Source organism: Bacillus coreaensis (genome assembly GCF_050586445.1).
GTDB classification, from domain to species: domain Bacteria; phylum Bacillota; class Bacilli; order Bacillales; family Cytobacillaceae; genus Robertmurraya_A; species Robertmurraya_A coreaensis.
The window spans coordinates 1-57,671 of the sequence record NZ_JBOCCY010000010.1; the positions used below are offsets into that span (position 1 = coordinate 1).

The following is a 57,671-nucleotide window of genomic DNA, read 5'->3' on the forward strand; positions in this document are numbered from 1 at the left end:
CAAATAGATCAACTCATCATGTAATGGCCAGATGTCAGTTCTTAGTCAATAATGTGAAGTTGCATCATGTAGTAGACATTGATATACAAGGTTTCTTTGACAACGTGAGCCATTCAAAGTTAATTAAACAAATGTATATCGTTAGATATGCAGATGATTTTAAGATTTTCACAAATTCTCATCAATCAGCTATCAAAATACTTCACGCTACCAAGGAATACTTGAAAAATCAGCTAAACCTTGATATATCAACTGAGAAATCAGCGATTACTAACCTTAGAAAGAGAAAATCTGATTTTCTAGGTTTTTCTCTTAAAGCAGTAGCTAAGCGTAATAAATACGTAGCCAATACACACGTTATGGATAAAAAGATGAAAAATATATTAGAAAAACTTAGATATTTAATTCACGAAATCCAAAATATGCCAACACCACATACTGTTATGGATTATAACGCTTATATTCTCGGAATAAAAAATTACTTCAAGGTTGCGACTCATATCAATAAAGATTTTGGGAAAATAGCCTATCGTCTATTGAAAACCATGTACAATCGGCTAAAACCAATTGGCAAATATGGAAAACCTATAAAGCCATCAGAAACATACAAGAGACTTCATAAGAATAATTTCAGAACAATATAAAATTGCTGGTACATATTTATTTCCATTAGGTGATATTCAAACAGATAATGCCATGAATTTCAGTCAAGATATATGTAATTATACAAAAGAAGGAAGGCTTAAACTTCATCATAATCTTAGAGCCGACGTTGCCATAGAAATTAACAAAATGTTAAAAATACCTTGCGGCAAGGATAATTTAGAAATTGCAGATAACAGAATCTCAAGATACTCAATGCAATTAGGAATATGTGCAGTAACAGGGGAATTTTTAACATCTAATCAGGTACATTGTCATCATAAGTTACCCCGACATATGGGAGGTACAGATGAGTTTAATAATCTTGTAATCGTACATAAAGATGTCCATAGATTAATCCATGCTACAAGTGAAAAGACGATTGAACGATATAGGAACATTCTTCAATTAGATGGAAAACAATTGAAGAAGCTAAACCAATTTCGTAAAGTTTGTAATTTAGTTGCTTTAGTCTAAAAGAGTAAGATGGAACGCCTAATGCGGTGAAAATCGCACGTTGGGTGTGGTGCAGGGGAAAAGATGGAGATTACATCAAAGTTTTACCTATTGCTATTAAAGTAACGGGGGCTTTAGTAAAACAAGAAAGGACATTACATACTCATATAGCTAGTATGTAATGTCCTTTTTCATATTTTTTGGTACATCTTTCTCAAAATTATGGATGAATAGTTACCGTAGTTCCGTTTGGGACCATCCTCGCTAATTCTTCTACATCTCTATTGTACATGCGAATGCAGCCTTTTGAGACCGCCTTTCCAATCGAGCTGGGATCATTCGTCCCATGAATTCCATAACTTTGCTTGGATAAGCTCATCCACATCGTCCCGAACGGTCCTCCGGGATTAGGTGCCTTATTTAAAATAATATAATTTCCTACCGGTGTTTCAAATAGCATTCTTCCTACCGCAATAGGGTATTGTTTTTGAAACGTACCATTTCTAAATAATCGTAGAGTGCGACTATTTATACTCACATCAATTCGATAAGGACTGCTCTCTGGCGATGGCACGCCTGGAATATTGATGGATTGTCCGGGATAAATGAGGTTTGGATTTATTGATGGATTTGCACGGAGAATGGTTGCAAGTGGGGTACGATAATCCTTTGCAATTTGATTAAGGGTTTCACCTGCTTTAACTGTATGAATCAGCGGGAACACCTCCTAGGGAACTTTTTATTACATTGTATGTTAGTGGGGAAAAGTGATACATAATTGGTTATAAAATTGGAATAGATTTTGTTGAATCTTATTTTTTAGCTGTAGCATAAATGCAAATTTAGAAGAAGACTAGCATATAAAAATTTTTTTAATATGTTAATTTCTTTTCCCTCCTCCTTTTCAATTCTTTGGAAGACACAATATGTAATTTTCCGTATGTGTGAAAAAATCATTCCTGGCCTAACATGTTGTTTTATTGCGAAATAACCAAAAGCCATTTATATCAGTCAACGCATTTTTTACTAGCTTACTATTTATGTACGCCTCTTATTAAAATGGTGGTTATCTCATTAAAAAACCTTAGGTGCAATATTTATAAAGTCGCAAAATAACCACAGTTTTTTAGCAGATTTCTCAAGGTTTTGGCACCCTTGACGAGGAGGTGTACTTGTCATAGGATGTAAGTGAAATGATTCACAAACTCTTATCGGAGCTTATAAACGTTTAGACAAATTTTTTTATATAACATTGTGAAATTTTTCACATAAGGAGGAAGCGAAATGTCAAAAGTAATTACGGCTTCAAAAGCAGCAGAGCTTATTAAGGATGGAGACACAGTGGCAGCAAGTGGTTTTGGTCTTTCATGTTGGCCGGAGGAAATGGGGATCTCCATTGAAGAACGTTTTTTACAAAGTGGTCACCCGAAAAATTTAACAGTCATGCATGCTAGTGCGGTAGGAAATCGACGTGAAAAGGGGATGAGTCACCTTGGCTACGAAGGGCTAGTAAAACGTTGGATTGGTGGAATTGCGATTGCCTCTCCTGGAATGGCGAAATTAATTGAAGAAGATAAATGTGAAGCCTACAACCTTCCTCAAGGGGTCATTACTCAGCTTTATAGAGAAATTGCAGCGAAGCGTCCCGGAGTAATCACAAAAGTTGGAATGGGAACTTTTGTTGATCCACGAGTAGAAGGTGGAAAAATGTCACCTTCCACAAAAGAAGAGATTGTAAAAGTAATAGAGATTGAAGGGGATGAATGGTTATATTATAAATCCTTCCCGATCCAAGTGGGATTAATACGTGGAACCGTTGCAGATGAAAATGGGAATTTAACGCTTGAAAAAGAAGGCCTTCATATGGAAGTACTTCCAATCGCCCAGGCTGTTCGTAACTCAGGAGGAATCGTCATTGCCCAAGTAGAGGCGGTTGCGAAAAATGGCACACTCAACCCTAAGGATATAAAAGTTCCTGGTATTCTCGTTGATTATATTGTGGTTTCAAAACCAGAAAATCATTTCCAGACAGAAAACACTTATTATAACCCAGCTTTCTCTGGTCATATTAAAGTACCTGTAGAAAGTATGGAGACTCTTCCATTAGATGAACGAAAAATCATTGCTCGCCGCTCGGCAGCAGAACTTGTACCAAATACGATCTTAAATCTTGGCGTAGGAATCCCGGTTTGTGTCTCAACGGTAGCAGCTGAAGAGGGAGTAAGTGAACAGCTTATTCTTACAACGGAGGCAGGTTCGGTTGGGGGTGTACCTGCTGGATTAAAGGATTTTGGGCATGCGTATAACTCTGAAGCGATCGTTGATCATGACGCTCAATTTGATTTTTATGATGGAGGCGGAATTGATTTATCTGTTCTTGGGTTAGCTCAAACAGATGAATATGGAAACGTCAATGTGAGTAAATTTGGAACACGAGTAGCTGGTTGTGGAGGATTTATCAATATATCACAAGCTGCAAAGAAACTAGTATTTGCCGGTACCTTTACGGCTGGTGGTCTTAAGATAGCTGTAAAGGACGGAAAGCTAGAAATCCTTCAAGAAGGAAAGGCAAAAAAATTCATTAAAAAGGTTCAGCAAATCACCTTCAGTGGAGCTTATGCAACTGAGGTGAATCAGCCAGTTGTGTATGTGACAGAGCGCGCGGTATTTGAACTTCAAGAAGGAAAAATGACATTAACAGAAATTGCACCAGGCGTAGATTTACAAACACATATTTTAGATCAAATGGATTTTGAACCAGTCATCTCACCAAACCTAAAAGAAATGGACTCAAAAATGTTTGAGGAAAACTGGGGCAAATTAAAAAGCATTATTGAAGAAAAAACAAAGCCGGAATTAGAGCTAGTTTAATAATAAAAGAGCGGAGGAAATATCAATGAATAAAGAGCTTAATCGTTGGACGATATTAGTTGTTTCTACAATCATTAACATTTGCGTCGGGGCTATATACGCTTTTAGTATTTTTGCTTTGCCATTAACGAACGTATTTCAAGCTTCCATGGGAGAAATCATGATGGCTTTTACCATCAATGCTGCCATTTCACCGATTCCGATGATTCTAGGAGGAAAACTCGTTGATAAGGGTGGAGCAAAGCTCGCCATTCTAATAGGGGGATCGATGTTTGGTGCAGGATTCATATTATCCGGATTTGCTACGGCTCCTTGGATGTTATACATCACGTACGGAGTAATTACAGGAGTTGGGCAAGGAATTGTGTACTCAGCGACAATTGGTAATACGGTGAAGCTTTTCCCAGATAAAAGAGGTCTTGGTACAGGTATTGTAACAGCTGGGTATGGTGGTGGAACGATTATTCTTGCACCGGTAGCCAATGCTTTAATTACTGCTAATGGTGTGCAATCAGCCCTTATTACTCTGGGGTTTGCGTTTTTAGTGATTATTTTAGGGTGCAGTACACTCTTTAAAGCTTGCCCAGTTGGTTATACTCCACAAGGCTGGACACCTCCAGTTGCCGCAGGAAATAAGGGCGGGGTAAACATCAATTGGAATGAAATGATTAAAAAGCCAATCTTTTATGTGATTGCGGGTATGTTTTTAATCGGTGCTTTATCAGGCATGATGGTAACATCAAATGCATCTGTCATCGGACAAACAATGTTTGGATTATCAGCAGCAACAGCAGCATTATTTGTAAGTCTTTATTCTCTTAGTAACTGTATGGGCCGTATTTTCTGGGGAGCTGTTTCTGATAAAGTTGGACGCATTAATTGTTTAATGATCATCTATTTGGTGATTGCTGTCATGATGTTCACGATTGCGAAGTCTACTTCTGTTGGTGGATTTGCGGTTGCTATCATCGGGATCGGCTTATGCTTTGGCGGAACAATGGGAATTTTCCCATCTATCGTTGGAGAAAAGTTCGGAATGAAATTCTACGGAGTCAATTATGGTGTGACATTCATTGGTTATTCAGGTGCAGCCTTCTTTGGTCCAAGAATAGCAAATACGGTTGCCGCAGCGAATGATGGAATGTTTACCAACGCATTCTATATTGCTCTAGTAATCTCGTTAGTTGGTTTTGGTTTAACCTTTGTGTTTAAAGCTTTAGAAAATAAAAAACAATCCAATACTCCTGATCATACTCAGGTTGCCTAAATAAGATTAATAACCATAAGGAGGAAAAACAAATGTCTATTACAAAACTATTAGGTATTAAATATCCAATTTTTCAAGGTGGAATGGCACAAATTGCCCTTTCACCATTAGTAGGAGCAGTTTCAAATGCTGGTGGACTAGGGATTATCGGTTCAGGTGGATTTTCAGCAGATAAGCTTCGTGAAGAGATTAGAAAGACAAAAGAAATCACTAACAATCCATTTGCAGTTAATTTAATGCTCATGATGCATAATATCCCAGAATTAATTGAAGTTATTATTGAAGAAGGTGTAAAAATTGTAACAACGGGTGCAGGTACTCCAGCACCATACATGGAAACGTTCAAAAAGAATGGAATTATTGTTATTCCAGTTGTTCCATCCGTTAAAATCGCTAAGAAAATGGAAGCACTAGGTGTGGATGCAATTGTAGCTGAAGGAACTGAAGCTGGGGGACATGTTGGTGAAACAACAACGATGGCTTTGTTACCACAAGTAGTCAGTGCTGTTTCCATTCCTGTTATTGGTGCAGGAGGAATTGGTGATGGTCGCGGTGTGGCAGCAGCGTTTGCTTTAGGTGCTCAAGGGGTTCAAGTGGGTACACGCTTCTTAGCGACTGTCGAATGTCCAACACATGAGAACTTCAAGCTTGCTGTCATTCATGCGGATGACACGAGCACCACGGTTACTGGGCGTAGCTTAGGTGGCCCTGTAAGAAGTATAAAAAATAGCATGATCAACGAATTCTTAAGGCTAGAAAGAGAAAATGCTTCACGTGATGAATTAGAAAAGCTATCTTTAGGTTCATTACGTAAGTCTGTTTTTGAGGGAGACACTGATCAAGGTTCTGTTATGGCTGGACAAATTTGCGGCCTTTGTAATGAAATAACTACTGTAGAAGAAATGATTACTAGCATGTTTAAAGAAGCTCAAGAGGTTTTAAGTAACCTCGGGAAAATCACTGTTTTTGAACAATAGTTAATCTTAAATTAATACAAAGAAAAAGCCAAATAGGGTGGATATCTTATTTGGCTATTTTTTTGGAAAAGACTGTTGTCATAATATGTACACTGTTATCTTTCAGTGTTTCCCATATATAATGAAAGAAAAAACATGAGGAGATTGATATTTACGATTATGAAAAATCATACGTCAAGAAAGCCCAAAAAACCTTTTGTTGATAAAAATATCAATGATCAACCCTCAACTTTATTTGTGACAGACGGAAAAGGAAATATTTTAATATCTAACGAATTTACAGCGTTAACCATTGGCATAACTTTAGAAGAGTTATTAAAATCAAATGTTAATGACTTAGTAAAATCGGGTTACTACAATCGTTCCATTACGATGGAAGCAATTGAGATGAAACAAAAAGTCAGTAAGATTGTAAGCACAAACAGAGGGTTTAATGTGAAGTCTATGGCCATTCCTATCCTCGATAAGGATGGCGAGGTCCAGCTGGTTGTGACAACTTCTGTTAAATACAATGGGAAATTGCCGGTTATTGAGATTAACCACAACATTCCAAATGATTTCGGTCCCAATGTATACGATTTGTTTAAAGTAGAAAAAGAACCAGGGATTGTTGCAGAAAGCATAGCCATGAAGCAAATCATCAAGGTTTGTAATAAAATTGCGACTTATGATAGCAAAGTATTAATCTACGGTGAATCTGGCACAGGAAAAGAAGTAGTTGCAAAGTATATTCATAGAAAGAGTGATCGATCAGCTGGCCCATTTGTAACGATTAACTGCGCAACCATCCCACCCTCCTTATTTGAATATGAATTATTTGGGTATGAAAAAGGAGCATATTCAGGAGTAATTGAAGAGAAAAAAGGCATGATTGAGGCGGCAAATGATGGCTATTTATTTTTAGATGAAATTGCTGAAATGCCGTTGGATATGCAAGCAAAATTATTAAGAGTCATTGAAAATAATGAGCTGAGAAGAGTAGGCGGAATGAGCAATGTGCCAATTAATTGCCGGATTATCACTGCCACCAATAGAGATCTTTGGCAAATAGTGAAAAAAGGTCATTTTCGAGAAGATCTATATTATCGAATCAATGTTGTCCCGATTCATATTCCACCTCTTAGACAGCGAAAACTAGATATTGTCGGGTTAATCTCTTATTTTATTGAACAAATTAATCAAAGCTATGGAAAAAAATTCACTTTAAGTGCAGATCAATTCGAGAAGTTAATGAAAATGGAATGGCCAGGAAATGCAAGGGAATTACGAAATTACGTTGAGCGATTGGTTGTTACTGAGAATGTGGAAATTAACCCTCTGCTAGAAGATAAGGTATCGGATGGATTCACACTAGACCATTTCATTAACTTAAATATTGAGAAATTCTCTAACTTGAAGGATTTTACGGCAATAATAGAAGGAAGATGTATAAGCCATGTCATGGACATGTGCAATGGAAATGGAACGGAAGCAGCTAAAAAGCTTGGTGTCGATCGGTCCGTTATTTATCGAAAATTAAAGAAAATGGAACAAGTACTTAAAGAATAGTAAGTAGATTTATCGGGGAGAAGGCTCATTCAGTAAACAACTGAATGGGCTTTTTTTATTACCATTTGTTTCTCCGTTTCTTCCTCTTTTGGACATAGTTCCGCCATATTTGCTGACTATAATTTGTCTAGATAAAGCTTTAGGAGAAACAAAGGAGGGTGTCTTCACCTTGAAAAAAAGAAAACTTATAGTAAACATGTCAATAGTTATTACCAGTGTTGCACTGATTCTATATTTATTAGCTGACCGCTACCTGATTGAGCATGTTGAGGTAGAAAATGCACTTGTCAGTTCCGAAACAACAAACTCAACAACCACATCTAGTGAAACTACTACAACAGTGGACGAGACCTATGAAGCGGATGATTTAAGTTATACCAGCGATACAAAGTCGATTGAAATTGAGAAAGTAGTGACTGGTTCAGGAAGTGATCAGGTTGTGTATTATGTAGCCGATGTTCAATTAACAGATTCAAGTAGTTTGAAGTCAGCATTTGCCAATAACCAATTTGGAAATAACATAGTCCAAGTAACTTCCGTAATTGCAAGTAATAATAACGCCATTTTTGCGATTAACGGTGATTATTATGGATTTCGTGAAGATGGGATAACGATCCGGAATGGACAAATTTTTAGAGATAATCCAGCACGTACGGGGTTGGCCTTTTATGAGGATGGATCCATGAAAATCTATGAAGAGACAGAAACTTCTGCAGAGGAATTAATTGCTGAAGGAGTCACACAAACCTTCTCTTTTGGACCTGCTCTCGTTGAAAATTCAGTGGCCATTGAAGATTTTGGAGATGTGAGCATTGATAAGAATTTTGGAAATCGTTCGATTGAGGACTCCAACCCGAGAACAGGGGTAGGTATCATATCTGAAAATCATTATGTGTTTGTCGTCGTGGATGGCAGAAGTGAAGGATATTCAAAGGGATTAACCTTAGGTGAGTTTGCTCAAGTGTTTGAAGACTTAGGCGCTACGGAAGCCTATAACCTGGACGGTGGTGGTTCGTCAACCATGTACTTTATGGGAGAAGTCATTAATAATCCTCGAGGTAAAGGGGAGGAACGTGGCGTAAGTGATATTATCTATATCCAGTAAGAGAGGTGAATTCTATGATTATAGTTATTCCTGCTTATGAACCAAACGAGAAAATGCTTCAGTTGATAGAAGAAGTTCAACAAAGCAGTAGCTATCGGGTACTCATTGTGAATGACGGGAGTTCGGTGGAGTGTGAAGGTATTTTTGAACAGGCAGCACAAAGAGGGTGCATGGTTTTAACCCATGAGACAAACCAAGGGAAGGGAGCCGCACTGAAAACAGCCTTTACCCATATTTACACGCACTATCCAAATGAAAATGGGGTAGTGTGTGCCGATTGCGATGGCCAGCATCGTTGGGAAGATATTCAGCGTGTTGCGCAAGAGTTAGCTGATCAGCCTCAAACCATTGTATTAGGGTCTAGGGAATTTGTAGGCGAAGTTCCACTAAAGAGTTTAATAGGAAATAAAGTAACAAGAACCATCTTCTCATTTGTAGCTGGATATAAAATAAACGATACCCAGACGGGTCTAAGAGGATTCTCTGTTGACATGCTTCCATGGCTAATTGGTATTAAGGGGAAAAGGTATGAATATGAGATGAACCAATTGCTAGAGGCGAAATCTGCTGGTTATCGCATTTCTAGTTTGCCCATTCAAACCGTCTATGAAAATAACAATAAAGGAAGTCATTTTCGCCCTATTCTTGATTCCATCCGAATTTACCTTCCTATATTCAAATTTAGTCTATCTTCGGTTTCTTGTGGAGTAATTGATTTTATCTGTTTCTTCTTGTTACATTATCTCTCGAATAATTTGTTAGTCTCTGTAATTGGTGCGAGAGTAATCAGTTCCTTTATCAATTATGTAATCAACAAAAACATCGTTTTTAATAGAAAAAAACAATCGCATTTAAAGCCGATACTTAAGTACTATAGCTTGGCTGGATTCATATTAATCAGTAACTATTTGATGATTACTTTATTTAACGACACTGGTAATTTCTCACTTTTTACAAGTAAAAGCTTTACCGAAGGAATTCTGTTTATGGTTAGCTATTATGTACAGAAGAAGTTTATCTTTTAAAAAGTCCTTTCATGAGGGCTTTTTTCTATTCAATTTTTTAGAAGGAAATCATTTAGGGTAGAGGAAATGCTACTGACACTGTAAAATTGTTGGTAGTGAAAATGGATACTAAGGAGGTTATTTTTAAGATGGATTTTATTGCGATAGATTTTGAAATTGCGAACAATAGGATGAGTAGCGCTTGTTCCCTAGGAATGGTTTTTGTTAAGGATAATCAAATTGTCGATGAGAAATATTTCTTAATCCAACCTCCAACCTTAACATTTCTCGAGGAAACAACAAAAATCCATGGTTTGACCGTAGAGGATGTAAAGAATGAAAGAAAGTTCCATGAGATTTGGGAGGAGATTAAACATCATTTCGAAGGAGCGACTATTATTGCTCATAATGCTCAATTTGATATGAGTGTTCTCCACTGCTGTTTGATGGAATATGCTCTTGAAATCCCTGAGTTTGAATTTATTTGCAGCATTCCTCTGAGTGCGAAGGCTTGCAGGGAAAAGGTAGGGAATTCATTAGTAGAAAGGTTAAGTCATTTCGATATCATCTTAGAAAATCATCACAATGCCTTGTACGATGCAAGAGCATGCGCGGAATTAGTTACCACTTGTGTAACAGTAAAAAATAAAAAATCACTTCAATCGTATTGTAAAACTTATCGTAGTATTCCAATTAAGAAGTTCTCCGAGCTAAAACCACAAACGTACTTTAAACAGAAAAAGCAGAAAAAGTCTTTTACAAAAGTGGTGATCTCAGAGATTTCTGCCAATGTTCAAACCTTTAATGAAGAGCATCCTTTTTTCGGAAAGAATATTGTTTTTACCGGAGAATTGAAGCTTGATCGTAAGGATGCGATGCAAAAAGTAGTGAATGCAGGTGGAACGATTAAGAGTGGAGTAAGCGGAAAAACTCATTATTTAATCGTCGGTAAGCAGGACCAAACGATCGTGGGTGCAAGTGGAATTAGCACCAAAGAAGAAAAGGCATATGCTTTAATTGAAAAAGGCACGGCGATAAAAGTAATTGGTGAGGAAGAGTTTGTGGAATTATTGGGGAGTTAAGGGAACCGCAAGTAAATCGGTTGGTTCGCAAATAAATTTGTAGAATCGCAAGTAAAATCTGAGGATCGCAAATAAAATCTGAGAATCGCAAATAAATTTTTGTAATCGCAAGTAAAATCTGAGAATCGCAAATAAGCGGTAGAAATCGCAAATAAATTTTTAATTTAGAAGAAGTACCTCTTAGTTTTAACCGAAGAATGGCAATTAATAGCTCATTATGAACACAACCAGGGTCAAAACTAGGCTACTTTCTATAGAAAATCCAGGACTTTCCCACTCTAAAATAAACATCTTCTGAATAAAGGTGTATACTAGATGAGTTATTTAGTTTTTTAGAGGGGAATGAGATCATGAATAATACAAACGAGATAAAGCAGAAATACCTTTACAATTATTCATGTCAAGAAGATGAAGTGGAGCTCTGTGCCTTAGAGATGCGTTCTTTTTTTGGACAGGACTCTGACGATTATATAATAGAAAGTAATATTAAAATAGATCCAAGCAGAAGCCCGTTTATTCGGGATCGAATAGATATCATATTTGAAGGCAGTGAATTGGAAGAGATTATTACAAAGGTGAAAAGTTTAACTCCATTAACGGAAACCTATCGGGTCATTTTTTTGAAGACTTTTTCATTAGGAAAAGTAGGCTTTGAAGAGCGTAGAAGAGTGGAAAGGGAAGTAGCTCTGCATGTGCCAGGAGAGCCGGATCTAAAACATCCTGACATCTTGTTCGGAATTGTACATGTTATCGGAAAATGGATATTTGGGTATTATCAAAAAGGTGAAGCTGTCTGGCTACAGCACCAAACAAAACCACATGGTTATTCTACTGCTTTAAGTACCCGTGTCGCTAGAGCTGTCGCTAACATTGCCGTACCGCACCCAGCAGGGAAAAAAGCGATCGACCCATGCTGCGGGATTGGTACTGTACTCGTCGAGGCTTTATCTATGGGGATCGATATTGTCGGGAGTGATGTGAATCCCCTTATTCTTCCTGGAACACGTGAAAATATTGCCCATTTTGGGTACCATTGTGAAGTTGTATTTAGGGATATTCGAAAGGTAACGGGAACCTACGATGTGGCGATTATTGATATGCCCTATAATCTTTGCTCCGTTATCTCTCCACAAGAACAGCTTGAATTGCTTCAAAGTGCCTATTCGTTTGCTGAAAGAATCGTGATTGTCACCATTGAACCAATTGATTCAATTATTGAAAACGCAGGGTTTCGTATTGTGGACCGATGTATCGTTCGAAAAGGAACATTTACAAGACAGGTAATTGTCGGGAAAAATAAAAGAGGGAAAAGGTTGTCACTATAAATAAGGTGACAGCCTTTTTATTTGGAAGACATTCGATTACATCAGATTATAGATGGGCAGATTGTTAAGCAACCGTATATTAGGCGTCACTGAGTTTAGACAAATAAAATGTCGGAGAACATAATAATAGTAAATGTAACGAGAAGGGGAATTTAGATGGATTCAATTCTTAAATCGATGGATCTTGGTGCAAAAGGTCTTTGGTTGCCAATCACACTTGCCATTATCTTATTATTATTTGTGTTTATTATGCCGAAGAAGGAAATTAGCTGGCGTGGTATTTATGTCACTATAGGAGTAATCGGTTTGGCTACATGGGTAGCTGATAATATTTTTGCTGGTTTTTTGGATCTAGTTGATTTTGGTCATCCCAGATATTCTGGAATTGGTGAGTTACTAACTTACAGCTTTGTCCCTTCATCCTTGTCTGTGATTTATTTAAATTACTTGAATAAAGATAACAAATGGAAATTAGCGATAATATTTACCGTCCTATCTTTTATGATTGAATGGTCGGTGGCCCAGGTTGGATACATGAAGCTCACTCATTGGAACCATCTTTATAGCCTTCCAATCTTTTTTTTAGTCTACAGTTATTTCTTACCGCTACACGCAAGAATAATAAGAAAATGTGAATATTAAAGAGGCAGTATAGAGAAATGAACTGCCTTTTTTCATGCAGATATTACGTGTTCGGTTTCTCCCTTTCTTTAACAATATCTTGAATAATCTCAATATGGACGGCTGCCCATGCATTTTCTCGAAAATGAACAATGACACTTATCGTAAGGGTTACCATATAGAAAATACCAAAAAGAAGAAAAAGGAAACTTCCTTCCTTGAAAAGAAATTCCTGTAATTGTTTTGAAAAAAGAAAAAAGAACCAAGGTATGCTAGTAACGAAAATAGGAATGATTCCAGAACCCTGTTTTTCTTTGGTCATACGGTAGTAGATTAACTGTAAAGTTGCTGTTTCAATGGTTTGATAGAACGCCCGAATTTCTTCAATCTCTAACAGTTCTCTCACTTGCCCTAATGGCTTATCATGTTTATAAACTTTGATTAGTTTCATGTACAGTTTGTGAGCATCGCCCCGAAAAGACACCTATATCACCCGTTATAAAAATATTTGAAACAATTCTTCACTTAATAACATAAAATTCCCAGAAAGAGAGTCTTTATTCAAATAACTCCTTATTGCCTCTTAATATTGATAATAATGTCTATTTTTACAAACGTATAATAGTTTTGATGGTAAAATAAGGATAGCGGATAATCTTAGAAAAGGGGATAGTTCGATGCTGTTAAACCACGATACCCAATTCATTCGAGAGGCGTATTTAAAAAAGGAACAGATTTTTTCGTATGATGAGTTTCCTCTAAATTTACCTATCATCCGGAATTTTCAGGATGTAATCTTTCATCCGAATGTTACTTATATCATTGGTGAAAATGGAATGGGAAAATCAACTTTGCTTGAGGCCATTGCCATTGCCTTAGGATTTAATCCAGAGGGCGGGACTTTAAACTTTAATTTTTCAAGTTATGATTCACACTCAAATCTGGACAAATATATACGAGTCGTGAAGGGAGTTAATAAGGCAAAGGATCATTTTTTCTTCCGAGCAGAAACCTTCTATAATGTGGCCACCAACATAGAGGAATTAGACAAAGAACCTTCTTCAGCTCCAAGAATTATTGATTCCTTTGGCGGTAAATCCCTTCACGAACAATCACATGGCGAATCATTTTTCGCCGCATTCACTGAACGTTTCCGAGGGAACGGTTTATATATCCTTGACGAGCCGGAAGCAGCTTTATCACCTCTAAGGCAACTCTCCATGTTATCGAGAATCAATGAGCTAATTAAAGAAGGATCTCAATTTATTATATCAACACATTCGCCTATATTAATGGCTTATCCCGATTCAAAAATCATTCAATTGACCAAAGAGGGGATGGATGAAGTTAAATTGGAAGAAACCTATCATTATTCGATTATGAAACAGTTTTTTGAAGATAGGGAGCGGTTGCTTCACCATCTTTTTAATGAGTGAAACTTATTTGATACATAAACGTATATTTTACTACATTAATAAAAAGTAAGGGGGTATATAAATGTCGATAGTATATAGCTTCATATTCTTTTTATTATTTATCGTTTTCATTCTTATTCTTGGGTTAAGAGGTACCAATAGACCAACACGCCGGTCAAATTCCTACAGTAACAGTTTCTTTACCAGTCCTTCTGGATCGAGTTCTAATGATTATTACTCAAGCGATTGCAGTAGCGGCAGTGACAGTGGTAGTGGATCCTGCGGTGGTGGAGATTAAATTAAACTGATGCGTTTAACCTTAGGTTACGCATTTTTTTATAACATTTGGATAAAGTGATTGGTCACTTAACAGAAAAAGACAGTAGGAGAAGAGGAAGGATTAACCTTCCACTACTTATGATTTCTTATAAAGGAGATCGTTCGTAGTGGAAGTTAATAAATATGCCTGATACCTGATAATTGAATAGTAAATGGTTTGTGTGTTTCATCTTTAAGCAACAGAGACTGTTTGATTAGATCGAGCTTGTAAACACGTCCTTTAATAGTTTTCAAGGAACCATTAGAATAATAATCAATTGAAATTAACTTATTTACTGATAGATTTTTTAAAAACATAATAACTCCTCCTTAAAATTTTCTTACATGAGTCATTATATAAGATCCTTTTTAACACGAAGTTAAAAACAAATTAAGAATATATTAAATAGAAACCAATTAATGGAAGTGAATTGTAATAATATACAGGAGTGAGAGAAATCGTGATCATAAAGAATGAAGAATACCAGGTAAATGGTCTAAGTTATACAATAAGGTCAGCGGTTGAAAGAGATGCTGAGACTTTGTCTGAACTAAGGTTGCAGATTGATGGAGAAACAGAATTTATGGATCGAGAAAGAGGAGAAGGTTTTATAAATATTGCTGGTTTTGAGCAGTTAATAAAAAGTGATTCAGAGAATAGTAGAAACATATTTCTAGTAGCAGTGGTAGATGGGCGCATTGTCGGATATTCCAGATGTGAAGGTTCTAATTTAAAGAGATTATCACACAAGGTAGAGTTTGGTATTTGTGTATTGAAAGACTTTTGGGGTTATGGAATTGGAAGGAGCTTATTAAAAGAATCTATAACTTGGGCTGACTTCAATGGAGTGAAGAAAATGAATTTACATGTATTAGAAATAAATACGAAAGCCATTCAACTATATGAAAAGTTTGGATTTACAGTTGAAGGATTATTAAAGAATGACAAGCTTCTATCAGATGGGAAATATTATAACACCCTTGTGATGGGGAGATGGAATAGTACAAATTAGCGCTGAGAAAAAGAATAGGAGTATTTAAGATGCTAACATTTATTTTTGTAGTTTTGTTGTTATTTTTAATTCCAGGTCCAGCAGTCTTTTTGACGATAACTCAAACGATAAAAGGTGGAAAGAAGAACGGAATTGTTACGGGACTAGGAATTGCCGTCGGGGATTTTCTTCACACATTAGCTGCAGTACTAGGTCTTTCCGCAATTTTGATGACCTCTTCATTTGCCTTTGAAATAGTAAAGTATTTGGGTTCTGCTTACTTAGTGTATTTAGGAATTCGTGCCATTATTGAAAAAGCTCAAAAAGTGGAACCAATTGATAAAAGAGAAAGTAATTCAAATCCTAATATTTCTTTTCGTCAGGCGATGTTAATCGAGTTGCTGAATCCAAAAACATCTCTATTTTTCTTGGCATTCCTGCCTCAATTTGTAAAGAGTGGGGATACTCCTGTTGCAATTCAGTTGTTAGTCCTTGGCTTAACGTTTGTGTTAATGAGTATCACTTATACAACTAGTTTAGTGTTAGTAACCAGTACAATCGGTAATAAGCTTTTTGCAAAGACGAAGAAAAGTGCAAAATGGATGGGGAAAGTGGTTGGGTTAGTGTATATCGGCTTAGGGATTAAACTGGCGCTACAAACTCAGAAATAACGAGGATGAATAGTTTGTAAAAAACTGTGGAAAACACCTCTGTTGGAATATAAAGGAGGATAACCATGGAACAAACACTTTATGAAAAAGTTGGCGGAGAAGAGGCAATTGCAAAAGTTGTAGATTATTTTTATTCTGAATTGGTTCTTAAAGATGATTCCGTTAATCACTTTTTTCAGGACATTGATATGGAAAAACAGCGTCGCCATCAAACTAAATTTATTAGCTTTGCTTTAGGTGGTCCAAATCAATATTCAGGACAATCAATGGCCAAAGCACATGAAGGGATGAATTTGCAACCAGCTCATTTTGATGCGATTGCGAAGCATCTCCACGATGCGCTTGCTCATTTTGGCGTTAGCGAAGCAGACATCGATACGGCTTTAACAAAAGTAGCATCGCTTAGAGATGACATTATTTATAAATGATTAGCTGCCAATTGGTAGCTTTTTTGTTTCTAATTTATAAAAAAATATATGAAAAAACTGGAATTGTATCTTAAACTAGGATCCGGATTATGTTTTAATGTTGGTAATGGAGAAATATAACAAGTGTTAAGGAGTGAGTGTGATGGATATAAGACTGGATGATTTAAAAGGTTCAGAGATAGCTGAGTTAATAGGTGATCATCTGCACAGCATGACATTACATTCTCCACCAGAAAGTATTCATGCGCTTGATGTAGAAAAATTAAGACAACCTGATATTACGTTTTGGAGTGCTTGGGAAGGGACAGATTTGCTTGGCTGTGCAGCGCTGAAAGAGCTTGATCCTCAACATGGGGAAGTGAAGTCAATGAAAACATCTCCCCAACATTTGAGAAAAGGGGTAGCAAAGCAGTTGCTTGAGCATCTAATTAAAGAAGCAAAGTACCGTGGTTATAAAAGAATCAGTTTAGAAACAGGGTCAATGGAGGCGTTTGAAGCCGCCAAAACATTGTATATCAAGTTCGGGTTTACGTATTGTGGGCCGTTTGCTGAATATAAAGAAGATCCTAATAGTGTCTTTATGACAAAGGAGTTATAAAGATGAGTCAGTACAAAGTTATTTTATTGGACTTAGATGGAACTCTATCAGACCCTAAGGAAGGGATAACCAAATCGGTACAGTATGCGTTACAGAAACTGAACATAGTCGAGCCTGATTTAGTGATAGGAAGTCATTTGGACGGTACAAGATCTGCGAAGGTAGAAATCATTCAGTACATAATAAATACATTTAGTCAGTATAGTTTGGATGAGTTTATTATGATTGGCGACAGAAAGCATGATGTAATTGGAGCAAAACAAACAGGAATCGATTCAATCGGTGTGACGTATGGATATGGTTCAAAGGAAGAGTTAAGAGAGTATAACCCAATCTACGTACTTTGATATACGGAGCAAATAAAGGAAATTATTTTACTTTAATATTTCAAACAAATCCCTCCTTGCTAAAGGCGGGATTTGTTTATGGTTTGCTTTCAAGTTTTTTAAATCGTTTTAAAATGACCCAACAAATTAGACCTAGTAGCCAATAGATTGGAAAAGAATAAATATGTTTCCATGTTAATTCTTTGTAAATATATAACCACTCCATAAAGGGTTCTGCCACAAAAGCAAGAAAGGCAGAAAGGATTCCCGTTGATATGAGGAACGGTTTAAAGTGATTTCCCCACCTTTGATACAAATACATAAACGGGACGATTACGACCCCTACATCATAAGGATAGTATTGTGGGTACAAGTAAGGGGTAAGCCGAACTGGGTATACCCAAACAAGTGTGCTGCTGCCAATCGAATCTAGGATAATTGCCGTAATACCATAAAACAACCCAAAAGCAGTAATTTCCGTAATTCTTTTTGTATCAATCGTTTTCCACCAAACAATAGGCGATAAAATACTTAAAAAAACGAGCAGCCACCAGTCAAAGGTTAAGTAGTTATGGTCCCGCCAATATACGCGAAGGGTTTCATAAAACTCTTTCTCAGCCTCTATGACTTGATCCATTGAAACGGTATACAGTAGTAAATCAAGAATGAAAGACAATGAGTTCACCACACTTAGTCATATACCTACAGTCTATCCAAATTTATGATAAATCTCCTGCTTTTTTAAGGTGATTTTTTTATTGGTAAATATTTCTAGCGAAAATACTAGAAAAATCTAAAAAGCTGGCCTACAACCGAACTTCTATTAAGAGTATAATAAAAGACAGGACTATACGCCTAGAGGAGTGACAGAACATGAAGGCGAAACATCAGAAAACTATTGGCGTTTACATTTTTATATACATACTTTTGTACTATTTTATCGTCATATTCGGAGATCCTAGTATTCGCTTAACAGTAGTAATGAGAAATATTATTTCTACGATTGGACCATTCATTTCTAGTATATGGTTGTTGTCTAGATTCTTAAAAAGTGATGGAAAAAGAGATTATTTTTGGTTATTTCTTTCTCTTGGAACGTTTAGCTACTTCATAGCAGAAATATTGTGGATGTATTATGAGAGCTTCTTGTTTGTGAATGTTCCTTATCCAGGTTCGCCTGATATCTTTTATATGCTTCAAATTATGTTTTATTTAATTGCATTAGGTTATTACTTTTATCAGGTAAAAACCATTCATCGGTTAATGCGCTGGATGTTTGAAGTACTTATTCTTATGATATCTGCTTCCACACTCAGCTATCATTTCATTATGAAAAGCTTAATTGTGAACTCAGAGATCACAGGAGCCTACCTATTTGTTTCACTTGGATACCCGATTGGGGACCTAATTTTATTATTTAGTGCACTGATACTATATTTTGATTCAAATGATTTTGGTAAAAGAAATGCGTTATTTTATATTTTGGTTGGACTAGTTTTTCAAGTATTTGCAGATTCTGGATACATATATTTAACGCTAAGAGAAAAATATGACACAGGCACCTTGCTTGATCCATTATTTACTCTAGCACTATTACTAGTCGGATTTTCTAGTCTTTATATGAAACCAGTTAATAAACAGCAATCGGATGCAGTTCGCCCTTCAAAGGTTGGGTTATGGAAATTAATTATTTTGTATACTTCCTTAATGGTACTTTTATTATTTTTCTATAAAATCGAAGGAATTGAACTCACTCCGTTTACATTGAGTACAACGTTTATCATTTTTCTTATCATTGTTCGACTAGTATTTATCTTAGTGGAAAACAACCGATTACTATTGAAATATGACCAAAACAATAAAGATTTACTACTTAGTACAGAACGATATATGTCTCTTTTTAAATATCATCCAGATGCAGTATTCTCCCTTCATTTGAATGGAACCTTTCAAAGTGCAAATGCCTCTTGTGCACACTTAGTTGGAATGGAAACTGTTCAGCTAATTGGAAAATCATTTTATCAGTTCATTAGTCCGAGTGACCTTGATCGAGTGGCCACTCATTTTTCAAATACAGAAGAAGAACCACAAGTGTTCGAAGTTACTTTAATCAGTCAGAATGAAAGGGCTTATTCTGTAGTCATTACCCTTGTGCCAATTGTGATTAATGGGAGGATTGAAGGAATTTATGGAATTGGGAAAGATATTACAGATGTAAAGGCAAGTATAGATAAGATTAATTATATGGCGTATCATGATTTGTTAACAGGGTTGCCTAACAGAGCTTTGTTTGAGAGCGTCTTAGATGCAGAAATCAAAGACGGTATTACAGATAATAGTATGTTAGCGGTTATGTATGTTGATTTAGATCGGTTTAAAAATATAAATGATACACTTGGTCATGATGCAGGTGATGAGTTACTTGTAGATATGGCTAAGCGTCTTTCGGATTGTGTTGGTGATCAAGCAATAATAGCCAGGCAAGGTGGCGATGAATTCACGTTACTATTTAATCATATTGTAGATCGGGATCATGTTGTTACATTGGCGGAGTCTGTTTGTCGTGTATTAAGTGAGCCTTATTCGATAAGAAACTATGAATTCTTATCCACTCCTAGTATAGGGATTTCAATCTTCGAACCTGGGAATTCAGAAACGGCTATTTCTCTTATGAAAAAAGCAGACTTAGCTATGTATAAAGCTAAAAACAATGGAAGAAATCAATTCAGAATTTTTGAACCAAAAATGGAAGAAGACTCAAGAAGCACGTTTGTATTAGGAAGTGATCTTAGTAAGGCTGTTCATAATAATGAATTGGTTTTACACTACCAGCCACAATATGATACGGAAAAAAATCGAATGTACGGTGTAGAAGCACTTATTCGTTGGCAGCATCCTACATTTGGATTATTATATCCCGGTGATTTTATTTCAATTGCAGAAGATACTGATCTAATTATCCCTATTGGAGAATGGATATTGAGAGAAACTTGTGAACAAGGAAAGCAATGGGGAGAGCAATTAAGAATTTCAGTAAATATTTCTCCGAAGCAATTCCAGTCCGCGCAACTTATTGAAACCATTAAGCGTGTTTTAGAAGAAACAAAACTTAGGCCAGATCTTCTCAATATCGAGATCACTGAGGCAGTGGCAATGAGTAATATGAATGAAACGTTAAAAAAACTTGAAGCAATTAGAATGTTAGGTGTGAATCTATCCATTGATGATTTTGGGACAGGTTATTCTTCTCTCTCCTATCTTCCGAAGTTACCAATTACAGAATTAAAGATTCCCAGAGAGTTTCTAACCGAAATGGAACACCATGCAGCATATAAGGCAATAATTCAAAGCATTATTGCCTTAGGAAAACGGTTGAAGGTAGAAGTGATTGCAGAAGGGGTAGAAACGCAAAAACAAAAGGAAATGCTAGAGAAAATGAAGTGTCATATGATGCAAGGTTATCATTTTAGTAAACCAGTTCCTGTAGATGAGATTGAGAAGATGTTGAAAGTTAGGATGGAATAATAGGTAAATAAAAGAACACCTTTATGATTGTCAAAGACACATCTACAAAGGTGTTTTTTAATTGTTAAAAACTGTCTGAAAATTAAATATATGGATAAAACACGAACATTAATTTTAAAAAATAAATAAATGTTCGATATTTGTGTTGTTATTTTATTTGTAATTTGGTAGATTATTATCAGGTATTAAACATGCATATGATGAAAACACACATAGGGGGAACGTCATGAAAAAGTTATTTTCCGTATTGATTTTAGGATTGATTCTACTAGTTGCAGGCTGTGGTGGAACAGAAGAATCAGAGAATAATAGTAGTTCAACAAGCGAAGAAAAGAAAAAGATTGCCTTAGTACTTCCTGAAAAAATGGGTGTGAATCCTTTCTTCCAACAAATGGATGAAGGGGCGAAACAAGCGGCCGAGGAATTTGGAGTGGAGTTAAAGACGATTGAATCAACTGATCACTCAGCTATTGAAGAAAATCTTCGTGTAGCAGTTGCTGAAGGCTATGACCTTATTATTACATCTTCTTTTGAATCAGAAGATGCTCTTAAAAAGGTAGCGGCAGAAAATCCAGATCGTCAATTTGCGATCATTGATACAGTGGTAGATTTACCTAATGTTCAAAGTGTTAATTTCCGTGAACATGAAGCGGCTTATCTTTTAGGAGCAGCTGCTGGACTTTCAACAAAGACGGACAAAGTTGGCATGGTAGTGGCAATGGATATTCCATTAATGAAAAAGTGGACAGTAGCATTTGAACAAGGGCTTAAGGAAACAAATCCTGAAGCTGAGTTCCTAGTGAACTATGTGGGCAGCTTCTCAGATCCTGCTAAAGCTAAGGAATTAGCGTTGCTTCAAGCTTCAAAAGGAGCAGATTTTGTTGCTGGTGCTTCAGCAGTTGGTGATTTAGGAGTATTTGAAGCAGCAAAGGAACAAGGTTTCTTCACATCAGGTCAAGATATTGATCGTACTGAAGTAGATCCTGAGCATGTCGTACTCTCTCAGCTTAAAGGTACGGATGCAGCAGCTTATGAAACGGTAAAAGCTTTTGCTAATGGTAGCTTTGAACCTGGAGTGGTTGAGTATGGTCTTAAGGAAAAAGGTGTTGGGTTAACATATGTGACACACGAAAGCAATACACCACTACATTCTTTTGTTGGTCAAGAAGCTATTGATCAAGTAAAAGCACTTTATGATGAGATCATTGCAGGTAATAAAGTGATTGAAAATCCATTAAGTGAGTAAACTGAAAAAATCAAACCGACTGCAAATTGTAGTCGGTTTCCATTTTTACAGGGGGGAAAACAATGACTTATCGCTTAGAGATGAAGGAAATGACCAAGAAATATGGCGATTTCCTTGCGAATGATGCTATCTCCATTCAATTAAAAAAGGGAGAAGTTCTTGCGATTGTTGGTGAAAATGGTGCTGGTAAAACAACGCTTATGAGGATGCTTTATGGGTTAGAACAGCCAACGAGTGGAGAAATTAAGCTGAATGGCAAACAAGTCCAATTTTATGGGCCTCAAGATGCGATTGTACAAGGAATAGGAATGGTTCATCAGCATTTTATGTTATTTAGTGATTTTACAGTTACCGAGAATATTGTAATTGGGCATGAACCCATTAAGAATGGATTTTTTAATAGAAAAATGGCAGCTGAACAGGTTCAAAAGTTGAGTGATCAATATAAGATTCAAGTGAATCCTAATAAAAAAGCGGGAGATTGTTCAGTAGGAGAACAGCAACGGATTGAAATTTTGAAAGTGCTATATCAGGGTGCGGAAATTATCATTCTTGATGAGCCGACAGCTGTGTTAACTCCTTTTGAAGTGGAGGAGCTATTAAAAACGATTCGCTTCTTAGCCGATCAAGGAAAAAGTATCATTCTTATCACTCATAAGTTACCAGAAGTCATGAAAGTAGCCGATCATGTGACAGTGTTACGAAATGGACGTGTCACAGGGAATGTGAAAAAGGTGGACACATCTATTGATCACCTGGCTACGATGATGGTAGGTCGAGAGCTCCAACAGCTTTCGGAGCGTAATCAATTAAATGGAGAGCCCCTGCTAGAACTTGAAACGATATCGATAAAAGGGAAAAGTTCAAAACCGATATTGGATCAGCTTTCATTAACGGTTCACCGCGGAGAAATCGTTGGAATTGCGGGAGTATCTGGTAATGGACAATCAGAGCTTATTCAAGCGATTTCGGGCTTAACATCGGTTGACCAGGGAAATATTCGTTTAGCTGGCACCCATCTAGTTGGTAAATCTGTAGCCTTTAGAAGAAGAGAGGGGCTCGCACATATACCAGAGGATCGTTTTTTATGGGGAGCTGCAAAGGAAGCTACGATTGAAGAAACCGGTGTTATGGGATATTACCATAAAAAAGCTTTTAACAAGTATTCTTTTCTTTTAAAAAGGTCGTTCCGAGAGGTTGTAAAGACTTGGATTGACCGATTCGAGATAAAGGTTAAATCTCTAGATGACAAGTCAGGGAACCTTTCTGGTGGAAACCTACAAAAACTAATTGTCGCACGAGAGCTTGGATTTGAAACCGATTTTCTCATTGCAGCTGAACCTACTCGTGGTGTTGATATTGGTGCCATGGAATATATCCATGAGGCAATCCTTGAAAAGCGTAACCGTGGGGATGGAATTTTACTGGTCTCTTCGGAGCTTTCGGAAATTTTATTACTATCAGACCGGGTTGCGGTCATGTTTGAAGGGAAAATCGTTGATGTTCTTGATAGAAAAGATGCAACAGAAGAACGTCTGAGTGTACTTATGGCAGGAGGAAAAGAAGATGAATCTTCAACGAAAAATACAACAACTGCTTAAGCCTTTATACCAACCAATGATAGCGGTCCTCATTGGACTGTTAACCGGAGCGCTTGCCATAGCACTTGTTGGACAATCTATTCTCGATACGTACAAAGTCATGTGGGATGGAGCATTTGGAAACTTCTACTTCCTAACAGCCACTCTTGCTCGAGCTACCCCTATCATATTGATAGGTTTGGGATTAGCTCTCGCCTTTCGTGCAGGTGTGTTTAATATGGGGGCAGAAGGTCAGATGGTATTAGGGGCCGTGTGCGCGGCGCTTGCAGCTCTTTATGTACCAGGTGCTGGAATCGTTAAAGTGCTTGCTGCGTTTTTTGCCGGCTTTATAGCTGGTGGATTATGGTCATTGTTAGCCGGTTGGATGGAAGTGAAATATAAAGTACAGCTATTGATTTCTACCCTTCTTTTAAATTATGTTGCTGTCTTGTTCGCAGGTTATTTGGTAGCGGAACCTTTTCAAGATAAGTCAGGTTCTGCTGCCCTAGCGCAAACGCCTATGATTGATCAAGCAGTCTGGCTTCCAAAACTGTTTGCTGGAATGAGCGTGCATATGGGGTTTGTAATTGCCGTTGTTGGTGCAGTCATTTTATATGTGGTTCTCCAATTTACTTCTTCTGGATATGAAGTGAGAATGCTCGGGAAGAACCCTTTCTTTGCTGAATACGGCGGTATTAATAAACAGAAGGTTCTCCTTTTTAGCATGTTTTTTAGCGGAGGGATTGCTGGGTTAGCAGGAACAGTTGAGGTTTTGGGATCTCAGTATCGATATGTAGAGGGAGCACTAACCGTCCCAGGCTATGCATGGACAGGTTTAATGGCAGCACTGTTAGCCAACTCCAATCCATTAGGTACAGCAGTAGCAGCGATTTTACTGGCAGCCTTACAAACGGGTGCGATGGGGATGGAACGTAACACAGAAGTACCTTTGGAAATTGCTAGTGTCATTCAAGGTGTTCTTATTTTATTCGTTACGGCAAAGTTCACCTTGAGCTGGTGGAAAGTTAAAAAGAAAGCGGGTGACGTGAATGGAGCTGTTTGATTATTCCCTATTTGCTTCTGCTATCCGTATGGTTAGCCCCATTCTTTTGGCTGCGTTAGGAGGAGCGTTATGCGCTCGAGTCGGTATCTTTAATGTGGGTCTGGAGGGCTTAATTCTAGCGGGTGCCTTCTCCGCAATCGTTGGTAACTATTATAGTGGAAGTGTAATTGTAGCCGTCTTAACAGGAGCCTTTGGTGGTGTATTAGTCTCATTATTATTTGGATTAGCAACTATCAAGTTTAAAGCTAATGCAATTGTAGCCGGTATTGCAATCAACTTTCTTGTTTTAGGATTAACTACTTTTGGCCTCCGAGCCATTTTTCAAGTAAAAGGAGCCTTTTATGATAAAGACATGAATGGACTTCCGAAGTGGGACCTTCCACTTATTGAAAATATTCCTGTGGTTGGAAAGCTTCTATCAGGTCACTCGCCACTCGTGTATACTGCCTTTATTGCAGCGATACTATTATATGTTTTCTTGTTTAAAACCGTCGTTGGGTTCCGTATTTTAGCAGTTGGAAAAAATGAAGCAGCGGCGAGAAGCTTAGGATTAAAAGTTACCGTGCTTCAGTATGGAGCCATTGTGGCGAGTGGAGTTTTATGTGGTCTTGCAGGAGCCCAGCTTTCGCTTGGTCAAGTTACGATGTTTACTGAGGGAATGACGGCTGGAAGAGGATTTATTGCGTTAGTAGCGATGATGCTTGGTGGGTCACATCCAATTGGCATGATTGGTTCGAGTTTATTGTTTGGTCTGATGGATGCGTTGAGTATCAGGCTACAAGGGTTTTCTATGCCTACTCAATTCACGGCCATGCTGCCATACGTAATCACGATTATCGCGATGTTCTTTTTAAAGGATCGTGGCTTAGAATCCCAAGCATCTGGACAGCAAAGCTCTAGATAAGAACAGGAGTGAAACACATGAGCTTAAATAAAGCAGATAGAATTAAACGAACAAGAGTACCAGTAGCCGATCCCAAGCATGCGAAGCGGCTTCCACCTGGACAAGCGTTAACGGAGCGTTTTCCGATTTTGTATGAAGGAGACGTACCTGTTTACGATTTGGAAAAGTGGGACTTAAAGGTTTTTGGTGAGGTAGATAAAGAGGTTGTACTCACCTATAAGCAAATAAAAGAAATGCCTGAAACAACCGTGACCGTTGATATTCATTGTGTTACTCGCTGGTCTAGATTTGATAATCAATTCACGGGAATAAAGTTCAGTGATTTCTTAAAGGCATTAGAGATCACTCCTAAAAGTAAATACGTGATGCTTCATGCAGACCATGACTATACAGCAAATATAGCATTGGCTGATTTGTTACATGACGACGTTCTTCTTGCTCATTCGTTTGAAGGAGAGCCATTAACAGATAAGCATGGGTGGCCATTAAGGCTTGTGGTCCCTCATCTGTATTTTTGGAAGAGTGTGAAATGGATTAGAGGAATTGAGTTCATTGACGAAAATACACCGGGATTTTGGGAACAAAATGGATTCCATCTGAATGGAGACCCTTTTAAAGAGGAACGTTTTTCAGGAGAGGACCTTCCAATTTCGGAGGATGAATGGGAGCGAAAAGACTTTGACTAACTTTCTGCCAAACCTTAAATTATCATCTGATTGTTTACCAGAGCGGGTCATTGTTTGTGGAGATCAAGCACGGGCGAAAATCATTGCAGAATTAATGGACAATCCAACCAAATTAGGTGAGAACCGTGAATACCATAGTTATTCAGGTAGCTGGAAAGGAACAAAAGTAGCAGTGGTTAGTCACGGAGTAGGATCACCGGGGGCAGCCGTCTGCTTTGAGGAGTTAATCATGGGTGGTGCACAAACAATCATTCGTGTTGGGACGGCTGGCTCTTATCAAAAAGATGTGCAGCCTGGTAGTCTAGTCATTAGTACAGCCGCTGTAAGTTGTGATGGACTAACAAAACAAATCGTTCCTCCTGGGTTTCCAGCTGTTGCTGATCGGAGCATTGTGGAGGCATTAACAAAAGCAGCCTCACCTAATGTGGAAGAGCTATTGGTAAAAGAAGGTATGACACTTACTCTTGATGCGTTTTATTCTGGTGTTCTCGAATTCCCGCACCAATTATATAAAAAAGCAGGAGTTGTGGCGGTTGAAATGGAAAACTCAGCTCTTTTTGTTATTTCGTCCTTGAAGGGAATTAAAGCGGGAGCTATTTTAGCGATTGATGGCTTTGCAGATGCGGAACTTCGAGAAGAGTATAATCCTCATAATGAGGTAGTCGGTAGAGCAGTGAATGCAGGAATGAAAGTGGCTTTAGACGCTATTATACAAGTGTAATTCAACTAGCGTATGTTGAAGAGGAAATGACCTTCACTTTTAGAGTGGAGGTCATTTTTTTTAGGCTCGTACACTTTCTAGAATCAGGTTTAACCTCTGACCTCTCGCGGGTATGAAGTCTTTAACACTCGCAGCGGGAGGGATTATAGTGGAAGTACTCAACTGGATTGGGTTACTTATTATCCTTTTAGTAGGGGGGATGATTTGGTCAAAACTGACTTGGAAAACCATCATGGTCGGTTCAGACATTCGTACAGAAGAAGCCATTAAAGATAAATATCGACTATATAAATCTGAAAATATACGTTGCCGGTTGAAAAAAGAGGTGCAGACCCCTATTGTTACTGGAGTAAATCCAGTGGTAACCAATCATGTGGATCCACATACGAGCTCATCCATTCTTAAGCTACTGGTTCATCGAAGAGATATTTATAAAGTCAACCAATTGAAGTCTTAGTATAAAGGGTATTCAAAGTCACAATGAAGTGCTCCTGAATACCCTTATTGTTTTTCTAAGGTTCATTTCCGCCCAAACGGTTTTTCCCCTACTTGAATAGGTTGTTGTCAAGGGGGTGAATCATTTGAAATGGGGGAATTTCTTGCTCATCTTCATTAGTGCTTTAGTTTTATTACTGATTCCAATCTTCTATTTTCAATCTGATTCAAATGAATCCAGTCAAAATCAAAATGATGCTACTACCGTAAGTACAAAAGAGCAACAAAATAATAATAAGGAAGAAAATGGAAATAATGAAGATGGAAATGAAAAAGCTAACACAACTATCGATCCAAACGCTGATTTTTGGGGAGTCGATTCTGCATCATATACGACAGATGAGCTATACGCTTGTGTAAATGAAAATTTCGGAAAACCTTCTGTTTGGGGTAGATATCTAGGAACGATTGATGGCGTTTCTAGTGGGTTAACAATAGAGGAAGTAGAATATTTGCATTCAAATGGAGTAAAAATCCTTCTTATCAATAATCAATTTAACAATGCAACTGGTTATGAAAACGGGGTAGAGCAAGCGAATATTGGAATCTCTTTGGCTGGAGAGTTAAATGTGCCAGAGGGAGTAGCTATATTTGCAGATATTGAACCAAATTATCCTGTCGATTCGGCCTTTATTCAAGGCTGGTTTGATACGATGATGAACTCTCCTTATGAACCAGGAATCTATGGTGTATTCTCTCCGGAGAGTGCATTAGTTAATGCGTACCAAGCTTCAATAAACGAAAATCAAGAGATACAAAATAAGGTCATTCTGTGGACGGCCTATCCTCATATAGATGTTACCACTCAAGCAAATGCACCAGAAAATGTGGCTGAAGCTCCTGAAGGTTCATTGCTGTATGGTTGGCAGTATGGGATTGATGCAGCAGCATGTAATATAGATACAAACCTTTTTAAAGGCAGTTTATTCGATTTTCTTTGGTAATTATACGAATCAAAAACCCTCTTTCCTTAAAGAAAAGAGGGTTTTTTGTATATTTAATAATATTAACTAATAAATATGCTGGAATTTCGAAGTGATATATATTATATTAGAAAAATAGTAAAAAAGTTGAATAAATATTTAATGCTATGTAATTTTATAAATATATCTCTATCAACATATAAAGGAGTGTTACTAATGAACAATCAATTAAAACAACATTTAGAAACGATACAAAATAAGCTATGGGATATGAGCGATTCCATTTACCACGAGCCTGAGTTAGGTGATCAAGAATATAAATCTATGGAAAAACTGGTCGCGTTTTTAAAGGAGCATCATTTCGCAGTGGAAACAGGAATTGTCGGTCGGGCGACTTCCTTTAAAGCGGTATACGACAGTAAAAAAGAAGGACCTACGATCGCCTATCTATCCGAGTATGATGCACTTCCTGGAGTAGGACATGGATGTGGCCATAATATGATAGGAACAATGAGTGCAGGTGCTGGCGTTTTGCTGAGCAAATTGGTTGATGAGATAGGTGGACGAGTGGTTGTTCTTGGAACGCCTGCTGAAGAAACGAATGGAGCAAAGGTTCCAATGGCGGAGCAAGGGATTTTTGATGATATTGATGTGGCTATGATATTGCACCCAGCTGATGAATCCTATGAAAGTGGGGATTCCTTGGCAATGGATGCGATTCAATTTGCATATTCAGGTCAGTCAAGCCATGCGGCCGCATCTCCTGAGAAAGGAATCAATGCTCTTGATGCAGTGATTCAGCTCTTTAATGGTATTAATGCCCTTCGTCAGCATGTGACATCAGATGTTCGGATTCATGGAATTATTAAAGAAGGTGGCATTGCTGCTAACATCGTTCCTGATTATTCAGTTGCCCAATTTTATGTACGAGCGAATAACCGTAGCTATCTAGATGAAGTCGTTCAGAAAGTGAAAAATATTGCCCATGGTGCGGCATTAGTAACAGGGGCAACAGTTGAAATTACCAACTATGAACTTAGTTACGACAACATGCTAACCAATCAAACGCTATCTGACCTTTTTACAGAAAACCTACTTGCTACAGGAGTGGAAAAGGTATTAAAAGCAAAGGACTCATATGGATCCATTGATATGGGCAATGTAAGTCATGTTGTCCCTGCTATTCATCCGTATATTGGACTTGATTCACCGGGTCTGGTTGCTCATACAAAAGAGTTTGCAGATATCACCATTACTGAGAATTCTCATCAAATCTTAAGTAAAGGGGCACTTGCGCTTGCCTCAACTGGTTATGAATTACTTACGAATAAAGAAATCTTTGAAAAAGTGGTAAACGAATTTTTAGAAATGAAAAGAATGAATGGATAATCGTATTGATTTGTTAAAATAATAAAATTATAAATACAGTTCGAAGAATAATCTGAATATTTTTATATTAGAAAAGCTACTTTTCAAAACTATATGCATGTGTTATTATTCATTCAGATGAATAATTATTCGTATACATCATATAAACGTTATATTAGGAGGAAACAACATGAAAAAGTTCGGTTTACTTATTACTTTAATTTTAACGTTAGCATTGGCAGCATGTGGCCAAAATAATGAATCTGGTAACGGCGAAGCAGGAGAGGACAAAAAGGTATTAACGATGGGAACCTCTGCAGATTTTGCTCCATTTGAATCTCGTAACACATCTGGAGAAGTAGAAGGCTTCGATATTGATTTAGCTAAATACATTGCAGATGAATTAGGCTATGAGCTGAAAATTGAGGATATGAAATTTGATGGACTAATTGGAGCACTACAAGCAAATCGTGTAGATCTAGTATTATCGGGAATGTCTGCTACAGAGAAGCGCGCTCAGAACGTTGATTTTTCTACTCAATATCATCACTCAGGTGAAATGTTTATCACATTAAAAGACTCTGAAGTGACATCCCTTGAGCAGTTAGAAGGAAAAACGCTTGGAGTTCAGTTAGGTACAATTCAAGAAGAGGGTGCTCGTAAACTTCAGGAAACAGTTGATTTTGAAATCAAGGCTGTTGACAACGCAACCATCTTGATTCAAGAATTGCAATCGAACCGTATTGATGTAGCATACTTGGATAAGGCAGTAGCTACAGGATATATTAATGAGCAAGGATTAGCAGGATTTGATGATCCTACTTCAAGCTCACCAGGAATGGCGGTTGCTTTTCCAAAGGGCAGTGAACTAGTTGACGAAGTAAATCAAGTCCTAAAGGAAATGGAAGAGAACGGGAAGCTAGACGAATTAAAAGTGAAATGGTTATCAGAAGAATAGGCTTAGCCAGAAAAATATTAAAGTGAGGTGTAAGGCATGAATTTGGATTTTAGCCAAATTGTGCCTTATATTCCTTTTATCTTAGAAGGAATATGGGTTACATTACAGTTTGTCATTATATCAATTATATTTGGTTTTATTTTAGGAACGGTCTTAGCATTATGTAAAATCTCAAAAATAAAAGCATTAAACTGGTTTGGGGATGCATACACATCCATTTTCCGTGGAACACCATTAATTTTGCAGTTAATGATCATTTATTTTGCGATTCCACAATTAACGGGCTATGATATTTCTCCATTTTTATCAGCTATCCTTGCATTTGGACTAAATTCCTCTGCCTATGTATCGGAAATAATCCGTGCGGGAATTCAAGCAGTTGATAAGGGACAAACAGAGGCTGCTCAAGCTCTTGGAGTACCTTATCGATTGATGATGAAGGACATTATTTTGCCACAGGCTTTAAAAAATATATTACCTGCACTCATGAATGAATTTATTACATTAACGAAGGAATCGGCTATTGTGTCAACTATTGGTTATTTAGATCTGATGCGCCGAGCTCAAGTAGTCGGAGCGGATATTTATCGAAACTTTGAACCATTAATTTTTGTAGGAGTCATTTATTGGCTACTGGTTATGGTATTAACGATCATTGGGAAAGTTGTTGAAAGGAGGTTGAAGTTCAGTGATTAAAGTGGAAAACCTCTATAAGCAATTCGGTGATAATGAAGTACTAAAGGGTATCACGACCAATATTAATAGTGGTGAAGTTGTTTCGATTATTGGACCATCTGGGTCTGGAAAATCAACTTTTCTTCGCTGTATTAACTTATTAGAAGTGCCAACGAAGGGGACCATATCGATAGATGGTCAAAGTATTACAGATAAAAATACAAATATACTTAAGGTTCGTCAACAAATTGGAATGGTTTTTCAGCATTTTAACTTGTTCCCTCATTTAAATGTTCTTGATAACTTAACGTACGCTCCAATCAAAGTAAAAGGAGAAACGCGACAAGTAGCGGAAGAAAAGGCTCGTAATTTGCTTGCGAAAGTGGGACTTACAGAAAAGGAAAAAGCATTTCCTAGTAACCTTTCAGGTGGACAAAAACAGCGTGTTGCGATTGCTCGTGCTCTAGCGATGGAGCCGAACTTAATGCTGTTTGATGAGCCAACCTCCGCACTTGATCCTGAAATGGTTAAGGAAGTACTGAATGTAATGAAGGACCTAGCAAAATCAGGTATGACGATGGCGATCGTTACTCATGAAATGGGATTTGCACGTGAAGTGGCTGACAGAGTATTATTCCTTGATGGTGGAGTATTACTTGAAGACGCAAATCCAGCTGAGTTTTTTAGTAATCCAAAAACAGCGAGAGCGAAAGATTTCTTAGAGAAGGTATTATAAAATATAGTTGTGTTAAGGGCTATCCAAATGGATGGCTCTTTTTATTTTTTATTAGATGTAAAAAATGTTCATATTTTTGCCAAATTATAGTTGGCATTTTATGTGTGAAAACGCTATAATTAATTTATGGAACAATATACCACGATGTGGAACGACTAGAAAAGGAGATGTAATTTATGGAAATTAGATACTCGACACACCCAGATCATGCCAAAACATTTACTAATGAAGACCTTAGAAAGCATTATCTTGTTGAAGACTTATTTGTGCCTGGTGAGATCAAGCTTACCTACTCAATGGAAGACCGTGTTATTATCGGTGGAATTACCCCAACAAATGAAGCGATTTCTTTAGGTGGCTACGATGAAATTAAGGCTAACTACTTTTTAGAAAGAAGAGAAGTGGGAATCTTTAACGTTGGAGGTAACGGAAAAATTACTGTCGACGGAGAAGCTTATGAGATGGAAAATAAAGACTGCTTGTATGTGGGATTAGGGAAGAAGGAACTTCTTTTTACAAGTGAATCAGCTGAAAATCCAGCAAAGTATTATTTATTCTCAGCATCAGCTCACAAGGAGTATCCTGTGCAGCATGTTTCATTTAAATCCATTGAAGGTGATCGTTTGGGAGCTCTTGAAAGTGCGAACGATCGTGTGATTCGTAGAATGATCCACAATGAGGGAATCCAAAGCTGTCAAGTGGTAATGGGGATGACTCAGTTAAATACAGGCAGTGTATGGAACTCGATGCCAACTCATACTCATGATCGCAGAATGGAAACCTATCTGTATATCGATTTGGACGAAAATGCTAGAATGTTCCACTTTATGGGGAAGCCAACTGAAACAAGACATATCGTGATGAAAAATGAACAAGCGGTGATCTCTCCGCCTTGGAGCATCCATTGTGGTGCTGCAACAAGTAATTATACTTTCATTTGGGCAATGGCTGGCGAAAATAAGACCTATAACGATATGGACCAAGTGACTATGGATCAACTAAAGTAATTTAAAACTAAAAATAATGAAATAGGAGTGTAATAAAATATGAGTTTACAAGATTTTTCATTAGACTTTTTTAGCCTACAAAATAAGGTAGCTATCGTAACTGGTGGAAATACTGGTCTTGGCCAAGGGTATGCGGTCGCACTAGCAAAAGCTGGAGCAGATTTATTTATTGTTACGCATGACACAAATTGGGATGAAACGAGAGCGTTCATCGAAGAGACAGGAAGAAAGGTTCATTTCCACCAGGCAGATCTAACGAATAGAGACTCCTTAAAGAAAGTAGTAGAGGATTGTCTAAATGTGTACGGCAAGATAGATGTTTTAGTAAATAATGCGGGAACCATTAGACGTGCTCCTTTACTAGAGTACAAGCAAGAAGATTGGGATGCCGTAATGGACATTAACCTAAACGCTGTCTACTTTTTAAGCCAAGAAGTGGCAAAAGTAATGGTTGAGCAAAATTGGGGAAAGATCATTAACATTTGCTCTATGCTTTCGTTCCAAGGTGGGAAGTTTGTTCCTCCGTATACTGCTAGTAAGCATGCGGTTGCGGGAGTTACGAAAGCGTTTGCTAATGAACTGGGACAATATAATGTTCAGATTAATGCGATTGCACCAGGTTACATTGCAACAGCTAATACAGCACCTATTCGTGCAGACGAACAGCGTAATGCGGAAATTCTTTCACGCATACCAGCCGGACGTTGGGCGGATCCTTCCGATCTAATGGGAGTTGTTGTGTTTTTATCAAGTAGAGCTTCAGATTATATGAATGGATCAATCATTGCGATTGATGGTGGTTGGTTAGCACGTTAATAAATCTCAGAAAGGAAAGATTAGGGTGATTACAGGAAAGTTAGAAGATATCAGAGAAAAGGCTGTTTTAGATGAGAAGGTTTTATCAAAGTTAGAATTCCTAAAAGGTGACTTTTCACAATATACAGCCGGGCGTTATGAAGTGGATAATCACTCGTTCTTCTTCTTAAACGAATACGAAACAAAAGAGGAAGAAAGCTGTTTTTGGGAAGCGCATAGGAAATATTTAGATATCCATTATATTTTAGAAGGAAAAGAGAAAATTGCGGTTGACCATATAGGACGCCAGCAAGTGAAGGAAGAATACGATGCAGAGAAGGATGCCATCTTTTTTAAAGGAGATGTCCTCTCTGGAATCACAATGAATCCTGGAGATGTGATGATTTGCTTTCCTGAAGATTCACATATGACAGGCTTAATTGCTCAAGAAAAACAAAAGGTGAGAAAAATAGTGCTTAAAGTGGAGTTATAGGGACAGACACAGAAGAATATGGGATGAAACGTTAAGGCGGCCAAAGGTTGGCAGACCTAAGGAATAAGCCACCTCTAACATTTCAAATTGTTTTTTGAAACTTAAAGATAGCATAAAATTGACAATTATTCAATCATCTCAAGTTCTTTTGCGTGAAATTTACCTATATAAAAATAAGAAGGGTAAGGTAATGCAAAATGAAAATCATGAAGTCAATGGAAAAGATCCCTGGCGGATTAATGCTTGTTCCACTATTTTTAGGAGCAATTATACACACACTTGCACCAACCTCAGGAGAATATTTCGGGTCGTTCACTAATGGATTAATGACGGGAACCGTTCCTATTTTAGCGGTATGGTTTTTCTGTATGGGTGCAGGCATCAATATAAAAGCAACAGGTACAGTATTAAGAAAGTCTGGAACACTTGTATTAACGAAAATTGCAGTGGCGTGGGTTATTGCCATTATTGCCTCCATGTTTATGCCAGATGGCGGAATTCAAACAGGATTATTTGCAGGTTTCTCAGTCCTTGCTTTAATTGCCGCCATGGATATGACAAACGGTGGACTATATGCTTCTATCATGCAACAGTATGGAACGAAAGAAGAAGCTGGAGCATTTGTATTAATGTCACTTGAATCTGGTCCATTAGTAACGATGTTGATTCTTGGTTCAACGGGTTTAGCAGCATTTGAACCACATGTGTTCGTAGGAGCAGTTCTACCTTTCTTAGTCGGTTTTGTACTTGGAAATTTAGATAGTGATTTAAAAGATTTCTTTAGCAAAGCTACTCATACCATGATTCCGTTTTTCGGATTTGCACTAGGAAACACAATTGATTTAACGGTCATTGCAAAAACAGGTCTTGCCGGTATTATCCTAGGTGTACTTGTAATCATTGTAACTGGTATTCCGTTGATTTTAGCAGATAAATATATTGGTGGCGGAAATGGTACGGCGGGACTAGCTGCATCTAGTACAGCAGGCGCGGCTGTTGCAAATCCTATGATAATTGCCAATATGAAGCCGGAATTTATGGATGTTGCTCAATCAGCAACTGCTTTAGTAGCGGCATCCGTAATTGTCACATCCATTCTAGTACCAATCTTAACAGCCTATTGGTCTAAATATATGAAAAAGAAAAACAAAGGCAATGTAAAAGAAGATATCAACGCAACTGCTGTCTAAAAGTAGCTAAAGAGAGGCATATCACAGTATGTCTCTCTTTAAGTAAAGGGGAGAAGGGGAAGTATGAGTAAAATCATTACAATCGGTGAACCGATGGCTCTCTTCGTAGCAGAGCAAAGAGGTTCTTTAGAAGAAGTGAACCGATTTAGTCGGTTTGTTGCAGGGGCAGAGGTGAATTTTTCGATCGGAATGTCCCGATTAGGTCATGAGGTTACCTACATTACCCAACTTGGGAAAGATCCTTTCGGTAAAAATATAGAGAAGTTCCTTCAACAAAATGGGATTGATACAACCTATGTTAACTATGAATCAAAATATGTAACAGGTATGCAATGGAAGCAGAAAGTGGAAGTGGGAGACCCAGAAGTATTCTCTGCAAGGAAAAACTCTGCGGCATCTCATATGAGTAAAGAAACAATTAAGAATGTAAGCTGGGACGGATATGATCATATCCATCTAACTGGTATACCACCAGCATTATCGGAAGACTGCAGAGCGGCTGTCTATGAGTTATTGAGAGTGGCGCGAGAGAAAGGAGTTCAAATTTCTTTTGACCCGAATTTACGTCCAGGACTGTGGCCAGACCAAAAAGAAATGGTGAGGATTATTAATGATTTAGCGTGTCTGGCTGATATTGTTCTACCTGGCATTGCAGAAGGAAGGCTATTGACAGGCTGTGAAGATGAGGCTGAGATTGCACAGTTTTATCATGCTGCTGGAGTGAAAACGGTAGTTATTAAATTAGGAGCAAAGGGAGCTTTCACAAGTTCTGAAGGGAAGCAGTTTTATACAGAGGGTTTCCCGGTAGAAAAAGTCGTTGATACGGTTGGCGCTGGTGACGGTTTTGCCGTTGGTGTAGTGAGTGCTTTGTTAGAAGGCCAAAAAATAGAGGATGCAGTGGTACGTGGAACAGCAATTGGAGCTTTAGCGGTTATGTCTCCAGGTGACAATGATGGGCTACCTGATCGAGCGGAACTAAGCTCATTTATGGAAACGAAAAGAATAAACATAAAGTAAAAAATTTCCTTCCCAGTAAGGGAAGGAAATGGCTTTATCAAGAACCAATATAACCTAGATTCCTAGAAATATCTAAGCTAGTCTGTCTCATCTTATCTATTAATGTATCGTTTATTTTATCCATCGTCACACGATTGCTAGGACCAGAGATACTAAAACTAGCAATAATCTTGCCTGTATGATTGTAGATCGGTGCGGCGATACATCGTATTCCTTCTTCGTTTTCTATATTATCCAAGGCGTATTTTTGTTTTTTTATCTTATTTATTTCTTCTCGAAGTCCCTCAGGGGTTGTGATGGTTGATTCTGTCTTAGGGATAAAATTCACCTTTGAAATTAATTCTTCAAAATGGTCCGACTCCATACCTGAATATAAGATTTTCCCGACAGCAGTGCAATACATTGGCGCACGGTTTCCGACACGTGAGAACATTCGAATGGTTTGATTGCTTTCAATTTTATCAATATAGACAATTTCACCACGGTCTTCGATGCATAAATGGACGGTTTCATTTACATCATGGGAAAGCCTTTCTAGGTAAGGTTTTGCCGTATTCACAATGTCATTATTATTTAAAATATTTCTTGAGAGAAATAGTACTTGCAATCCTAATTTATACTTGTCGGATTCCGAATCTTTTACGACATAGTTCATATTGGATAATGTTGCTAAAAGCCTGTGGACGGTGCTTTTTGATAGACCAACTTGTTCAGATAAACGGGCAATTTGTATTCCATCTGGATAATCTGAAAGCTTATTCAAAATAGTTAAGGCTCTTTCAAGTGATTGGACGTTGGACACAGTCGGTTACCTCTTTCAATGGGATTTATATATGTAGAATGAATAGAACTTTTTATTTAAAAATTTAAAACGCCGTTCTACTATATGATACGGCAGCGTGAGAGTTTTGTAAATTTAATAAAAAATGTTTCATAAAATATATAAAAAGTGGGGATTCACATGAATAAAATCAATGTTCTATCAAAGGTTTCAGAGTGTGGAGTAGTGGCGGTAGTGAGAGCAGAGACGAAGGAAGAAGCAGTAACAATCTCTAAAGCATGTATTCGAGGTGGTATTAAGGGGATAGAAGTCACTTTCACTGTAAAAGGTGCCGATGAAGTAATTAAAGAGTTAACATCTTTATATAATCAGCAAAATGATGTTGTAATCGGAGCTGGCACAGTACTTGACTCAACTACTGCTAGAATAGCCATCCTTGCAGGGGCACAGTTCGTAGTCAGTCCTTCCTTTGATGAAGAAACGGCAAAAATATGTAATCTCTATCAAGTCCCTTATATGCCAGGTTGTATGACAATCACTGAGATGAAGCGAGCTCTTGAATCTGGTGTTGATATTGTAAAACTATTCCCAGGGAACAATTTTGGCCCTGATTTTGTTAAGGGAGTAAAAGCACCACTTCCACAAGTGAACATCATGCCAACAGGTGGTGTTAGTCTTGAAAATGTGGACCAATGGATTAAAAACGGCTGTGTAGCAGTCGGAGTAGGAGGAAATCTATTAGCACCAGCTAAGACGGGAGATTATGACCTTATTACGGAGTATGCAAAACAGTATGTTGAAAAAGTTAGAGCTGCACGTGGGGAAGATGTGTTAGAAGTAAAAACACTATAAAGATTAACAAAGGGTATTCAAAGTAACAGTAGTTACCATCTGAATACCCTTTGTTTTGTTAAATTCTAAATATTCTTGACAATAGTTTTGTAGATTGGTAAGGTTGAAAAAAATTCTATCCAGTGTTGAGATGGAAGGAGTCATATACGTTGAAACAAACAAACCCAATTGACGCTATTTTACAAGAGCATTCACTTATTATAGTAGATGGAGCAATGGCTACCGAACTTGAATCCCAAGGATGCAATTTGGATGATCCTCTATGGTCAGCAAGTGTGTTACTAGAGAATCCGCAGATGATTTATCAAGTGCATTTAGACTATTTTCGGGCAGGTGCAGATTGTGCGATCACTGCAAGTTATCAAGCAACAGTTGAAGGATTTGCTAAACGTGGTTTACAAGAGGAAGAAGCTTTGGAATTGATAAAAAAGACAGTTGTGCTTGCGAAGAGTGCAAGAGATGACTTTTGGCAAGAAAATCCACAATCTGATAGACCTAAACCATTAGTAGCTGCCTCTGTTGGTCCATATGGTGCGTTCTTAGCAGATGGCTCAGAGTATGTTGGGAACTATGGAGTGAGCGATCATGTCCTTAGAGATTTTCACCGTCAAAGAATGACGGTACTGATTGAAGCAGGAGCTGATATTTTGGCATTTGAAACCATTCCTTCCCTTCAAGAAGCGAAAGTATTAATTTCTTTATTGAAGGAGTTTCCTGGAACTTATGCCTGGCTATCCTTCTCCTTGAAGGACGAAAGGTCAATAAGTGAAGGTACATTGTTACAAGAATGTGCTAAACTGGCAAATGAATGTGAACAGATTGCTGCGGTTGGCTTCAACTGTGCTCCATTAGATTATGTTACAGGAGCCATTAGCAATCTTAAAAGCTACACAGACAAACCTATCATTGTTTATCCGAACTCTGGAGAAACGTATGATCCCGAGACAAAAACTTGGCACGGTCAAGAATCATGCCATACGCTCGAGTCGAAATCAAAAGAGTGGTACGAAGCTGGGGCTCGATTAATTGGAGGATGTTGCAGAACATCACCAAGAGATATTAAAGCTGTAGCGGGAAAGTGGCGCTAATTTCCGAGGAAATATCAAAAACTTCGTGGGGATTTACCATGATTCGCTAAAAATATATACATCCATATTTCAAAAAATGCAAAAGGGTTCGTTTTCGGGTGCATACGTATAAAATGACACAGAAAATAGCGTGCGAATTTTGACTCACGCTATTTTCTTTTTTAGTTTAATTGGCATTCGAAAGGATACACTTATTAACAATGATAATACTTGTTTGTACAGTTAAAATATGTTTTCAATTTTAATTTCCAATAGAATCATTTTAAATGTATTAAACCACTTAAACTTAAAGTATCGGGTCCGGTTTTCAAAGGTTAATTCCATCAAGTCCAGTCCGAATAGCAACTGGATTCGGACACCTCAAGGTAATATCATGGAAATCCAGTCCGAATAGCCGTTGGATTCGGACACCCCAAGGTAATATCATGGAACTCCAGTCCGAATAGCAACTGGATTCGGACACCCCAAGGTAATATCATGGAACTCCAGTCCAAATAGCAACTGGATTCGGACACCCCAAGGTAATATCATGGAAATCCAGTCCGAATAGCCACTGGATTCGGACACCCCAAGGTAATATCATGGAAGTCCAGTCCGAATAGCCACTGGATTCAGACACCCCAAGGTAATATCATGGAAGTCCAGTCCGAATAGCAACTGGATTCGGACACCCCAAGGTAATTTCTTAGAAGTCCAGTCCGAATAACCACTGGATTCGGACACCCCAAGGTAATATCATGGAAGTCCAGTCCGAATAGCCACTGGATTCAGACACCCCAAGGTAATATCATGGAAGTCCAGTCCAAATAGTCACTGGATTCAGACACCCCAAGGTAATTTCTTAGAAGTCCAGTCCGAATAACCACTGGATTCGGACACCCCAAGGTAATATCATGGAACTCCAGTCCAAATAACCGCTGGATTCGGACACCCCAAGGTAATTTCTTAGAAATCCAGTCCGAATAGCCACTGGATTCAGAACCCCAAGGAAATATCATGGAAGTCCAGTCCGAATAGCTTATGAACTACAGCCCTTGACTTAATAACCGAGCTTCCTCGCTGATCTCAACTGTATCCTCTAGTGGCGTTCTAGCAGAAGATGTTTGTTGCACATTAGAGTTAGAATTAGTTCCTTGTAGTCTTTGAATTTCTGTTTCGATTTGCTGGATTTGTTTTTCAAGCTGTTGTACCTCTTTTTGCTTTTTGTCCGCGTCTTCTTTAGATGCTTTTACTTTTTCCATTTGGTTTTGAAGTTGTTGCTTTTGCTTTTCTAATGCTGCAATAGAAGTGCTTGATTGATTCGTAGAATTATATGCTGTAGAACCTGATAAAATGGAATATATTTGCATAATTTAGTACACTCTCCTAAAATTAAAAATTAAATAACGATTTTACCCAGTTCCAAAATGATCCCGTACTTTCTGATGATTGATCAGACGTTTGCATTGCTTGCCTTTTTTGTCCTCGTTGATTTCCAGACACGTTTGACTGAGCACCTGAAGAATTGGTGGTACCCGATACAGAAGCTTCGGTAGATTCATCAGTATTAGAGATTTCAGTAGTTTCTATTTCTTCGATGTCTTTATCAAAAACTAAAACATATGTTTTACGGTCATCTTCGTTTGTAACGGAAACGGAGATCGCAGTTTTTGCTTGATCCGGTAGAGTCACTGTCGTACTCGTGCTTCCTTCGATTTCAACCTCAGCATCACCTTCATCAGCTGTAGCCGCTATTGTAACATTAGCTATGTCTGTACCTACAGCAATATGATATGTGTAGGTATCTGAATCAAAGGTTTTATTCCAAGTCCCTGATGAAACCGTTAATGCTGATAAATTAGCAGTAGTTGGAGTTTCAGCTTGTGCACCTGTACTGCTTGATGTAACCCCCTGAACAGTTGACGATGTACGACTAGATCCAGACCCGGTTTGTGCAGTTGAAACAAGATTGGTAACAGTCGGTTGCTCCTTAGTTGTTGTTGTAGTTGTTGTTTGATTGGTATTGGTTTTTGTATTGTCGGTTATATTCGTATCAGTAGGGCTGTTTACCATTGCCGCTCTTGTGATCGTAACAGTATACGTAGACTGAGTACCATTTTCTGCTGTGATAACGAATGACACGGTGGTTTTACCTACTGGAAGTTCTATGGTATGGCCTTTTTGTTGATCCACAGCAATCCCTTCCACATTAACAGTGGATGTGTCGACTGAGGTTTCAGGTTTCATAGTTATTGAACTTATGGAATTTTCTACAGCAACTGAATAACTTGTGATAGAAGGTGAAAAATCTAGACTTCCACTAGAAAGAGTAAGATTAGATAGATTGCTATTTTCATTTAATGCTCGAAAAATGGTTAGTGTATATGTAGTTACTTCACTACCATTTGTGAGCGTTATGGTAAAAATATTTTCACCTGTATTCAGGGAATAGATCAACTGCTCTTTGCTTGTAACTTCCTCTCCATTAACAGTTAAAATTGTGCCATCGATTTCAGTGTCCAGAAGTAAACTCATGCTATTTATATCATTTGATACAGTTGCTGTGTAGGTGGTTACATCTTTCGAAAATGTTTGATCAAGCTTAAATTCAGTAATTTCGAGTGCTGATAATCGTGTTGTGCTTTCTGCTGTTATGTTTTCCTCGGCACTAGCGTGAGTAATAGGGGAAGTAGAAAAAGTGGCGAAGGTAATCATGGATCCAACAATTGCTACGTTTAGCCCTTTTTTTATATGCATGTTGCACCTCAATTCGTAGTTTCTCTTAAAATATCATCTGGCCATGGTATTCACGGCCAGTGTTAAGTTATTCCTGACGAAGCGCTTGAATCGGATTTAGTTTTGATGCTTTGTTGGCTGGGAACACCCCAAAAACGACTCCTATTAATAGGGAGAATAGGAAAGCAAGTAATGTAACGGATGGGGAGTAAGAAATGGTGATGCTAGAGAATAACTCCATTAGTTTTGAAACTCCTAATCCAATTACAACTCCGATTAAACCTCCGAGTGTACTTAAAACAACGGCCTCTATTAAAAATTGCAATAATATGGATCGACGATTGGCTCCAATGGCTTTTCGTATTCCGATTTCTTTCGTACGCTCAGAAACGGAAACGAGCATGATGTTCATGATTCCGATACCGCCTACAAGCAAGGAGATACTTGCTATGCCACCAAGCATAAGGGTCATTGTATCGGAAACAGAGGTCATCGTCTCCATTAAATCCTCCTGGCTTGATACAGAATAATAGTCACTTGAATTCGGGAAAAGGGTAGTCATCACACCTTGTACTTGGAACATGGCGCGATTTACATCGTCTTCACTCTCAGCTTGAAAGTAGACTGTTCCAATTGCTGTAGTCTGTGTGATTCGCTGGGTAGTTGAAAGGGGAGAGATAATAACATTATCCCCACTCGTACCGAGAGAGGTACCAACAGACTCTAACACTCCCACTACTTGGAAGGATACACCTTCAATTTGTACACTCTGTCCAACTGCGTTTTCATATGGAAACAAAGCGTCTGCAGTAGTTGATCCAAGTACGACCACCTTCTGGCGGAGTTCATTATCCATATCGGTAATGAATCGGCCTTGACTCAATGTTAAATTTCTTACGGATAAGTAAGAAGAAGTTGTGCCTGTTATTGATACCTGTGCGGTGTTATCTTGATTTTTTGCATTTATTCGCCCAGTAACAACAGGGGCCACCTCTGATATACCATTTAATTCTTGAAAATCTAGAATTTGGTCGTCCTTTAGTTGGACTGATTCCGTATCGTTTACACTCAAGGTAATCAGGTTTGTTCCTAAGCTTCCGATTTCATCCGTTACAGACTGTGAGGAGCCTTGTCCAACCCCGACAAGTGTGATAACCGAAGCAACACCGATAATAATTCCTAACATTGTTAAAATGGCTCGGATTTTATTGCTCTTGATACTCTTGAGTGCCATTTTGATAGATTCGACTAGGTTCAAACCAATCACCTCCATTTTCGTAAAGCTGTCCATCGTGAATTCGAACGATGCGATTGGTTTCCTTTGCAACCTCTAAGTCATGGGTAATTATGACAATCGTCTGTCCGCGTTTGTTTAACTCTTTTAACATCTCTAATAACTCTTTACTAGTTTTGCTATCAAGTGCACCAGTAGGCTCATCAGCAAGAAGTACAGGAGGATCTCCCGCTAAGGCTCTTGCGATGGCGACCCTTTGTTGCTGTCCACCTGAAAGTTGTGTTGGCATATGGTGAATTCGTTCACCTAGACCCACTCTTTCTAGACTATTAATGGCTTTTTCTCTGCGGTCCTTTACACTTAAACCTCTATAAACAAGAGGAAGTTCGACATTTTCAAGAGCAGTCAATTTATTTAGTAAATTAAAATTCTGAAAAATAAACCCAATTTTCACATTCCTTATCGCAGCAAGCTCATGATCCTTCATATTGTTGACCTTTTTTCCGTCGAGCAAATATTCACCTGAGTCTGGTTTGTCGAGGCAGCCGATCATATTCATAAATGTAGATTTTCCTGAACCAGATGGGCCGATGATAGAAAGGAAGTCCCCTTCATTAATTTGAAGGGAGACCTCTTGTAGTGCTTTGACCGTTTCGCCGCCTAGTTCGTATGATTTGGACATTTGATTGATTTCAATGACTGGTTTATTCATATTACTCGCCGCCTCTTCCTGCTCTATCAGTAGGAGGTGTACCCATTCCACCGCTTGGGTAGCCACTTGTACCACCAGTGCCAGTGAAATCTCTCATTCCACCTCGATCGGTAGTAGAGTCACTGCTCGAAGAGATTGTAATAGCTAACTGAACCATTTGCCCTTCCTCTAGTCCGGAAACAATCTCGATATTTTGGTCATCATTGATTCCTGTTTCAACCACTTGTTGGGTAGTAACCGCATCTTCATTTTCATTTGCCTCAGACACTTGGATCGTTACATATTTTTCATTGCCATTAACTTTTACAGCTTCAATCGGAACATAGAGAACACTTTGTTTGCTTTCAGTTGTGATGTTTACTTCTGTTGACATTCCTATTAAAAGATTTTTTGGATCATCAAATTGGACAGTTACCTCAAAGCTAGAAACGCCATTTGTAGAAGTTCCTTCTTTAGACACCTTTTTAACCGTACCGGTAAATGTCTCGTCAGGATAGGCACTTGCGGTGATCTTTGCTACTTGTCCTTCTTTAATACTAGCGATATCTAACTCATCTACCGTGATCACCGTTTGAAGAGTTACATAATCGGTCACATGTGCAACAACTTCTCCGTTCTGTAGGTTGTCTCCAGCTTGCACATCAAGAGTGGTAACCGTTCCGGCATGTGGGGCAGTAATCGGATCGCTTCCATCCGTAAAAGTAACTAACTCCGTTCCTTCTTCGATGACATCATTTTCACTAACAAGAACCTCGTCCACTTCGCCACTAGAGGCTGAAGTTACGTCGCTGCTATTAATGGAAGCAACGGTGCCAGAACCACTAACTTGTACTTCAATATCTCCTCTTTGTACGGTAGAAGTCATGACTTGTGCTTCCGCAGTAGCAACTGTTTGGTTGCTTTTATAAAACCAAAAGCCTCCTCCAGCTAACAGAATCACAACAACTCCAATAGACATCCATTTCTTCAAACCTTTTACCTCCTCAGTATGAAAACATAGTTATGAGATCATTATTACGAGGAAACCTTAAAAAAACCTTAAAGATTTTGAAAAGGAGATAGAATTACCAGAGTAAGGTGATTATTTGAGTGGAATATGAAAATACCACAACATAAAGCTAATAATACCCGTCGATAACAAATAGGTTAAAATTGGGCGTGAATAATGTAATCGAATCATGCTATACATGACCGAATAAAAGAGGAGATCCATCCAATAGTAATAATTGTTATGTAAAAGGAGTCTGTCAAATTTATAGAAAATATATTCGATTGCCATGGAAGAGATAACCCATTGGCCAATAAACCAGATTTGTCTAAACAATGGCTTAGCAAATGGATAGAATGATAAATACAAAAGTGTAATCGCAGGCAAAGTAATAAACGTATATAAAAGATCAATAATGGTGTGTGACATCAGGAAGAAATCCGGCTTATATTCCCACAGCAATTTATCATGACAAAAGAAGTTATATAGTAAATTACTCGTGATCACATAAAAAATGGTGTGATTGTATTTCATCCATTCTCGCCAATTGCCGAACCGATAGGCACACAAGAATATTAGGGTAATCAATAGTAAGTGCATAGCTGTCTCCCTACAAGTAAAAATGTTTGATTTGACATTATTTTTCCAAATGATTAAGAAAATATGTTAAAAAGTGTTGACGAAAGGGAAATTATTCTATATATTATCTAATTAATTACAATTCTTTTTGCGATGATAAGGACATGAATGCTACTGTACGGTTAACAGAGAGGGAAGACAAAGGCTGGAATCTTCCTAACGCAGCTGTCGCATTTACCGCCTTGGAGCTGTATTGGTGAAGTCATAGTAATCAATACCGTAGCTGCTACGATACAGCATAACGAAGCCATCTCTCTTTTAAAGAGATGGGAAGTTGGGTGGAACCACGAGATAAACACACTCGTCCCTTGTTAGAGGGATAGGTGTGTTTTTTGTTTTTTTAAGTAAATAAATCATGCAATGAAAAGGACATGAGTGCGACTGAACGGTTAACAGAGAGGGGAGACAAGGCTGGAATCTTCCTAACACAGCTGTTGCATTTACCGCCTTGGAGCTGTATTGGTGAAATGACAGTAATCAATACCGTAGCTGCTACGATACAGCATAACGAAGCCATCTCACTTATTTAAGAGATGGGAAGTTGGGTGGAACCACGAGAAAAACACACTCGTCCCTTGTTAGAGGGACAGGTGTGTTTTTTTATTTATAAAGGAGGCCACAACAATGGAAGTAAATATTCAATTCCCTGATGGAAGCATAAAAAGATATCAAGCAGGTGTAACTTTAGAGGAAATCGCTCAGGGAATAAGTCCAAGTTTGCGCAAGAAAGTGATTGCAGGAATGGTGAACGGAATAATGTTTGATCTGAAAAGAGGAATCCACCACAATGCAAGTGTTCAATTGCTTGAAAGAAATTCAGAAGAGGGTATTAAGATTATGAGACACTCAACTGCCCATGTGTTAGCTCAAGCAATTAAACGGTTGTATAGTCATGTCCATTTATCTATCGGTCCAGTGATTGAAAATGGATTTTACTATGATGTGGATGTCCCAGAAAGCATTACAGTAAAAGACTTAGGGAAAATTGAAAAAGAAATGAAAAAAATCGTTGCTGAAAATCTATCTATTGAAAGGGAAGAGTGGTCAAGAGAGAAAGCGAAGCAGGTTTTTGCAAAAGACCCTTATAAGCTTGAATTGCTTGACGCCATTCCATCTGAAGAAAAAGTAACTGTATATCGCCAAGGTGAGTTCTATGATTTATGTCGAGGACCGCATGTACCGTCCACTGAATATGTAAGAGAGTTTAAATTAACTCATGTATCAGGAGCGTACTTTCGAGGAGATAGCAAAAATAAAATGTTACAAAGGGTGTACGGAGTTGCTTTCAATTCCAAGGAGGAACTTGAGGGATATTTCCATTTTTTAGAAGAGGCTGCTAAGCGAAATCATCGGAAGCTAGGAAGTGAGCTTGAACTGTTCATGTTTTCCGAAGAGGCACCTGGAATGCCATTTTATTTAACAAATGGACAATTGATTCGAAATGAACTGGAAACATTTTTAAGGAAGATTCAAAATTCTTTTGACTATAAAGAGGTTCGAACTCCTATTATGATGAATCAGCGATTATGGGAGCAATCTGGTCATTGGGATCATTATAAAGACAATATGTATTTCTCAGAAGTGGATGAACAAAGCTTTGCTTTAAAGCCGATGAATTGTCCTGGACATATGCTGATATTTAAGGATAAACTTCGTTCGTATCGTGACCTTCCGATTCGAATGGCAGAGTTTGGTCAAGTACACCGGCACGAATTTAGTGGTGCACTAAATGGGCTGTTACGAGTAAGAAGCTTTTGCCAAGATGATGCACATATCTTTGTAACACCCGAGCAAATAGAAAATGAAATTTCTTCTGCTCTACAACTAATTGACTATGTATATAAAGTATTTGGATTTGATTATAGCATTGAGTTATCAACAAGACCGGAAGATTACATGGGGGAAGAGGCGTTATGGGAACGAGCAGAAGGGGCTTTAAAAAATGTTTTAAATAAACTTGGTCTGCCTTTTAAAGTTAATGAAGGGGACGGTGCATTTTATGGGCCTAAGATTGATATCCACATAAAGGATTCTTTAAAAAGGAGCCATCAGTGTGCAACAGTTCAGCTCGATTTTCAAATGCCGGAAAAGTTTGATCTATCCTATATTGATGAACAAAACAAAAAGGTCCGACCAGTTGTTATTCACCGAGCTGTATTTGGCTCGATTGACCGCTTCCTAGGTATATTAATTGAGCATTTTGGCGGAGCCTTTCCTGCATGGCTAGCGCCAGTTCAAGTCAAGGTGATCCCCGTTTCGAATGATGTGCATAGAGAATATGCGATGAAATTAAAACAGCTACTAAAAAAAGATGAAGTTCGAGTAGAGGTTGATCTTCGTGACGAAAAGCTAGGCTATAAAATAAGAGAAGCGCAAATGAAAAAGATTCCTTATGTGTTAGTAGTAGGTGATCGTGAACAGGAAAAACATTCGGTTAGCGTGAGACAGTATGGTTCAGAGAATGTGATGGATATGGATTTTGAACAATTTATTAAAATCCTTCGAGAGATGATTGTTGAAAGGAATTTATTAACAGACTGAATAACTTTAAGAAAAAACTGAAAACAAATTGTAAAATGGAAGAGAATAGTATAATATTTATGTTGGATACAGGGATTAACGCCTTGATCTATTGAATGATACATTCAGGAAAAAAATAATGTAGGTTAACGGACTCTAGATAATTACGCTAGATTTTATAGCCACCATAAGCAATAGGAATCTCTCCTATTGTTTATGGTGGCTTTTTATATGTGGTTTACAAATAAATATACACGAAAGGAGAGTATCCTGCTCAATGGCTAATATTGGAGATGAAACTAAAAGCATTCTATTAAAGGAATTCATAGATATCAACATAAATAAAGGCTTTTCTATCCTCTCAAAGAGCAAGGATACCTTTTTGGTAATCTGCTCTCTAGGAAATATTGAATATGCCAGCCAGCCTTGTGAAGAACTTTTTGGTTATTCAACCAATCATTTGCAGCGGCTAGGATTAAAAGACCTATTCGATACAGAGGTATTAAATGAAGGTCACTCTTTTTATGAAGGAAAATTACAGGGGAAACGTATGACCTTTGAATCAAGAGTAAGGGGGAAGGGCAATAAGACTGCTGATGTAAAGGTCACTCTCATGCCGATTTACTTGAATGATCATTGGATAGGATCATATATCATTTTCGATCAGTCTATCAACTATAAAGATAGTAATGATGTTATCGACCAATTAACTCAATTGTCAGAAAAACGTGCAACTGCTGGTCACTTAGCAGCTGGCATTGCCCATGAGATTCGTAATCCTATAACAGCTATTAAGGGATTTCTTCAGCTATTAAAGGATGAACATGAAGGAAATGAAATTTATTATGGAGTGATTAATTCTGAGATCGAAAGAATAGAACTGATTCTAAGAGAGTTGATGGTTCTAGCAAAACCAAATAAGCAAAAGTATGAAAAGGTGAATATTCAGTTACTACTTGATCAAGTACTGACCCTCATGGAACCACAAGCACTGTTAAACAATATTCAGCTACAGAGAAATTTTTATTTTGATCATGCCTGCCTTTTAGGTGACAACAATCAATTAAAGCAGGTATTTATTAATTTTATAAAAAACTCTATAGAGGCAATGCAAGATGGTGGAACTATTACCATCGAAGGTAGAATATTAACTGACATGAGCATCGAGGTGTCAATTGTAGATGAAGGATGTGGTATGCCGAAAGAAGTTCTTGATCGGGTAGGAGAGCTTTTTTTTACTACCAAAGAGAATGGAACAGGATTAGGGATGCTTGTCAGTCAACAGATAATAAAGGAGCATAAAGGTTCCATCCGTATTAAGAGTGACTCCAAAGGAACATGTATTAAAGTCCAATTTAAGTCTAGAATGGATATTTAGAATTTCAAATTTAATCTTGTTAACTGATGTGAGAAATGATATGATACTCTTTGTCTAATGTCTTGCTGTCATTAGTATTTAAGCAATTTTTTATACATAACAATTATGTTTATTTTATATTACTATACCTGTTGATTGGTAAATGGTAGAAACTATTATATAGTCGTCTTAACCGTGGCCTAACTTCTTTTTCCTGAGAAGTTAGGCCTTTTTATTTATGTAAGGGGGATTTGAATGCTGGCTACGCAAGATGATTTGCATACACTCAGTAGTACATATAGCAAGCTTCTTAAAAGAGGATTTGGGAAAGGACCAGAAACCTGTTTTACTGTTTTTAAGGGGAATAAGCTATACGTGTATATACGGAATTTTATGACACCTGCTGAAGAAATTCTTTATAGTGATCACCAAAATAATTTAATAACAGAGTTTCGAACCTCTGTCATTCAATTACTTTCCGACGAGCTCTTACAAGAATCGTCTAGGTTATTAGGGGTACCATTTCATTCTTTTTATCAAGATTGGAATTATGATACGAATTCAGGAATGCTGCTTCTCGTTTCTAATTCTGTAAACTTTGATATAAAAACAGACGAAAAGGGTAATGATGGAGTGTACAAAGCAATTCGCAAAATCGGTACTCAATTCCATAAAATCCCAGTCGCTTTGCGGACCGTCTCTTCCCCTACTAATAGCTATGCGGTTGAAGCAAAAGGGGTGTTGCTACCACTTGAAAACTTCATTTATGAAAGAGGACAAATGGACCTGTTGCTTACCCAAGCTAGAAACGTTAAAAATGGATATATGACACATAAGAATATAATTGAAGAAGCATTGAATCGCTCCATTGAAGATATTTTTATGATGTGGGATTATGTGGAGAATAAAAATTATCTAATTTTTATTTTTGGTAGAATAAATTAACTATTACAAAGAAAGAAGTGGACGCTAGTATCCGCTTCTTTTTTTGTTTTAAGTGCAAAGATAAAATAAAAAAGCTCTGGGCAACCTAATTCTACCTAAACCAATGTAAGAGCTAAATATGAAAGTGAGGTTTACGGATATGTCTACTGTACCCCTTCATGAAAAACTCATGAACATAAGTAGTTTAACCAGCAAGATGTTACGAAAAAATTTTGGTCGTGGTCCTGATTCTTGTTTTGCCTTTGCAAACGGTCCGTTTCTTGTTTTATACATAAGAGGGTTTCTTTCTCCTATGGAAACCGTTTTGCTTGAAAATGGAAATATAGACAATATAGATATGTCTCGTACAATAGTTATGGGAAAAATTTTGAATCAATTGAAGGGAATACTCGAAGTTGATTTTGAGGATGATGTAAAGTCAAGCTATCACGATTGGAATTATAAACAAAATACAGGTATGATCACGATTGAATTTGAGAGTAATGTAAAAGGGGTGGTTACAGCAAGTGAAGAAACACCAATCCTTAAAGATTTAATTAATGAGGTAAATCGAATAAGCATTATCGTCCAGAAGAAACCGGAAAAGACTGAAGCATTTGCTATTACGCCTAAAGTATATTTGGTAAGAAGAGAAGGGATTTTGGTTGAAATTGAAAAATCATTAATTGAAAAAGGGTATGAGCAAACCCTGATTGTTACAAAAGATGAATTAGAAAAATCATTTTTGCATCATAATGGACATTTTGAAGAAATTTTTAGCCGGCCGGTTGAGGACATTCTTGTAGATTGGGATTTACATAAAGACAATAGCATCATATGTTTTATACTAAAAAATTGACTAATGTTTAAAACCAATTTCATTCGTTCATAAAGATAGTAGTATATTCTCCAAAGAGGTGTCTTTATGATCGAGTTTCTGCAAGAGCTTTTCCATTCCAATAATCAATTAGTGACTTTTATCATGGGTGTAGTCTTTATATTTATAATCGTTTCAATCGTTCGATCGGTATTTCGAATAGTACTTCCATTTGTTGTCATCGGGTTAGTCATGGTTGTTTTTCTTGGACATTCTCCTGATGATGTGATGAATAAAGGGAAGCAGTTTATTGCTCAAGGCTCAAATTTGATTCAAGACCTTATCCCTTTTATTCAGTCAGCTGAAGGGGAAAAGGATGGTGAACTTTCGGAAACACCTCCAGGCTATGCTCCATTTTCTGAGGAAGATGAAAACAGTGAGATATTTAAAAATGATAAAAATGACCTTGAGATAAATAAGTTTTAATTAGTTGTTATCGATGCCTCGTAAACTGTACACAAAGAAAGAAATCCTTTTTTTCACCATAAGGTTTCATTATAATTAGTGAAGAGGTGAAAGCTTATGGCACGTGAACGGAAATTTTCTAATGAAGAACTGTTTCAGTTGGTAAAGAAAATGCTTCTTCAACATGGATATGAAGGATTCCACTTTGGCCTGTTAGCAGAGCAACTGGATGTTTCAAGAGGAGCCTTATATAAATATTACGAAAACAAAGATGAGTTAATTACGGATTTTATGCTGTATGAGATGCAGTTATTTATTGGAGAATTAGCTCAAGTAGAAAATCAGGGAGACTTTGAAGCCCAGTTTGATTTCTTAATGAAGCTTATTTTTGATAAAGCAGAAGTTCATCAACTCATTACGGTTGTCCAACAAATGGAATCTAGTTCAAATGAAAAAGCAAAAGAAAACAAAGAACAGTTAGAAAAGCTTCCTCTAGAAATGTATCGCTATCTGCAAAACTTTATTTCATTTGGGAAAAGGGAAGGCAAACTTAAGGAACATATTCCTGATAGTGTCATGCTCGGATTGATATTTCAATCCATCGCCATTCCTAATCATTTTGGTTTACCAAAGTCGGTTTGGGTGGATTCGATAAAGGAAATCATTAGTAAAGGAATGTTTGCACATTCATAATTGACACAACTGTCACTTACGTTTGATAATAAGGGTGGCAATTGTGTTTTTTATTTTATTCAAAGTGACACTTGTGTCACTATAAATGTTAACTAAGGGGAGAAAAGCATGAAATCCATTCTCAAGAGAATTACTGACCAAGTTTCTACTAGAAAAGGAACATGGGTTACGTTAGGTGTTTGGGTCATAGTAACAGTCCTTCTTGCCATACTTGCACCGAGTGCGAAAGAATACGAATCATCCAATATTACTTCATTGCCTAGTGATGCAAAGTCAGTTATTGCTCAAAATAAACTTGATCAATATTTTAAAGACAATGACGGAATTCCGGCAATTCTTGTTTTTCAATCAAGCGACGCTAAAGCAGTGAATGTATCTGAAATAGAGGCGTTTATCAAGGATGTTGAAAAGGTAGAGGGAGTTAAGGAAATCGTTCCAATAACTACTTTGCCCCCACAAGCCACTGAAAGCTTCTTTTCGGAAGATAAAAGCACTGTTATCCTGCCGGTTACTTTTGAGGCTGACTTTGAAGCGAAAGAGATGCGGGCCTCGCAAGAAAAGATGATAGAGATTGCTGAGGAATCTACGGATTTAACGTTAACGATAACTGGACCTGCTGGTATTGCTGTAGACGCTCTTGATTTGTTCTCGCGAGCAGATGTTGTGCTCCTTTTATCAACTGTAGGCCTTATCCTTGTATTGTTAATAGTCATCTACCGTTCTCCTCTGCTGGCTTTCATTCCACTTCTTGCAGCCGCATTTGTCTATGAAGTGGTGAATCAAGTGCTTGGTCTGATGGGGAAAGCGGGTTTACTTATTAATAACCAAACATTTTCGATCATGACGATTTTATTATTTGCAGCAGTCATTGATTACTCATTATTTGTCTTTTCTCGCTATCGAGAGGAATTAAAAACGTACGATAGTAAACATGAAGCCATGCAAGAAGCAATGAGGGAGACGGGATTACCAGTTTTCTTCTCTGGTGGTACAGTGCTTGCCGCGATGTTAGTATTATTCTTCGCAGAATTTGGAGATTACCGAAATTTTGCACCTATTTTTGCAACGGCAATGCTTGTTATTATGATAGCTTCGATCACATTAGTTCCTGCCCTATTTACACTATTCGGAAGAAAATCGTTCTGGCCTAAGATTCCTAGAGTTGGGGAGGAGTTAGTTAAAGAGAATTCTTTCTGGAGTAAGATTGGTCGAAGTGTAGTGAAGAAGCCAGTTGTTTCAACTGTAGCAATTGGGATTATTTTAACGGTATCGGCATTAAATATGTTCAATCTGAAGTACGAGTTTGATACGATGAAGTCTTTTCCAGAGGATATGCCATCTAGGATAGGGTATGAAATTTTAGAAGAAAAGTTTGAAAAGGGAGATTTAGCTCCAACAACTGTCTTGTTAGAAGCTTCTGAGCAAGTCACGATGGAGCAACAGGACGCAATCATGAAAGAGCTGCAGAAACAACCCCTTGTTAGCAGTGTTCGTCCAAGTAGTGTGACAGAAGATCAAAAAATTATTCAATTTACGCTTACCTATACAGAAAGTCCGTATGATAGTGGAACGATGGATGCGTTGGAGAAAACGAGAGACAATTCACAGCAAATCGTAAAGGATGTAGGACTTGAGGGAGAGCTTTATTTCGCTGGCGAAACAGCTAATCGAATTGATGATCGTTCAACGAATAACAGAGATCTCATCGTCATTGTTCTGTTAGAGTCCATTCTCATCTTTGCTATGCTCATTGTAATGACAAAGTCGTTCAAGTTACCTTTATATATGATGGGGACCATTTTATTATCCTTCCTAGCAGCTGTTGGATTAGGCATGTTCCTGACAAACCTATTTTTTGATATTGATACAGTTAGTAACCGAGTGCCACTCTACTCTTTTGTCTTTTTAGTAGCGTTAGGAATTGATTATAATATCATTCTTATATCAAGGTTTATGGAAGAAAGAAAAATTCACCCAGTCAAGAAAGCCGTTGAAATTGCGGTAGCCAATACTGGTGGTGTAATCTCTTCGGCAGGAATCATTTTAGCTGCTACCTTTGCCGTGTTAATGACTCAACCGATTCAACTATTATTTGTATTTGGCTTTATTGTTGCGGTCGGGATTTTATTAGACACCTTCTTAATCCGAGGAATTTTATTACCCGCATTGCTTGTTTTGTTTGAAAAAGATTCGTCTATGCAAAAAGGTCAGCAATAAGGAACAGAGCCAGTCACAAGTACGGTGACTGGCTTTGTTTTTATGCTTCCATACTTTGTTCGTTTGCTAATTGAGTTCGTTGTTTCTTAGACTTTTTAAAGTGTAAAAGCTCATAAATCACCGGTATGACCACAAGAGTCAGTAGGGTTGCTGCTGCTAATCCACCAATAACAACAACAGCTAAGCTCTGTGACACAAGGGCACCTGTTTCTGCTTTTTTAAACAGAAGTGGGAGCATGGCACAAATGGTTGCAATAGCAGTCATTAAAATCGGTCGCATTCTCGTTGCAGTTGCTTCCACAATTGCTTCCCGAATAATCAATTTTTGTTCGTTTTGTTTAATACGGTCTAACAATACAATCGCATTCGTGACGACGATACCAATCAGCATAAGGGCACCCAAGAGAGCCGTAACATCAACAGGAATGCGGCTAATCACTAGTCCAAGCACTGCACCAATCGCTGCAAGTGGAAGGGAGAATAGTATAGCGATAGGAGCTCTTACTGTTTTGAATGTAATCACCATGATTAAGAAAACAGCTCCGATGGAAACAATCATGGTCATAAATAAATCAGAGAAGTCATTCGCTTGTTGAACACTAGCTCCTCCAACAAAAACCTCTACATCATCAGGTAGATTGATTCCACCATTTCCCTGAACACCAAATATAGCTTCATTCATTTCTTTTGAGATGTCTGAAATGCGTGCAGAATCAATATTTGCTGTTACTCGAACATATTGGTCCCCATTTTTATGGAAGACACTCGTTGATTCTTCATTTTTCGTAACTGAAGCCACCTCAGAAACAGGGACTAAGCCAGTTTGGGTAATTACAGGAATGTTTTTAATCTCATCCACTGTAGCTGGAGTTAGCATAGGTTCTAATAATACAGGCGTATCTTGTTGATCTAGTTGTATCATACCAATTGGCATAGCATTCAGCATGGCAGCCAAAGCTTGAGCGGTTTGTTCAGAGTTTACTTTACTAGAGTCCACTTCAAGTGAAAAGACGGTTTTCTTTTCTTCGAAATTGGTAGAAACTTTTTCAACACCATCAATACTCGAAATCTCATCCTTCACTTTTAAAGCTGTTTCTTCTAGGTTAGATAAGGAGTCACCCATCACATCGATCGTGATTTGGGAAGATGAGCCAGACATCATCGAACTAGCTGAAACCGTAAGCTCGGCATCGCTATAATTCTCTTTTTCCCCTTCAATCAGTTTGATCATGTGATCTGTATCTTTTTTATCTTTAAGAATAATAGAAAAGCTTGTTGCTGTTGGTGATTTTACGTCCCCGTATTGAGCAGCTTCTGCTGAATTCCCCATTTGAGTAAAGTTATGTTCGACCTCTTCTTGTTTAAGAATGAATTTCTCTAGTTTGAGAGAGCCTTCCTTTACCTCGTCAATAGGGGTATTATTCGGGTACGTTAGATTGGCCACGATGAAATCGGAGCTTGAGCTATCCATGGCACCTTTCGGCAGCGTTAAATAGGTTACAATCGATCCAGCAAAAACAAATAGTGCTAGGAGGAGGACTGCCCATTTATGATTGAGTGACCAAGTTACTAGCTTAATGAATTTTACCGATGGCTTATGTTCTGGCAGCTTTGTATTTTTCAGCAGGCCTGCGCTCATAAGTGGAACAACCGTTAAGGCTACGACTAATGAAGCGAGCAGGGAATAGGTAATCGTTAAGGCAAATGGAAGCATGATATCCTGAAGTGACCCACTTACAAGACCGATAGGTAGAAATACTGCCACGGTTGTTAAGGTTGAAGATGTGATGGCTGTTCCTACTTCTTTTGTTGCCTCTATTACTAAAGGTACTGAGAATTTTTCTTTTTGCATTTTACGGAATATATTTTCGATCACTACGATACTATCGTCTACTAAACGACCAACTGCTACTGCCACTCCCCCTAGAGTTAGAACATTAAGTGTAATTCCTGATCGTGACAGGAGGAATAATGTAAAAGCTAGGGACAATGGAATAGACACAATTGTAATAAAGGTCGAACGAATGTTTCTTAGGAAAAGCATAATCACAATCGTGGCAAACAATGCTCCAAGTAACACTTCCTTCATCATGGTGTGTACAGAGTTTTCAACCATATCGGTTAAGTCTAAAACCACTGTTGTCTTTGATTGGCTAAACTTCTCATTCAGTTCCTTGATTGATTCATCAAGCTCTTTACTGATAGATACGGCATTAGACGCACTATCCTTTGTCACTATTAGGAAAAGACCATCTTCCCCATTAATGTGATTCAATGTATCATTGGGTTCCTGTTTATCAACTGTTGCGATATCCTTTAAACTAACCCCTGGAGATACTTGTAGATTTTTTAGTTCATCGAGACTATCGATACTGCCTATCACTTTAATATTACTGGATTTACCATCTATTGTTTGCTCACCGACAGCCATTGAAGAATTCTGTCCTTGTAACACAGTCATGATGGTTTGAAATGGGATCTGTGTTTGTGCAAGTATTGCGTTATCTATTTTCACAGATACATAGGAATTCGCTTCGCCCATAGTTTGTATATTAGCAATACCGTCAATATCCTTTAAAACGGGAACAATTTCTTTTTTAGCAAATTCCACATTTTCAGCCGTTAATCCGTCTTCAAACGT

56 protein-coding genes and 1 pseudogene (1 of these 57 running past the window's edge) are annotated in these 57,671 nt (G+C 37.8%); 45 read left to right on the top strand and 12 right to left on the bottom strand.

Going from position 1 to position 57,671, the window contains the following annotated elements; translation table 11 throughout:
• A pseudogene (locus ACQ5H4_RS15295) lies at nucleotides 1-1,119 on the top strand (reverse transcriptase domain-containing protein); the annotation flags it as partial.
• A gap of 199 nt (nucleotides 1,120-1,318) precedes the next feature.
• Here ACQ5H4_RS15295 and ACQ5H4_RS15300 read toward each other — a convergent pair.
• Complete coding sequence (locus tag ACQ5H4_RS15300) at nucleotides 1,319-1,813, bottom strand: L,D-transpeptidase family protein (protein ID WP_430776000.1); 495 nt, start codon at nucleotides 1,811-1,813, stop codon at nucleotides 1,319-1,321.
• Nucleotides 1,814-2,382: 569 nt separating this feature from the next.
• On the opposite strand from ACQ5H4_RS15300, the gene ACQ5H4_RS15305 reads away from it, so the two are divergent.
• The 9 genes from ACQ5H4_RS15305 to ACQ5H4_RS15345 all read left to right on the top strand — a co-directional run bounded on the left by ACQ5H4_RS15305 (nucleotide 2,383) and on the right by ACQ5H4_RS15345 (nucleotide 12,919).
• On the top strand, nucleotides 2,383-3,969 hold the full coding sequence (locus ACQ5H4_RS15305; RefSeq protein ID WP_430775874.1) for an acyl CoA:acetate/3-ketoacid CoA transferase: 1,587 nt from the start codon (nucleotides 2,383-2,385) through the stop codon (nucleotides 3,967-3,969).
• A gap of 25 nt (nucleotides 3,970-3,994) precedes the next feature.
• Nucleotides 3,995-5,236: an L-lactate MFS transporter gene (locus ACQ5H4_RS15310; protein ID WP_430775875.1), complete on the top strand. Its 1,242-nt coding sequence runs from the start codon at nucleotides 3,995-3,997 to the stop codon at nucleotides 5,234-5,236.
• 32 nt (nucleotides 5,237-5,268) lie between these two features.
• On the top strand, nucleotides 5,269-6,213 hold the full coding sequence (locus tag ACQ5H4_RS15315; RefSeq protein WP_430775876.1) for a DUF561 domain-containing protein: 945 nt from the start codon (nucleotides 5,269-5,271) through the stop codon (nucleotides 6,211-6,213).
• Nucleotides 6,214-6,372: 159 nt separating this feature from the next.
• The gene (locus tag ACQ5H4_RS15320) at nucleotides 6,373-7,761 is read left to right on the top strand and encodes a sigma-54 interaction domain-containing protein (protein WP_430776001.1); all 1,389 of its coding nucleotides are present in this window, start codon (nucleotides 6,373-6,375) and stop codon (nucleotides 7,759-7,761) included.
• Between the two features lie 169 nt (nucleotides 7,762-7,930).
• Nucleotides 7,931-8,866 carry a phosphodiester glycosidase family protein gene (locus tag ACQ5H4_RS15325; RefSeq protein WP_430775877.1) on the top strand — a complete coding sequence of 312 codons (936 nt, stop codon included), beginning with the start codon at nucleotides 7,931-7,933 and terminating at the stop codon, nucleotides 8,864-8,866.
• A 14-nt stretch (nucleotides 8,867-8,880) separates the two neighbouring features.
• Entirely contained in the window at nucleotides 8,881-9,891 is a 1,011-nt protein-coding gene (locus tag ACQ5H4_RS15330; protein WP_430775878.1) for a glycosyltransferase, read from the top strand.
• Nucleotides 9,892-10,019: 128 nt separating this feature from the next.
• Nucleotides 10,020-10,952, top strand: coding sequence for an exonuclease domain-containing protein (locus ACQ5H4_RS15335; RefSeq protein WP_430775879.1), 933 nt, complete (start codon nucleotides 10,020-10,022; stop codon nucleotides 10,950-10,952).
• 350 nt (nucleotides 10,953-11,302) lie between these two features.
• Entirely contained in the window at nucleotides 11,303-12,277 is a 975-nt protein-coding gene (locus tag ACQ5H4_RS15340) for a TRM11 family SAM-dependent methyltransferase (protein WP_430775880.1), read from the top strand.
• Between the two features lie 156 nt (nucleotides 12,278-12,433).
• Nucleotides 12,434-12,919, top strand: a complete 486-nt coding sequence (locus ACQ5H4_RS15345; protein ID WP_430775881.1) for a hypothetical protein — start codon at nucleotides 12,434-12,436, stop codon at nucleotides 12,917-12,919.
• 43 nt (nucleotides 12,920-12,962) lie between these two features.
• Here the strand turns inward: ACQ5H4_RS15345 and ACQ5H4_RS15350 are convergent, their stop codons facing one another.
• The gene (locus ACQ5H4_RS15350) at nucleotides 12,963-13,382 is read right to left on the bottom strand and encodes a hypothetical protein (protein WP_430775882.1); all 420 of its coding nucleotides are present in this window, start codon (nucleotides 13,380-13,382) and stop codon (nucleotides 12,963-12,965) included.
• A gap of 193 nt (nucleotides 13,383-13,575) precedes the next feature.
• Between ACQ5H4_RS15350 and ACQ5H4_RS15355 the strand changes: the two genes are divergently transcribed.
• Both ACQ5H4_RS15355 and ACQ5H4_RS15360 read left to right on the top strand, forming a co-directional pair.
• Entirely contained in the window at nucleotides 13,576-14,334 is a 759-nt protein-coding gene (locus ACQ5H4_RS15355; protein ID WP_430775883.1) for an AAA family ATPase, read from the top strand.
• Nucleotides 14,335-14,395: 61 nt separating this feature from the next.
• Nucleotides 14,396-14,611: a hypothetical protein gene (locus tag ACQ5H4_RS15360; RefSeq protein WP_430775884.1), complete on the top strand. Its 216-nt coding sequence runs from the start codon at nucleotides 14,396-14,398 to the stop codon at nucleotides 14,609-14,611.
• A gap of 155 nt (nucleotides 14,612-14,766) precedes the next feature.
• Here the strand turns inward: ACQ5H4_RS15360 and ACQ5H4_RS15365 are convergent, their stop codons facing one another.
• The gene (locus ACQ5H4_RS15365; RefSeq protein ID WP_430775885.1) at nucleotides 14,767-14,949 is read right to left on the bottom strand and encodes a YolD-like family protein; all 183 of its coding nucleotides are present in this window, start codon (nucleotides 14,947-14,949) and stop codon (nucleotides 14,767-14,769) included.
• 143 nt (nucleotides 14,950-15,092) lie between these two features.
• Between ACQ5H4_RS15365 and ACQ5H4_RS15370 the strand changes: the two genes are divergently transcribed.
• The 5 genes from ACQ5H4_RS15370 (at nucleotide 15,093) to ACQ5H4_RS15390 (ending at nucleotide 17,667) form a co-directional block, all read left to right on the top strand.
• Entirely contained in the window at nucleotides 15,093-15,644 is a 552-nt protein-coding gene (locus tag ACQ5H4_RS15370) for a GNAT family N-acetyltransferase (RefSeq protein WP_430775886.1), read from the top strand.
• 29 nt (nucleotides 15,645-15,673) lie between these two features.
• On the top strand, nucleotides 15,674-16,294 hold the full coding sequence (locus ACQ5H4_RS15375) for a LysE family translocator (RefSeq protein WP_430775887.1): 621 nt from the start codon (nucleotides 15,674-15,676) through the stop codon (nucleotides 16,292-16,294).
• 65 nt (nucleotides 16,295-16,359) lie between these two features.
• Nucleotides 16,360-16,722 (top strand): group I truncated hemoglobin, encoded by a 363-nt coding sequence (locus ACQ5H4_RS15380; RefSeq protein WP_430775888.1) that lies wholly within the window; start codon nucleotides 16,360-16,362, stop codon nucleotides 16,720-16,722.
• Nucleotides 16,723-16,864: 142 nt separating this feature from the next.
• Nucleotides 16,865-17,320, top strand: a complete 456-nt coding sequence (locus ACQ5H4_RS15385) for a GNAT family N-acetyltransferase (protein ID WP_430775889.1) — start codon at nucleotides 16,865-16,867, stop codon at nucleotides 17,318-17,320.
• Between the two features lie 2 nt (nucleotides 17,321-17,322).
• Nucleotides 17,323-17,667 carry an HAD hydrolase-like protein gene (locus tag ACQ5H4_RS15390; protein WP_430775890.1) on the top strand — a complete coding sequence of 115 codons (345 nt, stop codon included), beginning with the start codon at nucleotides 17,323-17,325 and terminating at the stop codon, nucleotides 17,665-17,667.
• A gap of 76 nt (nucleotides 17,668-17,743) precedes the next feature.
• Here ACQ5H4_RS15390 and ACQ5H4_RS15395 read toward each other — a convergent pair whose 3' ends face one another.
• Complete coding sequence (locus tag ACQ5H4_RS15395) at nucleotides 17,744-18,322, bottom strand: CBO0543 family protein (protein ID WP_430775891.1); 579 nt, start codon at nucleotides 18,320-18,322, stop codon at nucleotides 17,744-17,746.
• A gap of 197 nt (nucleotides 18,323-18,519) precedes the next feature.
• On the opposite strand from ACQ5H4_RS15395, the gene ACQ5H4_RS15400 reads away from it, so the two are divergent.
• From ACQ5H4_RS15400 to ACQ5H4_RS15485, 18 genes are all read left to right on the top strand, one after another.
• A complete protein-coding gene (locus tag ACQ5H4_RS15400) occupies nucleotides 18,520-21,171 on the top strand; it encodes a putative bifunctional diguanylate cyclase/phosphodiesterase (RefSeq protein WP_430775892.1) in 2,652 nt (883 codons plus the stop codon).
• 226 nt (nucleotides 21,172-21,397) lie between these two features.
• Nucleotides 21,398-22,417 carry a BMP family protein gene (locus ACQ5H4_RS15405; RefSeq protein WP_430775893.1) on the top strand — a complete coding sequence of 340 codons (1,020 nt, stop codon included), beginning with the start codon at nucleotides 21,398-21,400 and terminating at the stop codon, nucleotides 22,415-22,417.
• A gap of 62 nt (nucleotides 22,418-22,479) precedes the next feature.
• Nucleotides 22,480-24,018, top strand: coding sequence for an ABC transporter ATP-binding protein (locus ACQ5H4_RS15410; protein ID WP_430775894.1), 1,539 nt, complete (start codon nucleotides 22,480-22,482; stop codon nucleotides 24,016-24,018).
• Nucleotides 23,984-25,060 carry an ABC transporter permease gene (locus ACQ5H4_RS15415; protein WP_430775895.1) on the top strand — a complete coding sequence of 359 codons (1,077 nt, stop codon included), beginning with the start codon at nucleotides 23,984-23,986 and terminating at the stop codon, nucleotides 25,058-25,060. The genes ACQ5H4_RS15410 and ACQ5H4_RS15415 overlap by 35 nt, the downstream gene beginning before the upstream one ends.
• Nucleotides 25,047-25,964: an ABC transporter permease gene (locus tag ACQ5H4_RS15420; RefSeq protein ID WP_430775896.1), complete on the top strand. Its 918-nt coding sequence runs from the start codon at nucleotides 25,047-25,049 to the stop codon at nucleotides 25,962-25,964. The genes ACQ5H4_RS15415 and ACQ5H4_RS15420 overlap by 14 nt, the downstream gene beginning before the upstream one ends.
• A gap of 17 nt (nucleotides 25,965-25,981) precedes the next feature.
• A complete protein-coding gene (locus ACQ5H4_RS15425; RefSeq protein WP_430775897.1) occupies nucleotides 25,982-26,650 on the top strand; it encodes a sulfite oxidase-like oxidoreductase in 669 nt (222 codons plus the stop codon).
• Complete coding sequence (locus ACQ5H4_RS15430) at nucleotides 26,643-27,371, top strand: nucleoside phosphorylase (RefSeq protein WP_430775898.1); 729 nt, start codon at nucleotides 26,643-26,645, stop codon at nucleotides 27,369-27,371. The genes ACQ5H4_RS15425 and ACQ5H4_RS15430 overlap by 8 nt, the downstream gene beginning before the upstream one ends.
• Before the next feature lie 148 nt (nucleotides 27,372-27,519).
• Nucleotides 27,520-27,828, top strand: a complete 309-nt coding sequence (locus ACQ5H4_RS15435) for a hypothetical protein (protein ID WP_430775899.1) — start codon at nucleotides 27,520-27,522, stop codon at nucleotides 27,826-27,828.
• A 115-nt stretch (nucleotides 27,829-27,943) separates the two neighbouring features.
• Nucleotides 27,944-28,810: a glycoside hydrolase domain-containing protein gene (locus ACQ5H4_RS15440; protein ID WP_430775900.1), complete on the top strand. Its 867-nt coding sequence runs from the start codon at nucleotides 27,944-27,946 to the stop codon at nucleotides 28,808-28,810.
• 195 nt (nucleotides 28,811-29,005) lie between these two features.
• Nucleotides 29,006-30,178: a M20 family metallopeptidase gene (locus ACQ5H4_RS15445; RefSeq protein WP_430775901.1), complete on the top strand. Its 1,173-nt coding sequence runs from the start codon at nucleotides 29,006-29,008 to the stop codon at nucleotides 30,176-30,178.
• 169 nt (nucleotides 30,179-30,347) lie between these two features.
• A complete protein-coding gene (locus ACQ5H4_RS15450; protein ID WP_430775902.1) occupies nucleotides 30,348-31,115 on the top strand; it encodes a transporter substrate-binding domain-containing protein in 768 nt (255 codons plus the stop codon).
• Nucleotides 31,116-31,151: 36 nt separating this feature from the next.
• The gene (locus ACQ5H4_RS15455; protein WP_119706937.1) at nucleotides 31,152-31,811 is read left to right on the top strand and encodes an amino acid ABC transporter permease; all 660 of its coding nucleotides are present in this window, start codon (nucleotides 31,152-31,154) and stop codon (nucleotides 31,809-31,811) included.
• Nucleotides 31,804-32,526, top strand: a complete 723-nt coding sequence (locus ACQ5H4_RS15460) for an amino acid ABC transporter ATP-binding protein (RefSeq protein WP_430775903.1) — start codon at nucleotides 31,804-31,806, stop codon at nucleotides 32,524-32,526. The genes ACQ5H4_RS15455 and ACQ5H4_RS15460 overlap by 8 nt, the downstream gene beginning before the upstream one ends.
• Before the next feature lie 176 nt (nucleotides 32,527-32,702).
• Nucleotides 32,703-33,533 carry a 5-dehydro-4-deoxy-D-glucuronate isomerase gene (gene kduI, locus ACQ5H4_RS15465; protein ID WP_430775904.1) on the top strand — a complete coding sequence of 277 codons (831 nt, stop codon included), beginning with the start codon at nucleotides 32,703-32,705 and terminating at the stop codon, nucleotides 33,531-33,533.
• Nucleotides 33,534-33,572: 39 nt separating this feature from the next.
• Nucleotides 33,573-34,349 carry a 2-dehydro-3-deoxy-D-gluconate 5-dehydrogenase KduD gene (gene kduD / locus ACQ5H4_RS15470; RefSeq protein ID WP_430775905.1) on the top strand — a complete coding sequence of 259 codons (777 nt, stop codon included), beginning with the start codon at nucleotides 33,573-33,575 and terminating at the stop codon, nucleotides 34,347-34,349.
• 25 nt (nucleotides 34,350-34,374) lie between these two features.
• Nucleotides 34,375-34,821: a NanQ anomerase/TabA/YiaL family protein gene (locus ACQ5H4_RS15475; protein WP_430775906.1), complete on the top strand. Its 447-nt coding sequence runs from the start codon at nucleotides 34,375-34,377 to the stop codon at nucleotides 34,819-34,821.
• A gap of 197 nt (nucleotides 34,822-35,018) precedes the next feature.
• On the top strand, nucleotides 35,019-36,011 hold the full coding sequence (kdgT, locus tag ACQ5H4_RS15480; RefSeq protein WP_430775907.1) for a 2-keto-3-deoxygluconate transporter: 993 nt from the start codon (nucleotides 35,019-35,021) through the stop codon (nucleotides 36,009-36,011).
• Nucleotides 36,012-36,074: 63 nt separating this feature from the next.
• Complete coding sequence (locus tag ACQ5H4_RS15485; RefSeq protein WP_430775908.1) at nucleotides 36,075-37,028, top strand: sugar kinase; 954 nt, start codon at nucleotides 36,075-36,077, stop codon at nucleotides 37,026-37,028.
• A 37-nt stretch (nucleotides 37,029-37,065) separates the two neighbouring features.
• Here ACQ5H4_RS15485 and ACQ5H4_RS15490 read toward each other — a convergent pair whose 3' ends face one another.
• Nucleotides 37,066-37,830, bottom strand: a complete 765-nt coding sequence (locus tag ACQ5H4_RS15490; RefSeq protein ID WP_430775909.1) for an IclR family transcriptional regulator — start codon at nucleotides 37,828-37,830, stop codon at nucleotides 37,066-37,068.
• Between the two features lie 159 nt (nucleotides 37,831-37,989).
• Between ACQ5H4_RS15490 and ACQ5H4_RS15495 the strand changes: the two genes are divergently transcribed.
• A complete protein-coding gene (locus ACQ5H4_RS15495; protein ID WP_430775910.1) occupies nucleotides 37,990-38,661 on the top strand; it encodes a bifunctional 4-hydroxy-2-oxoglutarate aldolase/2-dehydro-3-deoxy-phosphogluconate aldolase in 672 nt (223 codons plus the stop codon).
• Nucleotides 38,662-38,810: 149 nt separating this feature from the next.
• Complete coding sequence (gene mmuM / locus ACQ5H4_RS15500) at nucleotides 38,811-39,749, top strand: homocysteine S-methyltransferase (RefSeq protein WP_430775911.1); 939 nt, start codon at nucleotides 38,811-38,813, stop codon at nucleotides 39,747-39,749.
• 1,025 nt (nucleotides 39,750-40,774) lie between these two features.
• Here the strand turns inward: mmuM and ACQ5H4_RS15505 are convergent.
• The 6 genes from ACQ5H4_RS15505 to ACQ5H4_RS15530 form a co-directional block, all read right to left on the bottom strand.
• Complete coding sequence (locus ACQ5H4_RS15505) at nucleotides 40,775-41,098, bottom strand: FlxA-like family protein (RefSeq protein WP_430775912.1); 324 nt, start codon at nucleotides 41,096-41,098, stop codon at nucleotides 40,775-40,777.
• A 22-nt stretch (nucleotides 41,099-41,120) separates the two neighbouring features.
• Entirely contained in the window at nucleotides 41,121-42,485 is a 1,365-nt protein-coding gene (locus tag ACQ5H4_RS15510; RefSeq protein ID WP_430775913.1) for a cadherin-like beta sandwich domain-containing protein, read from the bottom strand.
• A 67-nt stretch (nucleotides 42,486-42,552) separates the two neighbouring features.
• A complete protein-coding gene (locus ACQ5H4_RS15515) occupies nucleotides 42,553-43,722 on the bottom strand; it encodes an ABC transporter permease (protein ID WP_430775914.1) in 1,170 nt (389 codons plus the stop codon).
• Nucleotides 43,670-44,410 (bottom strand): ABC transporter ATP-binding protein, encoded by a 741-nt coding sequence (locus tag ACQ5H4_RS15520; RefSeq protein WP_430775915.1) that lies wholly within the window; start codon nucleotides 44,408-44,410, stop codon nucleotides 43,670-43,672. Before ACQ5H4_RS15520 ends, ACQ5H4_RS15515 begins: the two co-directional genes overlap by 53 nt.
• A 1-nt stretch (nucleotide 44,411) precedes the next feature.
• Nucleotides 44,412-45,380 carry an efflux RND transporter periplasmic adaptor subunit gene (locus tag ACQ5H4_RS15525; protein ID WP_430775916.1) on the bottom strand — a complete coding sequence of 323 codons (969 nt, stop codon included), beginning with the start codon at nucleotides 45,378-45,380 and terminating at the stop codon, nucleotides 44,412-44,414.
• A 111-nt stretch (nucleotides 45,381-45,491) separates the two neighbouring features.
• On the bottom strand, nucleotides 45,492-45,998 hold the full coding sequence (locus ACQ5H4_RS15530; protein WP_430775917.1) for a CBO0543 family protein: 507 nt from the start codon (nucleotides 45,996-45,998) through the stop codon (nucleotides 45,492-45,494).
• 410 nt (nucleotides 45,999-46,408) lie between these two features.
• Between ACQ5H4_RS15530 and ACQ5H4_RS15535 the strand changes: the two genes are divergently transcribed.
• From ACQ5H4_RS15535 to ACQ5H4_RS15570, 8 genes are all read left to right on the top strand, one after another.
• Nucleotides 46,409-46,567: a hypothetical protein gene (locus ACQ5H4_RS15535; RefSeq protein ID WP_430775918.1), complete on the top strand. Its 159-nt coding sequence runs from the start codon at nucleotides 46,409-46,411 to the stop codon at nucleotides 46,565-46,567.
• Between the two features lie 94 nt (nucleotides 46,568-46,661).
• Nucleotides 46,662-48,578: a threonine--tRNA ligase gene (gene thrS, locus ACQ5H4_RS15540; protein ID WP_430775919.1), complete on the top strand. Its 1,917-nt coding sequence runs from the start codon at nucleotides 46,662-46,664 to the stop codon at nucleotides 48,576-48,578.
• Between the two features lie 256 nt (nucleotides 48,579-48,834).
• The gene (locus tag ACQ5H4_RS15545) at nucleotides 48,835-49,935 is read left to right on the top strand and encodes an ATP-binding protein (RefSeq protein WP_430775920.1); all 1,101 of its coding nucleotides are present in this window, start codon (nucleotides 48,835-48,837) and stop codon (nucleotides 49,933-49,935) included.
• A 234-nt stretch (nucleotides 49,936-50,169) separates the two neighbouring features.
• Nucleotides 50,170-50,859 carry a Na-translocating system protein MpsC family protein gene (locus ACQ5H4_RS15550; protein WP_430775921.1) on the top strand — a complete coding sequence of 230 codons (690 nt, stop codon included), beginning with the start codon at nucleotides 50,170-50,172 and terminating at the stop codon, nucleotides 50,857-50,859.
• Nucleotides 50,860-51,028: 169 nt separating this feature from the next.
• Entirely contained in the window at nucleotides 51,029-51,697 is a 669-nt protein-coding gene (locus ACQ5H4_RS15555) for a Na-translocating system protein MpsC family protein (protein WP_430776002.1), read from the top strand.
• 66 nt (nucleotides 51,698-51,763) lie between these two features.
• A complete protein-coding gene (locus tag ACQ5H4_RS15560; RefSeq protein ID WP_430775922.1) occupies nucleotides 51,764-52,141 on the top strand; it encodes a hypothetical protein in 378 nt (125 codons plus the stop codon).
• 96 nt (nucleotides 52,142-52,237) lie between these two features.
• Complete coding sequence (locus tag ACQ5H4_RS15565) at nucleotides 52,238-52,813, top strand: TetR/AcrR family transcriptional regulator (RefSeq protein WP_430775923.1); 576 nt, start codon at nucleotides 52,238-52,240, stop codon at nucleotides 52,811-52,813.
• A gap of 108 nt (nucleotides 52,814-52,921) precedes the next feature.
• Nucleotides 52,922-55,030 (top strand): MMPL family transporter, encoded by a 2,109-nt coding sequence (locus ACQ5H4_RS15570; protein ID WP_430775924.1) that lies wholly within the window; start codon nucleotides 52,922-52,924, stop codon nucleotides 55,028-55,030.
• 40 nt (nucleotides 55,031-55,070) lie between these two features.
• Here the strand turns inward: ACQ5H4_RS15570 and ACQ5H4_RS15575 are convergent, their stop codons facing one another.
• Nucleotides 55,071-57,671 carry the 3' portion of an efflux RND transporter permease subunit gene (locus ACQ5H4_RS15575; RefSeq protein ID WP_430775925.1) on the bottom strand. It continues 426 nt past the right edge of the window, so only the last 2,601 of its 3,027 coding nucleotides appear in the window; the start codon falls outside the window, past its right edge; it ends in the stop codon at nucleotides 55,071-55,073.

What these genes read in the sequence shown, in the direction of transcription:
- ACQ5H4_RS15305 (WP_430775874.1), top strand. Translation starts at nt 2,383, where the DNA reads ATGTCAAAAGTAATTACGGCTTCAAAAGCAGCAGAGCTTATTAAGGAT.
- ACQ5H4_RS15310 (WP_430775875.1), top strand. Translation starts at nt 3,995, where the DNA reads ATGAATAAAGAGCTTAATCGTTGGACGATATTAGTTGTTTCTACAATC.
- ACQ5H4_RS15315 (WP_430775876.1), top strand. Translation starts at nt 5,269, where the DNA reads ATGTCTATTACAAAACTATTAGGTATTAAATATCCAATTTTTCAAGGT.
- ACQ5H4_RS15320 (WP_430776001.1), top strand. Translation starts at nt 6,373, where the DNA reads ATGAAAAATCATACGTCAAGAAAGCCCAAAAAACCTTTTGTTGATAAA.
- ACQ5H4_RS15330 (WP_430775878.1), top strand. Translation starts at nt 8,881, where the DNA reads ATGATTATAGTTATTCCTGCTTATGAACCAAACGAGAAAATGCTTCAG.
- ACQ5H4_RS15335 (WP_430775879.1), top strand. Translation starts at nt 10,020, where the DNA reads ATGGATTTTATTGCGATAGATTTTGAAATTGCGAACAATAGGATGAGT.
- ACQ5H4_RS15340 (WP_430775880.1), top strand. Translation starts at nt 11,303, where the DNA reads ATGAATAATACAAACGAGATAAAGCAGAAATACCTTTACAATTATTCA.
- ACQ5H4_RS15345 (WP_430775881.1), top strand. Translation starts at nt 12,434, where the DNA reads ATGGATTCAATTCTTAAATCGATGGATCTTGGTGCAAAAGGTCTTTGG.
- ACQ5H4_RS15355 (WP_430775883.1), top strand. Translation starts at nt 13,576, where the DNA reads ATGCTGTTAAACCACGATACCCAATTCATTCGAGAGGCGTATTTAAAA.
- ACQ5H4_RS15360 (WP_430775884.1), top strand. Translation starts at nt 14,396, where the DNA reads ATGTCGATAGTATATAGCTTCATATTCTTTTTATTATTTATCGTTTTC.
- ACQ5H4_RS15365 (WP_430775885.1), bottom strand. Translation starts at nt 14,949, where the DNA reads ATGTTTTTAAAAAATCTATCAGTAAATAAGTTAATTTCAATTGATTAT.
- ACQ5H4_RS15375 (WP_430775887.1), top strand. Translation starts at nt 15,674, where the DNA reads ATGCTAACATTTATTTTTGTAGTTTTGTTGTTATTTTTAATTCCAGGT.
- ACQ5H4_RS15380 (WP_430775888.1), top strand. Translation starts at nt 16,360, where the DNA reads ATGGAACAAACACTTTATGAAAAAGTTGGCGGAGAAGAGGCAATTGCA.
- ACQ5H4_RS15385 (WP_430775889.1), top strand. Translation starts at nt 16,865, where the DNA reads ATGGATATAAGACTGGATGATTTAAAAGGTTCAGAGATAGCTGAGTTA.
- ACQ5H4_RS15390 (WP_430775890.1), top strand. Translation starts at nt 17,323, where the DNA reads ATGAGTCAGTACAAAGTTATTTTATTGGACTTAGATGGAACTCTATCA.
- ACQ5H4_RS15400 (WP_430775892.1), top strand. Translation starts at nt 18,520, where the DNA reads ATGAAGGCGAAACATCAGAAAACTATTGGCGTTTACATTTTTATATAC.
- ACQ5H4_RS15405 (WP_430775893.1), top strand. Translation starts at nt 21,398, where the DNA reads ATGAAAAAGTTATTTTCCGTATTGATTTTAGGATTGATTCTACTAGTT.
- ACQ5H4_RS15410 (WP_430775894.1), top strand. Translation starts at nt 22,480, where the DNA reads ATGACTTATCGCTTAGAGATGAAGGAAATGACCAAGAAATATGGCGAT.
- ACQ5H4_RS15415 (WP_430775895.1), top strand. Translation starts at nt 23,984, where the DNA reads ATGAATCTTCAACGAAAAATACAACAACTGCTTAAGCCTTTATACCAA.
- ACQ5H4_RS15420 (WP_430775896.1), top strand. Translation starts at nt 25,047, where the DNA reads ATGGAGCTGTTTGATTATTCCCTATTTGCTTCTGCTATCCGTATGGTT.
- ACQ5H4_RS15425 (WP_430775897.1), top strand. Translation starts at nt 25,982, where the DNA reads ATGAGCTTAAATAAAGCAGATAGAATTAAACGAACAAGAGTACCAGTA.
- ACQ5H4_RS15445 (WP_430775901.1), top strand. Translation starts at nt 29,006, where the DNA reads ATGAACAATCAATTAAAACAACATTTAGAAACGATACAAAATAAGCTA.
- ACQ5H4_RS15450 (WP_430775902.1), top strand. Translation starts at nt 30,348, where the DNA reads ATGAAAAAGTTCGGTTTACTTATTACTTTAATTTTAACGTTAGCATTG.
- ACQ5H4_RS15455 (WP_119706937.1), top strand. Translation starts at nt 31,152, where the DNA reads ATGAATTTGGATTTTAGCCAAATTGTGCCTTATATTCCTTTTATCTTA.
- kduI (WP_430775904.1), top strand. Translation starts at nt 32,703, where the DNA reads ATGGAAATTAGATACTCGACACACCCAGATCATGCCAAAACATTTACT.
- kduD (WP_430775905.1), top strand. Translation starts at nt 33,573, where the DNA reads ATGAGTTTACAAGATTTTTCATTAGACTTTTTTAGCCTACAAAATAAG.
- kdgT (WP_430775907.1), top strand. Translation starts at nt 35,019, where the DNA reads ATGAAAATCATGAAGTCAATGGAAAAGATCCCTGGCGGATTAATGCTT.
- ACQ5H4_RS15485 (WP_430775908.1), top strand. Translation starts at nt 36,075, where the DNA reads ATGAGTAAAATCATTACAATCGGTGAACCGATGGCTCTCTTCGTAGCA.
- ACQ5H4_RS15495 (WP_430775910.1), top strand. Translation starts at nt 37,990, where the DNA reads ATGAATAAAATCAATGTTCTATCAAAGGTTTCAGAGTGTGGAGTAGTG.
- ACQ5H4_RS15505 (WP_430775912.1), bottom strand. Translation starts at nt 41,098, where the DNA reads ATGCAAATATATTCCATTTTATCAGGTTCTACAGCATATAATTCTACG.
- ACQ5H4_RS15510 (WP_430775913.1), bottom strand. Translation starts at nt 42,485, where the DNA reads ATGCATATAAAAAAAGGGCTAAACGTAGCAATTGTTGGATCCATGATT.
- ACQ5H4_RS15520 (WP_430775915.1), bottom strand. Translation starts at nt 44,410, where the DNA reads ATGAATAAACCAGTCATTGAAATCAATCAAATGTCCAAATCATACGAA.
- ACQ5H4_RS15530 (WP_430775917.1), bottom strand. Translation starts at nt 45,998, where the DNA reads ATGCACTTACTATTGATTACCCTAATATTCTTGTGTGCCTATCGGTTC.
- ACQ5H4_RS15535 (WP_430775918.1), top strand. Translation starts at nt 46,409, where the DNA reads ATGAGTGCGACTGAACGGTTAACAGAGAGGGGAGACAAGGCTGGAATC.
- thrS (WP_430775919.1), top strand. Translation starts at nt 46,662, where the DNA reads ATGGAAGTAAATATTCAATTCCCTGATGGAAGCATAAAAAGATATCAA.
- ACQ5H4_RS15545 (WP_430775920.1), top strand. Translation starts at nt 48,835, where the DNA reads ATGGCTAATATTGGAGATGAAACTAAAAGCATTCTATTAAAGGAATTC.
- ACQ5H4_RS15550 (WP_430775921.1), top strand. Translation starts at nt 50,170, where the DNA reads ATGCTGGCTACGCAAGATGATTTGCATACACTCAGTAGTACATATAGC.
- ACQ5H4_RS15555 (WP_430776002.1), top strand. Translation starts at nt 51,029, where the DNA reads ATGAACATAAGTAGTTTAACCAGCAAGATGTTACGAAAAAATTTTGGT.
- ACQ5H4_RS15560 (WP_430775922.1), top strand. Translation starts at nt 51,764, where the DNA reads ATGATCGAGTTTCTGCAAGAGCTTTTCCATTCCAATAATCAATTAGTG.
- ACQ5H4_RS15565 (WP_430775923.1), top strand. Translation starts at nt 52,238, where the DNA reads ATGGCACGTGAACGGAAATTTTCTAATGAAGAACTGTTTCAGTTGGTA.
- ACQ5H4_RS15570 (WP_430775924.1), top strand. Translation starts at nt 52,922, where the DNA reads ATGAAATCCATTCTCAAGAGAATTACTGACCAAGTTTCTACTAGAAAA.